Source organism: Pseudomonas sp. rhizo66, assembly GCF_031931925.1.
Taxonomy (GTDB): domain Bacteria; phylum Pseudomonadota; class Gammaproteobacteria; order Pseudomonadales; family Pseudomonadaceae; genus Aquipseudomonas.
Genome location: NZ_JAUJWZ010000018.1, coordinates 57,672 through 115,342, shown reverse-complemented (window position 1 = coordinate 115,342; position 57,671 = coordinate 57,672). Strand labels below are relative to the sequence as shown.

The window sequence follows — 57,671 nt, the reverse complement described above, 5'->3', positions numbered from 1 at the left end:
GGCCATCCAGGCTCGTGCACAAAGGCAGCCGGCCGAGCAGCGTCAGGTGCTTGTCCTGGTCGTACAGCACGTCGATCAGGTTGATGAAGCGCTGTTGCGCGGCGATCGAGCATTCGCCCAGTTCCGGCAGATCTTCGATGATCCAACGGTCGAAACGGCGACACAGTTCCAGATAATCCATGACCGCCGTTGGCTGTTCACACAGGTCGTCGAAGGTAAAACCGACACGCCGCTCTTCACACAAGCGCGCCTGAATCTGCCGGGTGCCGACCGTTAGCGTAATGGCCGGTGCCTCGGCAGGCGGCAGATCCAGGGCGGCGCGTTGTGCTGGCGTGGCCGGCCATATGTAATGCCCTCGAGTGAATATCTGGTGCGCAGCGTGGCGCGTCTGGCTGCGGTAATCGTGCGGGCCGCCGACTTCCATCACCTGCATGTGGGTATTGATCAGTTCGATCACCGGTTTGAAGCGGGCGTGATAGAGCGGATTGGGCAGCAAACCTTCAGGGGCATAGTTGGAAGTGACCAACAGCAGAATCCGCCGTTTGAACAACGCCTTGAACAACCGGGTGATGAGCATGGCATCGCCGATGTCGTGCACATGAAACTCGTCGAAACACAGCACCCGACAATCCTGCAGCAGTTCGTCGAGGGTCACTTCGAGGGCATTGTCCTGCTGGCGATGGCTGAACATGCCCTGATGCAATTGCGCGAAGAACTGATGGAAATGCAGACGCCGTTTCTGGGTGATCGGCAGGGCCTGAAAGAAGCCGTCGAGCAGCCAGCTCTTGCCACGCCCGACCGCGCCGAACAGATACAGGCTTGGCGCTGTTCGGCTGCTGGCGCCAAACAACAGGCTGGCCTGCTGCGCCATGCACTCGATGACGCGCTGCTGGCTGTGGCTGAGGGTGTAACCCTGGCCGCCGGCCTTGTGCCGGAAGTAATCGCGGATCGACTGGGCACTGGCGTCATGCCCGGCGCTGGCCGGCAGACCCTTGCCGAACCAGCGGCGCAACGCTGGCCAGCGCTGGATCAGTCGCGATCGTTTCGGCGGGTGGGCAGGCACTGTCGGCGTCTCCGTGTTCGTCAAAACCGGCGCCCGAGAGCGCGGCGATGTAGTGTAACCAGACACTGACTTGGCCAGCCACCGCGATGCGTTGAGAGAGGGCGGTAATTGAACAAATTTGTGTGGCACGTATAGCTATTTCTAGTGACTTGGCCCGACCTGCTGCCAACCTTTCGAAACATCTTCTGGGCGATTTGTGGATCCAATCGACTGGCGGAATCGTTGACCGTTGCTAACCTCAATCACAGAAACGACGTCGCAAGTGATTACTGACAAGGAACGGCGCATTGAATGTACATGGGGTCATCGCGCTGCTGGGCGTACTGGTTGAGCCCGTCTGCGCGGCGGATCTTCAGGTTGAAGTGCGTGTCGACGTGCAGCGCGGCTGTCAGTTGGTCGGCCAGCAACGAAGCGCCGGCATTGAGCAGTTGGGCGTGCTCGACTTCGGCAGCACCGCGCGCCTCGATGACCTGGCCGGGCCGTTGGCCGCCGCGTTGACCAATCAGCGCCTGCCACGGCTGGAGTGCAACCCGGACACGCCGTACCAGATGCGCGTCGATGGCGGCTTGCATGGGGGTGTCGGTGAAGTCCGCTACATGGCCGGTTCGGCCGGCAGCAAACCGATTCCGTACCGCTTGTATCAGGACGCGGCGCGCCGGGTACCGCTGGAGGTAGATGTGCCGGTCAGCGGGCGGGTGCCGGACAGTGGCACGGTGGAGTTGCCGCTGTATGCGCGGATCGAGCGTTTGGCTGAGGTGCCACGGGTCAGCCGTTATACGGATCTGGTCAAGGTGACGGTCACCTGGTGATCACAGTTTCAAGGCAGCCGATGGACGCGGGTGCGCAAGGAAGGCGTTCAAGGATGAGCGCGGTTATGGAGTCAGCGTAAAGGAGCAGGGACGGGCGCAATGACAGGCAAACACTGGATGGTGGTGGCGGCAGGTACGCTGGCCTTGCTCGCCGAAGACGCGCAAGCGGCGATGAGCGGGCAAATCAATGCGCGGTTGATCCTGATTGCCGGCTGCGAAGTCACCAATACCAGCACGCCCGACAGTCCGGTCAGTGCCCTCGGTACCCTTGATTTCGGTCTTCAGGGGCCTACCTGGAACGCACCGATCAAGGCCAGTCTGGATGGCGACAGCAGCGGCAAGCTCAATGTCGCCTGCAACCCTTCGGTCACCGGTTTCACCGTCACCATCGACGGCGGCACCCATGGTGACGGCAATACCCGGCGCCTGAGCAACGGCCGCCAGACCATCCCCTATCAGCTGTTCGTCGATCCCTCAGGCGCCCGCAGTTACAGCATCGGCCAGCAACACAATTTCGCTGTCACCAGCGGTGCGCAGATACCCATTCCGGTATTTGGCTCGGTGGTGGCGAACACCCGCGCGGTACCGGCAGGGGTTTATACCGACACCCTGACGGTGACGCTCGACTGGTAACCCCGTAGAGGACGGACACCATGCGTACGTTTGCATCAAGGATAGGTTTGTCGTTGTTCGGCCTGGCGCTGGTTTCCAGTGCCAACGCTGCCACCACGGTCACCGGCCAGATCACCTCCAGCCTGATTCTGATCAGCAGTTGTGAGGTCAACGGCGCTGGCGGCTCCACCGGGCTGAACTTCGGTGCGTTGAACTTCGGTACCGCCAACAGCCTGTTCACCACGGCCACCGGGCAAGTGTTGGGCGGCGGTGGCGGGGCCTTGTCGATTCTCTGCTCCAGCGGTACCACGCCGACGGTCAAGGTGCGTGCCGGTGCCCACGACGGCATGTCACCGGGCGGCACACGAGCGTTGTACGACGGTGTCGCCAATTATGTGCCGTACGACTTGTACACCGATGCCGGGCACTCACAACTGCTGGCGATTGACGGGACGATCAACCTCGCCGCCAGTACCGGTGTCGCGCAAACGGTGAATATTTACGGGCAGGCGGTGGGCAAGGCCGGTTTGCCAGCGGGGACGTACACCGACACCGTCGCTGTTGAACTGACGTTCTGATGCCATGCGCCGCCATGGCTGTGCCGCGCTGGTTCTGCTCTGTGCGGGCAGCGCGCCGCTGCCGCTGACCGCCGCGACGAGCCAGACTTTTCAGGTGAGCGCAACGGTCACCGCGGGGTGTCTGGTGGTGGGCGGGGTGTCGAACTATGGCGGGCTGAATTTCGGTTCGCGTTCGGCACTGGCCACCGGCACCGTGCAGGTCGCGCTGACCGGCGGGGTGCAACTGCAATGCACGCCGGGCGTGACGCTGAGCATGAGCGTCGATGGCGGTCAGTACAACAGCAGTGGCCGGCACATGCAGGTCAACAGCGGCAGCGCGCGGGTGGCGTATGCGCTGTTCAGCGATGCGGCCTACAGCCAGAGCCTGGGCATCGGCCAGAGTGTGGCGGTGGCCTACAGCGATGCGAACAACATCAGCCTGCCGATTTACGGTCAGGTGCAATTGCCGGGCAATCAGCCTGGGGGGACGTACAGCGACGTGTTGCAGGTGCAGCTGTCGTGGTAAGGCGAAGTTGAATGGCCGACAAGGAGCAGGTTTATGGGGTCAGTTACGTCACGGCACTCGCGCGTGCGTTGCGCGATGTGGGCGTTGGTCATGCTTGGGGCCAGCAATGCACACGCGGCCAGTTCGGTGCTGATCTGGCCGATCGATCCGGTGCTGGAGGCTGATCAACAGGCCAGTGCGCTGTGGCTGGAAAACCGCGGCAGCGAAACCGCCAATCTGCAGATCCGTGTGTTCGGCTGGAGCCAGAGTGGGTTCACCGAGCAATACCAGAACCAGCGCGACGTGATCGGCAGCCCGCCGGTGGCGAAAATCGAGCCGGGGCAAAAACAACTGGTCCGCCTGACCCGGACCAAGGAAGTGCCGCCGGGGCAGGAACTGGCCTACCGGATCATCATTGACGAAATTCCCTCCGCACAACCCGCGACTGCCGACGGCGGTAAAACAGCAGCAGCGATCCGCTTCCAGATGCGCTACTCGGTGCCGCTGTTTGCCTACGGCGCCGGGCTGTGGAGCAAGGAAGACAGCAGCCGCGTGCGTGATCCCAAGGGTGTCGGCCTGCCGCAATTGAGCTGGCGCACAGTTGCAGTCGACGGCAAGCCCTATGTCGAAGTGCGTAATCAGGGCGCGGTGCATGCGCGACTGACCGACGTGGCAATCAAGCAGGCAGGGCAGAGCAGACCGCTGGCCGAAGGATTGTTGGGTTATGTGTTGCCGGGCGCGGTGATGCGCTGGCCGGCACCGGGGCCGTTGGCCGGTGATTCGGCGTTGCAGGTGCGGGTGAACGGCGCGCCGCAGGTGCAGAGCATTACACCTGCCAATTGAGTCAGTCGTAGCACAGGCATCTGACGTCGGCTAAAGCGGAATCAGGGAGGATTCAGTCCATTGACGGACGTAAAACGCGTATGAACCCGGGACGGGTTCGCCGTATTCAGCGTCCGTTGTGGCTCATCACCGGCGCGTGTTGCCTGATGTTCGTTCAACCATCCGGGGCCGGCGATCTGCCTCCGCCACCGAGCGGCATGGAGGCCGTGAGTGATGCACAGTTGTTTCTGGAACTGGTGGTCAACCAGATGAATACCGGTCGCGTGGTGGCGGTGCAGCAGCGCGACGGGCGCTTGTTCGTGCCGGCGACCGCGTTGCGCGAAACCGGCATGAAGTTGCCCGACAGCCTCGGCGCCGAGGTCGATCTGGACAGTCTGGCGGGGTTGCACAGTGAATACGACAGCGTCGGCCAGCGCTTGCTGCTGGACGTGCCGCCGGACTGGCTGCCGGAACAGTTCATCGGCAATCGCCAGGCTTACCCGCGCACCCCGGCGCTGAGCAGCTTCGGCGCGCTGTTCAACTACGACCTCTACCTCAATGACACCGACGATGCCGGTACGTATCTGGCGGCGTGGAACGAAGTGCGGCTGTTCGACAGCTGGGGCACGTTGTCCAACACCGGGCAATACCGGCGTACGTTGTCCGCTGACTCGTTCAACACGCTGGACAACGGTTACCTGCGTTACGACACCACATGGCGTTACTCCGACGACGAGCGAATGCTCACCTACGAGGCCGGTGACGTGATCAGCGGAGCGCTGCCGTGGAGCAGTTCGGTGCGGCTGGGCGGCGTGCAGTTCTCGCGAGACTTTGCCGTGCGCCCGGATCTGGTCACGTATCCATTGCCGCAATTTGCCGGCGAAGCGGCGGTGCCGTCATCGGTGGACCTGTTCATCAATGGCTACAAGTCCAGCAGCGCAGATTTGCAGCCGGGGCCTTACACGCTGACCAATATTCCGTTCATCAACGGCGCAGGCGAAGCGGTGGTGGTGACCACCGATGCATTGGGTCGGCAGGTGTCGACCACGGTGCCGTTCTACGTCACCAGCACTTTGCTGCAAAAAGGCTTGAGCGATTTTTCCGTGGCCGCCGGTACGTTACGTCGCGACTATGGTTTGAAGGATTTCAGTTACGGCCCGGGTGTCACCTCCGGCAGCCTGCGTTATGGCGTCAGCGACAGTTTCACCCTGGAAAGCCATGCCGAAGCGGCCGATTCGCTGACACTGGGCGGCCTCGGCGGCAACCTGCGGCTGGGCAATTTTGGCGTACTCAACAGCGCCCTGAGTCAAAGCCGCTTCGATGGCGAGGGCGGTCAGCAATTGAGCCTGGGCTATCAGTACAGCAATCAGCGCTTCAGCTTTTCGTACCAACGCTTGCAACGCCACGATCAATACGCCGACCTCAGCGTGGTCGATAGCCCCTACATCAGCCTGAGTCGGCGCAGCGAACAGGCGACCCTGAGCCTCAACCTCGACCGCTGGGGCAGCCTCGGCGCCGGTTATTTCGATGTACGCGCGGCGGACGACTCGCGCACGCGGCTGCTCAACCTCAGCTGGAGCAAACCGCTGTGGCGCAACAGCAGCTTCTACCTGTCGGCCAACCGCGAAATCGGTGACAGCAACTGGGCGATGCAGGCGCAACTGGTGATCCCGTTCGATCTGCGCGGCAGTCTGGCGATCAGCAGTGATCGCAGTAAAACCGGGCAGAGCCAGCAACGGATCAACTACAGTCGCGCGGTGCCCAGCGAGGGCGGCGTGGGTTTCAACCTCGGTTACGCCAAGGGTGACGGCGCTGATTATCGTCAGGCCGACGTCACCTGGCGTCTGCAATCGGTGCAGTTGCAGGCTGGTGTCTACGGCACTTCCGACGCCGAAACCCGTTGGGCCGATGCCAGTGGCTCGCTGGTATGGATGGACCGTCAGGTGTTCGCGGCAAATCGTATCGACGACGCGTTTGTAGTAGTCAGCACCGACGGTTTTGCCGACATTCCAGTGCGCTACGAAAACCAGCAGGTCGGTCAGACCGACAAGAACGGTCATCTGCTGGTGCCGTGGAGCAGCGCCTATTACCGTGGCAAGTATGAAATCGATCCACTGAATCTGCCGGCCAACGTACGCAGTCCCAATGTCGAACAACGCATCGCGGTAAGGCGCGGCAGCGGTTATCTGCTGGAGTTTCCACTGACCCGGGTGATTGCCGCGAGCATCGTACTGGTCGACACGCAACAGCGCGAACTGCCGCTGGGCGCGGGCGTGCTGCATGAGCAGAGCGGTACGCGGACGGTGGTCGGCTGGGACGGGCTGGTGTATCTGGAAAACCTGCAGGCGCAGAACTCGCTGCAGGTGACGCTGGCCGACGGTAAGACGTGTCAGGCGCAGTTCAGCGTCGATCTGAATCAGGACCAGGTGCCGTTGATTGGCCCGTTGGTGTGCCAATGATCGGCGCACGCTGGTTTCTGTTGCTGGCGCTGATGCTGCCTGCGGCGGTGCAGGCCGCGTGTTCGGTGGTCAGCACTACGCCGGCGGCGTTCGGTACGCTCAGTTCGATTGCCGTGCGCACGACGTCGCAGCCCAGTTCCACCCTGAACGCAGGTTTGAGTTGCACCGGTTCGCTGCTGTCCTTGCTGACCAGCAACGACCATTTCTGGGGCACGGTGTCTTCGACTCAAAGTGGTCTGGTCGGGCCGAGCGGTGATGTCATCAGTTACACGGTCTACGCCAACAACAGCACCAGCTACCCGCTGACTCGCGGCACGGCCTTCGACTTTGCGCGCAACGGCATCATCGATGCCCTCGGCCTGCTCAACGGTACGACGCCGAAAACGGTGCCGCTCTACCTCGGTACAACCATCGGCAGCAACGTCGCCGCCGGGGTCTACACCGAGACCCTGAGCATTTTCTGGAACTGGAATTACTGCTCGGGGATCGGCATCGGCTCCATCTGCCTCGGGCGCGATATCGCCAGCGGCACGACTTCGTTGACGGTGAACCTGACGGTGTCCAATGACTGCACGATTACTGCGCCGAACATTGCTTTCGGCAGCGCGCCGGTGGTCAGCGCTTTTACGCCGGTGACCGGACAGACGATCAATCTGGCCTGCACCAAGGGCAGTGCCTACACCGTGGGGCTGAGTGACGGGCAGAACGCTGTGAGTGTCGGCGGCCGGCGAAGGATGATTTCCGGAAGCAATTATCTGGCCTACGACATTTTCAAAAGTGCCGGCACCACGCGCTGGGGCAGTGTCGGCGCGGCGCGGCGGGCGAGTACCGATGCCGAGGTCAATCCGGGTAACGGGCTGGGCACAGGCAGTCAGATCTTCAACTACAACGCGAAGATCTACACCGACCAGACCACACCGCCGGCGGGCACGTATCTGGACAATGTGGTTTTGGACGTGGGTTTCTGAGCTGACACGATCCTTTGTAGGAGCTGTCGAGTGAAACGAGGCTGCGATCTTTTGATCTTGCCCTTAAGAACAAGATCAAAAGATCGCAGCGTGCCGCAGCTCCTACATAGAACAGCGGTGTTTTCAGAATTGCAGTGATTGCTTGAGCTGTTGCGCCGCTGGCGTATCGACCGGGCTGACCATGGCGTAGTTGTACCCGCCACCCGACCAGTATTCGGCCTGCAAGTCGCCATCACTGCGGCTTCCACGCGGCAAAAAGGTGTTCTTCGGCCCCGGCGGGCGCACGTAGAAACTCACTTTATGGCCGCTGCCATCCTCATACATGACCATCGCCGCCGGCCCCTCGTCGGTGCTGAGCAGCCGCCCGCTGACCGGTTCAAACCCGGCCGCCTTCAGATTGGGCAAGCGACTGGCCCGGTTGAAATAGCGGTCGAGCCAGCGCTGCATGTCGCCATCACTGTCGACCTTGTAATCAGCCGGCAACATGCCTTGCTGGGCAATCAGGCGATAGGCCTGCAAGGCGTCGGTCATTGGCAGCATGGGCGGGCGCACGAGGGTCATTTCCCGCGCCTGCCAGCCACTGAAGCCGCCGACGCTGACCGCGATCAGCAGCACCGCGGCACTGGCCAGATGCCGCCGTGCCTGGCGTTGGCGGCGCTGGCGAATCATCGCCGGGTCAAGCGCCGGATTGGCCGGTTGCTGTAGTGCGCCGCTGAGTGCCGCGCGCAGTTGCTGGGCATCCTGTTGCCAGGCGCGAACCTGCGCCGCTTCGTCGGGGTGACTGGCCAGCCAGGTGTCCAGCACACGCCGGTCGGCGTCGCTGAGCTGGTGGTCGACATAGGCGTGCAGGTCACGCTCGTTGGGAGGCAGGCTGATCATTTGAGTATCCGCAAAGAAGGGCTGCTGATTTCGCCGTCGCTGAGTTGGCGCAAGGCCTGGCGGGCGCGGGACAGGCGCGACATCACGGTGCCGATCGGGGCGCCGAGAATCTCGGCGACCTCTTTATAGGAAAGGCCTTCCACCGAGACCATCAGCAGCAGGGCACGCTGTTCGCTGGGCAGGCGGTCGAAGGCTTGCAAGGTCGACTGGGCGATGACGGTACGCTCCACCGACGGTTCGGCATCGTCGCGACCGGTGAAGAATTCGAGCATGCGCGCATAGCGCCGGGCGCGGCGATGGGCGTCGAGAAACTGCCGATACAGAATCGCAAACAGCCAGGCACGCAAGTCGCCGTCGGCACGTTTATCGCCCCAACTCGACAGGGCCCGCTCAAGGCACGCCTGCACCAGATCGTCGGCGCTGCTGCTGTTGCGTGTCAGTGACACGGCAAAGCGGCGCAATCTGGGAATGATTTCTCTCAACTGTTCGTCGAATTCGCTCATGAAATTCTACTAGTCACTACGCTGTGGACTAGGGAGACGCCCGCCGTTGGAGGTTATTCCACGTTCGGAAAAATAAATACCGTCGCGTGGAATAAACCCGGACGAGGCGCGTCTTGCTGATTCTTCCTACTTGTGGCCGATGGCCCTGGAGTTTTTCATGGTTGATCGTTCATCACCCAACGCTTCACCGCCCGGCGGGCCGCAGCGCCCGCCACTGAGTACCGCGAGCCTGATATTGCGTCTGGGCGGTATTGCCGTGGTAGTCGCCGCAGTGGCGGGGGCGTTTGCCTACGTTCACGGTAACTTCGACCCACAACGTCTGACGCCGAAAGCGCTGGTCGATGTGCTGGAGAAGAATAACGGCGTGCATCCTGGGTTTCGCCGTAACCACGCCAAAGGCGTGTGCGTGATCGGGCATTTCGAAAGCAGTGGTGAGGCACGAGTATTCTCCACCGCGCAGGTGTTCAACGAGCCGCGGACTCCGGTGGTGGGGCGTTTTGCCCTGCCGGCAGGCAATCCGTACGCACCGGACAGCAGCGTGCCGATTCGCAGTCTGGCGTTGCGTTTTACCCAGGCCAACGGGCAGCAGTGGCGCACCGGGATGAACAGCATGCCGGTGTTCCCGGTCGGTACGCCTGAAGCGTTTTATCAATTGCAGCAGGCGCAATCGCCAGACCCTGCCACCGGTAAACCTGACCCGGCCAAAGTCCCGGCGTTTTTCGCCGCGCACCCGGAAACCGTGCCGTTTCTGACCTGGGTGAAGACGGCCAAACCGTCGGCCAGTTACGCCACTGAAACCTATAACAGCGTCAACGCGTTTTATCTGGTCGATGCCAGCGGTAAAAAGCAGGCCGTGCGCTGGAGCATGACCCCGTTGGCGCGCGATGCTGCGGGCGCCAGTGCGCCGGAGGGCGGCGATTTTCTCGAGAAGGATCTGGTGCAACGATTGGCGGCGGCGCCGCTGCGTTTTCAGTTGAATATCACCCTGGCCAACCCTGAAGATCCAGTGAACGACGCCAGCAAGACCTGGCCCGAGGGGCGCAAAGTGTTGAACGCCGGCACGCTGGTGCTGGAAAAGACCCAGCCGCAATTGAGCGGCGAATGCCGTGACATCAACTATGACCCGCTGGTACTGCCAGCCGGCATTCAGGGTTCCGACGACCCGTTGCTCGCGGCCCGTTCCGCCGGTTACGCCAATTCCTACCTGCGCCGCACCAGCGAAGTCAGCCAGTTGCCCGCCGCCAAACAGGAGGCTCGCCCATGAGCACCCAACCGACGCATTTCGCCCTGTTGGCGCGGCTGCTGCACTGGCTGATGGCGCTGATGATCATCGCCATGCTGTTTATCGGCGCCGGCATGGTCACCTCGGTGTCCGAGCGGCACGAATGGTTGATCCATCTGCACAAACCCTTGGGTATTGCGATTCTGGCGCTGGTGATTGTACGTTTGCTGGTACGGCTCACCACTCGCCAGCCACCGCTGCCGGCCGATCTGCCGGGCTGGCAGGTGCTGGCGGCCAAGGCTTCGCATTTGCTGTTGTACGCATTGATGCTGGTGTTGCCGTTGCTCGGTTGGGCGATGATCAGCGCTTCGGGTGAGCCGGTGATGCTCAGCACAACGTTGCAGTTGCCAGCGATTGTTCCGGCCGATGCGCAGTTGTTTGCGTTTCTGCGCAAGGCTCACGGGTATCTGGCCTATCTGCTGTTCCTGACGGTGCTGCTGCACCTGGCGGCGGCGTTGTTTCATGGCTGGATCCGCCGCGACGAGGTGCTCGACAGCATGTTGCGTGGTCGCGATCGCAGCTAACCCGTTTGCGTGGCGCATCGTACCGGTGCGCCGCGTTTCAGGGTCAGCCACCAGTACGCCAGCGCCACGGCGTTGATGCCCGCACCGAGCAGGCACACGCCGATCCAGCCGGCCCACGCGTACATCGCGGTCGAGCCGATGGAACCGAGCGCGCTGCCGATCGAATAGAACAGCATGTATCCGGCGGTGAGACGGCTTTGCGCTTCGGGGCGCACGCTGTAGATCATGCTCTGGCTGGTGACGTGCACGGCTTGCAGACCCAGATCAAGGGTGATTACGCCGAGCAGCAATGCCCACAGCGAGGATTGAGTCAGGGCAATCGGCAGCCACGAAGCAAGCATCAGCAACAGCGAAAGACCGCTGACCCATTGCCCGAGTCCGCGATCAGCCAGATGCCCGGCCCGTGCGGCAGCCAGCGCGCCGGCGGCGCCAGCCAGTCCGAACAGTCCGATTTCACTGTGCGACAGGGACAGTGGCGGGGCGGCCAGTGGCAACACCATCGGCGTCCACAGCACCATCGCACTGGCGAAAGTCAGCAACGCGAGGATCGCGCGTTGGCGCAGCACCGGTTCTTCTCTGAACAGGCTGAATACCGAAGCGATCAGTGCAAGGTAGCGAGTTGTCGGCTGTGGGGCTTCATGTTTGGGAAGAATGCGAAACAGTAGCAACGCCATCAATAGTGTCAGCCCGGCTGACAGGAAGTAAATCGCTCGCCATCCGGCCAGATCGGCCATACCGCCGGCGACCGTTCGCGCCAGCAAGATGCCGACGACGATACCGCTGGTGACTACACCGACCACGCGCCCGCGTTGGGCCGGGATGGCCAGCGTCGCGGCGTAAGCCACCAACACCTGCGTCACTACTGCGAGCAGCCCTGTCAGGGTCATGCCGAGCAACAACCAGACACTGTTGGGCGCCAACGCGATCATCAACAACGCCACAGCCGACAGCAGTGTCTGGTTGACGATCAATTTGCGGCGGTTAAGCAGGTCGCCAAGGGGGACCAATAACACCAGGCCGATGCCGTAGCCGATTTGCGTCAGGGTGATGACGATGCCGATGGTCGCCGGCGACATGGCAAACGCCTCGGCCATCGCGTCCAGTAATGGCTGGGCGTAATACACATTGCCCACGGCCAGACCGCAGGCCACGGAGAACAGCAACACGGCAGTGCTTTTGAGAGGTTTCATATCCCGCATCCTTTTAGGTTTCAAAATAAAACCTTGGTCACGGTATTGGTGCAGGTTTTATTTTGCAACCTGTTTGCGCGAGAGTGTGAATGGCAAAAAGCAAAAGATCGCAGACAAGCTGCGATCTTTACCGGACGGAGGAGGGGATCAGCGCAGGGTATCAACCATGTCAGCGATGGTCGTCAGCACGTCTTTACCCAACTGTTTGGAGCGTTTACCCGACCAGCCGGTGACTTTGTCGGGATGGTCGTCGTGATCCTTGAACGGCATTTCCAGAGTCAGCGACAGGCAGTCATATTTCTGTCCGACGCTGTTGCACGCCAGGGTCATGTTGGCCTGGCCCGGTTCGTCGCGGGTGTAGCCATACTTGGTCTGGAACTCTTTGGTGGTGTGTTTCAGGTGATTGCGGAAGTGCTCTTCAAGCTTCTCGATGCGCGGCGTATAGCCTGGATTGCCTTCGCAGCCGGCGGTGAAAACGTGAGGAATGGTTTCATCGCCATGGGCGTCCAGGAACAGATCGACGCCGTACTTTTCCATTTGCTGCTGGACGAAGAGCACCTCGGGACTGATCTCCTGGCTGGCGTTCTGCCAGGCCCGGTTCAAATCCTGACCCATGGCGTTGGTGCGCAGATGGCCATGGAACGCGCCATCTGGATTCATGTTCGGCACCAGGTACAGATCGGCACTGGCGAGCAGCTTGTTCAGCACCGGATCATCGTGTCTTTCCAGACGCTCGATCACGCCCTCCATGAACCATTCAGCCATGTGCTCACCCGGATGCTGCTGAGCGATGATCCAGATTTTGCGCTGGCCTTCGGCGCCCGTGCCTTTGCGCAACAATTGAATGTCGCGACCTTCGACACTTTTACCGGTCGCCAATAATTCCGTGCCGGCCCTGGTCAGCGCCTGCTCGATCAGCCAGTCGTGACGGCCACGGCTGTAGGGTTCGAAGTAGGCGAACCAGGCGTGGGTCTGGGTAGCTTCGAGGCAAAAGCGCAGGCAGTCGCCTTCGTAAATAGTCGGCACGCGGAACCAGTTGACATGATCGTAAGACGCTACAGCCTGATAACCCGGCCAGCCCTTGCTGTAGGTAGATTGGCTGGCGTTGTTCAGGCGGAACCAGTGTTCCTGGCCGACATGCAGGCCGCTGGCCTTGAAATGGAACCACTGGAAATGGGCGCTGCGGGTATCCGGACGAATGGCCAGAACCGGATTGAGCGGATTGCTGATGTCGATAACCTGGATGTTGCCGCTGTCGAAGTTGGCACTGATGTCGAACGAAGATTTGCCCACGGTCATAATCGATTCCTGAATATGATTTTTATGGCCGTTACTGTACACGCAGGCAGGGCTGAAACCGAGGGGAATTGCGGGGTTTGGCGGGGGGCGTCCTCCGTGACGCGCAAGCAGCTTAGAGACTGTGCAATTGATTCTCAAGTGCTAATTGTCATTAGTTTGCCCCAATGTGGCCGGGCTTCGCTTGCCAACCGATATTCTTTTGATATTATCCGCGCCATCGAATTTGCAGCACCTGAAGACTTCATTAGCCTGAAGCCATAAGCCCGAAAAACGGGCAAAAAAAGACCCGGCAAAAAGCCGGGTCAAAAACCGTGATTAGCCTGATGAGGAGATAGTCCAGAAGACCGACCTAAGGTCTCTGGTCCATCGACTGATCTCGCGACCAGCTGCATGCAATAATAATCATTATCATTTGCAAGTCAAATGTTTTTACCTGCGCGATTGGAAAATTCTTTCCTGTCCGTCCGTACTACCCTTCCTTAGACTTCCTCACCATCGAGTGAATGGTCGACCATCGCCCGCGCCATATCCACCATGTGCACCACTGAAAAGGCCAGATCGCGACTCGCGCCTTGCAGGTTTTCGGCTGCCTTGAATGCAGTCGCCGCTGCACAGCGCAACAAGTCCGAGGCGTGCACCAGGGCTTCTTCGCCACTGAGATGGCGCCTGACATCGAAAAAACGTTCGTCAACCTCAGGTTCTGACACAGCTGGTTTCAAGTAATAGTCGAGCGCTCGCTGCGCCGCCGCACTGCCTTGAGGCGAGGTGAAGGTGGTGTCCATTTGCAAATCGGGCAAGTCTTTGCTGCTGATATTCATGATGACGGGCACTCCTTGGTCGATTGAAAATCCGTGCCTTCAGGATAGTACTCTGTGTAGTTGTGACTAGAATTTAAATACTACAATATGTGTTTTGCCGGCCGAAGGCGTCCACGTAAGGTGCTGCACATGGATAAATGGATTGAGTTGGTCAAGGCCAAGATGAGTGAACTCAAAATCACTCAAACAGAGCTCGGAGAGCGCGTCGGCATGTCCCAGGGCGGGATCGGCCATTGGCTGAACAAGCGTCGCGAACCCGGTATCACTGAAATGAACCGCGTGCTGCAAGCGCTGGGCATGGATTTCCTCGAAGTGGTGCTGGTGATCCGTGAACCGCAACCAACGCCCGAGGACGAGATGCCGCTGGCGCAGAAGTACAACCCGTATTTCCGTTACCCGGTCAGTGATTGGCAGACGACGTGCGAAGTGCGCGAATGCGATCCGGCGTCCTACGCCAAGGCGGCCGGCAAACAGCGCTTCGAGCTGACGGATTATCACGCGCGTGGCCCGGCATTCTGGTTGACGGTGACGGGGGACTCAATGACCGCACCCAGTGGCCAGAGTATTGCCGAAGGCATGCTGATTCTGGTCGACCCGGCCGCCGAAGCGGTGCCCGGCAAACTGGTGATCGCGCAGTGGCCCGACAGCACTGAAGCGATTTTCCGCAAACTCGACGAAGAGGGCGGCCAGCGTTACCTGGTGCCGCTCAATCCGACGTGGCCGAAAGCCCTGCTGACCGATGAGTGCCGAATCATCGGTGTTGTGGTGCAGGCAACGGCGCGTTACTAGTCAGATCGATCCTCGCCATGCGCAGGATCGATCTCCCGTTCATACTGCTTCCAGTTCAACCAAAGCGCTGCCTTCGCCAACCATTTCACCTTCCTGGCAATACAGCGCTTTGATCACCCCGGCATGCGGCGCACGGATGCTGTGTTCCATCTTCATCGCTTCCAGCACCACCAGTTGCGCGCCGGCCTCAACCGATTGCCCGGCCTCCACCAACACACGGACGATGCTGCCGTTCATCGGCGCGGTCAAGCCGCCCTGATGGCTGTGACTGGCTTCGACAGCGCTGATCGGGTCGTACGTCTCGATACGGCGCAACTCGCCTTCCCATTGCAGGTAAAGCACATCGCTCTGGCGAATCGCACGCAACGTACGACGAACGCCCTCGTGCTCGACTATAAGTGCTTCGCCGGACAGTCTGGCGTGGCCGGCAGCATTCAGGGTCAAGGCGCGATCCTGGCCCTCGCAACTCAAATGCAAGGTGATTTCCGGCGGCAGCCCCGCACGCAAACCGCTGTTGAGAGACCAAGGCGAAGCAGCGTCATCCTGGCGTGCAAATTGTGGCAGGCTGTGCGCCACCGCCTGAGCCGCAGCGTCCCAGAACGCATCGCTCAGCGTGCCCGGAGCAGGCAGCAGTTGCTCCTGATAACGCGGAATAAACCCGGTATCCAGTTCCGACGCCGCGAACGCCGGGTGCGCAATGATCCGCCGCAAGAAGTTGATGTTGGTTTTCAAACCGCCAATCGCAAACTCGTCGAGCATGCTCAACAAACGCAACCGGGCCTGTTCGCGATCCTCGCCCCAGGCAATCAGCTTGCCGAGCATCGGGTCGTAGAACGGCGAAATTTCATCGCCTTCTTCAACCCCGCTATCCACCCGGCGCCCTGGCCCTTTGGCCGACTCGCGATACAACGCCAAACGCCCGGTCGCCGGCAGGAAGTCATTCGCAGGATCCTCGGCGTACAAGCGCACTTCAATCGCATGGCCGTTCAACGGCACTTGTTCCTGAGTGATCGGCAGTGTTTCACCACGGGCAACGCGGATCTGCCAGGCCACCAGATCAAGACCGGTAATCGCTTCCGTCACTGGGTGCTCGACCTGTAACCGAGTGTTCATCTCCATGAAGAAGAACTCACCGCGTGCATCCAGCAGGAACTCCACCGTACCGGCGCCGACATACCCGATCGCCTGCGCCGAGCGCACGGCCGCTTCGCCCATGGCGCGACGCAATTCCGGGGACAGGCCCGGTGCCGGCGCTTCTTCGACGACTTTCTGATGGCGCCGTTGAATCGAGCAATCCCGCTCATTCAGATACAGGCAATTGCCATGCTGATCGGCGAACACCTGGATTTCCACGTGACGCGGCTTGAGCAGATATTTCTCCACCAGCATCCGTGAATCGCCGAACGAAGACTGCGCTTCACGCTGAGCCGAGGCGAGGGCTTCGGCGAGTTGGCTGACGTCCTCGACCACTTTCATGCCTTTGCCGCCACCGCCGGCTGTGGCTTTGAGCAACACTGGATAACCGATGCGTTCGCAGGCGTCGCGGAAGGTGTCGAGGTCCTGCGCTTCGCCGTGATAACCGGGCACCAGCGGCACACCGGCGGTTTCCATCAGCGCTTTGGCGGCGGACTTGCTGCCCATGGCATCGATGGCCGAGGCGGGCGGGCCGAGGAAAATCAGTCCGGCGGCTTCGATGGCGCGAGCGAATCCGGCGTTTTCCGAGAGAAACCCGTAACCCGGATGAATCGCTTGCGCGCCACTGGCCTTGGCCGCCGCGATCAATTTGTCGATTTGCAGATAACTGTCAGCCGCTTTGCTGCCACCGAGGTCGACGCGAATGTCCGCTTCACGGCTGTGCCGCGCTTCACGGTCGGTGGCGCTGTGCACGGCAACGGTGGTCAGGCCCAGGGCTTTGGCAGTACGCATCACGCGGCAAGCGATTTCGCCACGGTTGGCCACCAGCAGGGTGGTGAGAACAGGTGCGCTCATCAACGCGGCTCCTTGGTGGTGGTTACGGCTTGCCAGCTCGGTGGACGTTTTTGCAGAAAGGCGCGCAAGCCTTCCTGACCTTCCGGGCTGACGCGGATGCGGGCGATGGCGTTTTCGGTGTAGCGGCGCAGCGCCGGGGTCAATGCGCCGTTGCCGACTTCACGCAGCAAGTCCTTGCTGGCGCGCATCGCCGCGGGGCTGTTAAGCAACAGGTTGTTGATCCACTGCTCGATTTGCTGATCGAGTTCTGCCGCAGGATAGCTCTCCGACAACAAACCGATTTCCCGCGCACGTTGCCCGCCGAAACGCTCGGCGGTCAGGGCATACCGACGCGCAGCGCGTTCGCCGATGGCCTGCACCACGAACGGACTGATCACCGCCGGCGCCAGACCGATGCGCACTTCCGACAGGCAGAACTGCGCGTCATCGGCACCAATTGCCATGTCACAGCAACTGATCAGCCCCAGCGCGCCACCGAACGCCGCGCCTTGCACCACGGCCACGGTGGGGATTTTCAGCTTGGCGAGGTTGTACATCAGCTCCGCCAGTTCACGAGCATCGTCGAGGTTGGTGTGGTAATCGAGCTCGGCCGATTGCTGCATCCACGCCAGATCTGCGCCGGCGCTGAAGTGCTTGCCACGGCCACGCACCAGCAGAAAACGCAGGCTGGCGTCGCTGGCGACTTTGTCCAGCGCGAGGATCAGCTCGCGGATCATCTCGGCGTTGAAGGCGTTGTTCTTTTCCGCGCGGTTGAGCCACAGCGTCGCGAAACCCCGTGGGTCGCTTTGCAGTTCGAGGGTGTTGAAATCACTCATGAGATTCTCCCGATCACATCCGGAACACGCCGAAGCGGCTCGGTTCGATTGGCGCGTTCAGCGACGCGGACAGGGCCAGGGCCAGCACATCGCGGGTTTGCGCCGGGTCGATGACGCCGTCGTCCCACAACCGTGCGCTGGAATAGTAGGGGTGACCCTGCTCTTCATACTGGTCGAGGATCGGTTGCTTGATCTCGGCTTCCTGCTCGGCACTGAAACCCTGGCCACTGCGTTCAGCCTGTTCGCGTTTGACCTGCACCAATACGCCCGCCGCCTGCTCGGCGCCCATCACGCCGATCCGCGCGTTCGGCCACATCCACAGGAAGCGCGGATCGTAAGCGCGCCCGCACATGCCGTAGTTCCCCGCGCCGAAGCTGCCGCCAATGATCACGGTGAATTTCGGCACTTTCGCGCAAGCCACAGCCGTTACCAGTTTCGCGCCGTGCTTGGCGATGCCGCCGGCCTCGTATTTCTGGCCGACCATGAAGCCGGTGATGTTCTGCAAAAACAGCAGTGGAATACCGCGCTGGCAAGCCAGCTCGATGAAGTGCGCGCCTTTCTGCGCGGCTTCGGCGAAAAGGATGCCGTTGTTCGCCAGAATCGCAATCGGGTAACCGTGCAGATGAGCGAAGCCGCAGACCAATGTGGTGCCGAACAGCGCCTTGAATTCATCGAACACCGAACCGTCGACCAGTCGCGCAATCACTTCGCGCACATCGAACGGCTGCTTGGCGTCGGCCGACACCACGCCGTACAACTCATCGCTGCTGTAGAGCGGAGCAATCGGTGCACGCTGTTGCACTTCACCTAGTTTGCGCCAGTTGAGGTTGGCAACGCTGCGGCGGGCGAGGGCGAGGGCGTGTTCGTCGCTCTCGGCGTAATGGTCGGCGACCCCGGAAATCTTGCAGTGCACGTCGGCACCGCCCAAATCTTCGGCGCTGACCACTTCACCAGTCGCGGCTTTCACCAGCGGCGGGCCGGCGAGGAAAATCGTTGCCTGATTGCGCACCATGATCGCTTCGTCGGCCATCGCCGGCACATAAGCGCCGCCCGCGGTGCACGAGCCCATAACGACGGCGATTTGCGGAATGCCCATCGCACTCATGTTGGCCTGATTGAAGAAGATCCGCCCGAAGTGCTCACGATCCGGGAACACCTCGTCCTGGCGTGGCAGGTTGGCGCCGCCCGAGTCCACCAGATAGATGCACGGCAGACGATTCTGTTGAGCGATGGTCTGCGCGCGCAGGTGTTTTTTCACGGTCAGCGGGTAGTACGAACCCCCTTTCACCGTCGCATCGTTGGCGACGATCATGCACTCGACGCCTTCCACACGGCCGATCCCGGCAATCACCCCGGCGGCCGGCACGTCTTCACCGTAAACGGCGTGGGCAGCCAATTGGCTGATTTCCAGAAACGGCGAGCCCGGATCGAGCAAGCGGTTGATGCGCTCACGCGGCAGCAGTTTGCCCCGCGAGGTGTGACGTTCCTGAGCTTTCGCGCCACCACCCTGGGCCACTTGGGCGAGCAGGGTGTGCAGGGCGTCGACCTGTTTGAGCATTGCCGCGCTGTTGGCGGCGAACTCCGCTGAACGCGGGTTGAGCTGAGTGTGCAAGGTTGCCATGGCCAGCTCCGTTTAGCGGGTTTCGTTGAACAGTTCGCGACCGATCAGCATGCGACGGATCTCACTGGTGCCGGCGCCGATTTCGTACAGCTTGGCGTCGCGCAGCAGACGACCTGCCGGGAATTCGTTGATGTAACCGTTACCACCGAGAATCTGGATCGCATCGAGGGCCATTTGCGTGGCGCGCTCGGCGGTGTAGAGGATTACCCCGGCGGCATCCTTGCGAGTGGTTTCGCCGCGTTCGCAAGCCTGGGCCACCGCGTAGAGGTAGGCGCGACTGGCATTGAGTTGGGTGTACATGTCGGCGACTTTGCCCTGGATCAGCTGGAACTCGCCGATGCTTTGGCCAAACTGTTTGCGATCGTGGATGTACGGCACAATCAGGTCCATGCACGACTGCATGATCCCGGTCGGGCCGCCGGACAACACCACGCGCTCGTAATCGAGGCCGCTCATCAACACTTTCACGCCGCCATTGAGCACGCCGAGAATGTTTTCTTCCGGCACTTCGACGTCATCGAAGAACAGCTCGCAGGTGTTGGAACCGCGCATGCCGAGCTTGTCGAACTTGTTGCTGCGGCTGAAGCCTTTCCAGTCGCGCTCGACGATGAATGCGGTGATGCCGTGCGGGCCTTTTTCCAGATCAGTCTTGGCGTAGATCACGTAGGTGTTGGCGTCGGGGCCGTTGGTGATCCAGGTTTTGCTGCCGTTGAGGACGAAACGGTCGCCGCGTTTGTCAGCGCGCAGTTTCATCGAGACCACGTCGGAACCGGCATTCGGCTCGCTCATGGCGAGGGCGCCGACGTGTTCGCCGCTGATCAGCTTGGGCAGGTATTTGGATTTTTGTTCGTGGTTGCCGTTGCGGTTGATCTGGTTGACGCAAAGGTTGGAGTGCGCGCCGTAGGACAGGGCGACCGAAGCCGAACCACGGCTGATTTCCTCCATTGCCACCACATGCGCCAGGTAACCCAGGCCCGCGCCGCCGTACTCTTCCGGCACGGTGATGCCAAGCAGGCCCATGTCACCGAATTTGCGCCACATGTCGGCGGGGAACAGGTTGTCGCTGTCGATCTGCGCCGCGCGCGGGGCAATCTCCTTGGCGACAAAGGACTGAACCTGATCGCGCAGCATGTCGATGGTTTCACCGAGGGCGAAGTTCAGGGATGGATAGCTCATGGGTCACCTTTTGGCTTTTTTGTAGGGTGGGGAGAGCGGTCACTCGGCTCTCACCTTTACGTTAACGTAAGCCTGTGACGAATGGCTGTCAATCACCCTTTACGTTAACGTCAACTTGAGCGAGAGTAGGGGCAGTTCAAGATTGAAACGGAGCAGACCTCGTGGGAGCGAGCCTGCTCGCGAAAGCGTCAGATCAGTCAACGTGGATGTTGAATTCGCTGGCCTCTTCGCGAGCAGGCTCGCTCCCACAGGGTCAAATCCGGCAAACCCACTAATAAAGACAATAGGGGTCGTCATGGATCAACCCAGTGCAAACCCGCAGCGCAGTTACACCCGCGGTTCTCAGGACAAAGCCTTGCTGGCGATGACTATCGGGCAGCAGTTCGATCACACCGCCGCGCAATACCCTGACGGCGAAGCGCTCATCGTGCGCCATCAGCAACTGCGCTATTCCTGGCGACAGCTGGCCGATGCGGTGGACCTGCACGCCAGAGCGCTGCTTGCCCTGGGTTTGCAGGCGGGGGATCGGCTCGGGATCTGGGCGCCGAACTGCGCGCAGTGGTGCATCACTCAAGTCGCGACGGCGAAAATCGGCGTGATCCTGGTCAACATCAACCCGGCCTATCGCAGCTCCGAACTCGAATACGTGCTCAAGCAATCCGGCTGCCAATGGCTGGTTTGCGCCGGGGCATTCAAGTCCTCCAATTACCACGGCATGTTGCAAGGATTGGTGCCGGAACTGGCCGAGCAATCCATCGGCCAATTGCGCAGCGAGCGCCTGCCGGAATTGCGCGGGTTGATCAGCCTCGACGCGCAACCGCCGTCAGGTTTTCTGCCGTGGTCGCAACTGGCCGATCTGGCCACCAGCATCTCCGCCGAACAATTGCGCGAACGCGGCGACAGCCTGCACTTCGACCAAGCGGTGAACATCCAGTACACCTCCGGCACCACCGGTTTCCCCAAGGGCGCGACCCTCAGCCACTACAACATCCTCAACAACGGTTACATGGTCGGCGAAAGCATCGGCCTGACCCCGCGCGATCGTCTGGTGATCCCGGTGCCGCTGTACCACTGCTTTGGCATGGTCATGGGCAACCTCGGTTGCATTACCCACGGCAGCACGATGATTTACCCCAACGATGCCTTCGATCCGTTGCAGACCCTGCAAACCGTCGCCGAGGAAAAAGCCACGGGCCTGTACGGTGTGCCGACCATGTTCATCGCCATGCTCGACCAGCCACAACGCGGCGAATTCGATCTGTCGAGCCTGCGCACCGGGATCATGGCCGGCGCGACGTGTCCGATCGAAGTGATGCGTCGGGTCATCAGCGAGATGCACATGAATGAGGTGCAGATCGCCTACGGCATGACGGAAACCAGTCCGGTGTCGCTGCAGACCGGGCCGAACGATGAGCTGGAACTGCGCGTGACCACCGTCGGCCGCACCCAGCCGCAACTGGAAAGCAAGATCATCGACGAGGCCGGCAACCTGGTGCCGCGCGGCACCATCGGCGAACTGTGCACCCGTGGCTACAGTGTGATGCTCGGCTACTGGAACAATCCGCAGGCCACCGCCGAAGCGATTGATGACGCGGGCTGGATGCACACCGGCGACTTGGCGAGCATGAACGAGGAGGGCTACTTCAACATCGCCGGGCGTAACAAGGACATGATCATTCGCGGTGGCGAGAACATTTATCCGCGTGAGCTGGAGGAGTTTTTCTTCACCCATCCGGCGGTGGCGGATGTGCAGGTGATCGGCATTCCGTGTTCGCGTTACGGTGAGGAGATTGTTGCCTGGATCAAATTCCACCCCGGCCACAGCGCCTCCGAACTGGAGCTGCAAACCTGGTGCAAGGAGCGCATCGCGCACTTCAAGACGCCACGGCACTTCAAATTCGTTGAAGAGTTTCCGATGACGGTAACGGGCAAGATCCAGAAATTCAGGATGCGCGAAATTAGCATCGAAGAGCTGAAAACAATCGAGCGGTGAACACAAACACTGTGGGAGCTGGCTTGCCAGCGATGGCGTCGGGTCAGCCAGCATCAATGTTGAATGATCTACCGCAATCGCTGGCAAGCCAGCTCCCACAGGGGTTCGGGGGAATTGAAAAATCACAGAAAGCACAAAGGGGAGCCGAAGCTCCCCTTTAATTTTGTCGTCGCGTGCTCTTTTTTATTATTGAGGGTCGGTCTGTTGTTGTTTTTGGCAACCGTGGCCCTTTACCGCTGTTTTTGGCGACCCCCATCCGGGGTCAAGAGCAAACGTATTTTTTTGAGCGCTGATCTACTTTCTCGCCAAGCGATCCAACCGATTCGGGAGCTACCTGAAGGTAGTTTTATTGTTCTCTGCCCGGTTGCGGGTCACTCCTGAGAGCACCCTGAAAAGCACACCTTCTCCAAAAAAATCTGTTAGCTGCGTCTCTGCCGTGTTGTTTTTGTTATGTCAGAGTCGGTACGTCTTATTTTTATTGGTTTGCTGCTTTTTATTCTTGTTATGCCATAGAGATAGCAGAAGCCGTGCCAACTTTTAAAAGTCCTTTAAAATCAATGATTTAAAAATTATGGCGAATTTCAACCCTGTCGAAACCAGACAATTTGTTTCCGTGTTACTCGCTTGAACCCACATTCCGGACACAGCGGTAACACCTTCCCCCCTCACTGTGCGCTGCGAGCCTTGGCCACGCGCGAACCGCTCGGGCGACCGAGCACCGCGCTGATCTGCTGACCCGCAGCAATCAAGGCGTCCAGGTCGATGCCGGTCTCGATGCCCAGGCCGTTGAGCAGGTACACCACGTCTTCGGTGGCAACGTTACCGCTCGCGCCTTTGGCGTACGGGCAGCCGCCGAGGCCTGCGATAGAGCTGTCGAAGACCGAAATACCTTCGAGCAGGCTGGCGTAAATATTGGCCATGGCCTGGCCGTAGGTGTCGTGAAAGTGCCCGGCGAGTTTGTCCCGTGGTACCTGCGCCGACACCACTTCAAACAAGCGACGGGTCGCGCCTGCGGTGCCGGTACCGATGGTGTCGCCCAACGAAACTTCGTAACAGCCCATCGAGTACAGCTCACGGGCGACCATCGCCACTTGCTCCGGCGCGACCGTGCCTTCGTACGGGCAACCGAGCACACACGACACGTAACCGCGCACGGTAACGCCGTGCTGTTGCGCCGCTTCCATGATCGGTGCGAAGCGCGCCAGGCTTTCGCTGATCGAGCAGTTGATGTTGCGCTGCGAGAACGCTTCGGAGGCGGCGGCGAACACCGCGACTTCCTTGACCCCGGCGGCAATCGCATCTTCAAAGCCACGCAGATTTGGCGCCAGCGCACCGTAGGTCACGCCGGGTTTGCGCTGGATCTGCGCGAACACTTCGGCGGAACCGGCCATCTGCGGAACCCATTTCGGTGAAACGAAACTGCCGACTTCTATATAGCCAAGGCCGGCAGCGCTGAGGGCGTTGACCAGTTGCACCTTGTCGGCGACGCTGATCGGTTGGGCTTCGTTCTGCAGGCCATCGCGCGGGCCAACTTCGATCAGGCGTACTTGGGAGGGGAGGGACATGGCGGTTGACCTGTTGTAGTTATCTGAAATCAGCGGATATCCCCCTGTGGGAGCGAGCCTGCTCGCGAATGCGCCGGGTCAATCACCGTAGATGTCGAATGACAAATTGCATTCGCGAGCAGTCTCGCTCCCACAGGGAATGGGGTTGTTACTGAACGGCCTGCTGGCTCTTGAGCGTCTGCTCCAGCGCCTGCACGCAGCGCTCTTCGGCGGTATCGAGCTCGAGTTTCATCTGCTCAATGTCGAGCAACTGCTGCTCAAGCTGTTCGCGGCGTTCGCTGATTTTCGCCAGCATGCTGTTGAGCTGTTTGGTGTTACCGCTAGACGGGTCGTAAAGCTCGATCAGTTCACGGCATTCGGCCAGCGAGAAACCGATGCGCTTGCCGCGCAGGATCAACTTCAGGCTGACCTTGTCGCGCGGTGAATAGATGCGTTCCTGGCCTCGGCGCTCAGGGCTGAGCAGGCCTTGCTCTTCATAAAAACGGATCGCCCGGGTAGTGATGTCCAGCTCGCGGGCGAGGTCGGAAATGCTGTAAGTCTGGCTGCTCATGGAAGCGCTCGAAAAAGGTCTTGGCGCTAAGCTAATGGTAGGTTGACGTTTACGTCAAGCAAGAAAAGGATCGCAGCCTTCGGCAGCTCCTACAGGGGGGATAGATTCCAAATATAGGTGCTGCCGAAGGCTGCGATCTTTTGATCTTTCCTTACACCACCTGCTTATCCAGCTTCTTCTCCTGCGCCGTCACCTGCTGGCACAACTCGATCATCTGCTCGCGCATCCAGCGATTCGCCGGATCCTGGTCAGTGCTTTCATGCCAATACAGATGTGTCTCCACTGGCGGCACATCATTCACCGGCAGGTTAAACGCCTGCAGTTCATGGCGACGGGCAAAGCGCTCTGGCACGGTCATGACCATGTCGGTCTGCTGCATCACTTGCGAGGCCATCAAATAGTGCTGCGAACGCAGGGCGATCTTGCGTTGAATGCCCATTTTGCCCAGCGCCAGATCGACATAACCCAAGCCACTGCGGCGGCTGGAAATGTGGATATGGGTCAGCGACAGATAATCATCCAGCGAGAGTTTTTCCTTGCCCGCCATCGGATGGCCCTTGCGCATCGCACATACGTAACGGTCTTCCATCAGCTTGACGTGGCGCACCTGCGGGTCGGTGTTGAGTGGCGCATCCACGGCGAAATCCAGACGCCCGGCGGCCAGTTCTTTGGTGGTCTCGCGGCGCTTGGACAAGAAGCTTTCGATGATCACCGTCGGCGCCAGACGGCGCAGGCGCTGGAACAGCGGCGGCAGAATCACCGCCTCGGTGAGGTCGGTCATGCTGATGCGGTAGGTCTTGACCGCTTGCGCCGGGTTGAAAATGCGGCTTTCCTGAACCGACACACGCAGCAACGACAGGGCGTTGCGCACCGGGCCAATGATGTTCTGCGCCATTGGCGTCGGCACCATGCCCTGAGCCGTGCGCACAAACAGCGGGTCGTTGAAGGTCTCGCGCAACCGTGCCAGAGCGTTGGATACCGCAGGCTGCGTGATGCCGACAATCTGCCCGGCGCGGGTCAGGTTGGCTTCGGTGTAGATCGCGTCGAAGACGATGAAAAGGTTGAGGTCGACCTTACTCAGATTCATAACGCGGCTTCTCTTGTTATTAAGGGCGGTGTTTTTAAGGGCTGGCAATCAGCCGATCATATATCGGTGATGAATGTTTATACACGCCGAGAATAGGCTAGGTAAATTATCAGCGCTGTTCTAGCATCGATTGCATGACTTGAACAACCTCTGCCCAAGAAGGTAATTGATCATGGATTTCGCTTATTCGCCCAAGGTGCAAGAACTGCGTGAGCGCGTGACCGCGTTCATGGACACTTACGTTTACCCGGCTGAAGCCGTGTTCGAACGCCAGGTTGCCGAAGGCGATCGCTGGCAGCCGACGGCGATCATGGAAGAACTCAAAGCCAAGGCCAAGGCCGAAGGCTTGTGGAATTTGTTTCTGCCTGAGTCGGAACTCGGCGCCGGCCTGACCAACCTCGAATACGCGCCATTGGCAGAAATCATGGGCCGCTCGCTGCTCGGCCCGGAGCCGTTCAACTGCTCGGCGCCGGATACCGGCAACATGGAAGTGCTGGTGCGCTACGCCAACGAAGAACAGAAACAGCGCTGGCTCGAACCGCTGTTGCGTGGCGAAATCCGCTCGGCATTCGCCATGACCGAACCCGATGTGGCTTCGTCCGACGCGACCAACATGGCCGCCCGCGCCGTGCGTGATGGTGACGAGTGGGTCATCAACGGCAAAAAATGGTGGACCTCCGGCGCCTGCGATCCGCGCTGCAAAATCCTGATTTTCATGGGCCTGAGCAATCCCGATGCACCGCGCCATGCGCAGCACTCGATGATCCTCGTGCCGGTCGACACCCCCGGGGTGAAAATCGTCCGTCCATTGCCGGTATTCGGTTACGACGACGCACCTCACGGCCACGCCGAAGTCCTGTTCGACAACGTACGTGTGCCGTACGAAAACGTACTTCTGGGTGAAGGACGCGGCTTTGAAATTGCGCAAGGTCGTCTTGGCCCGGGCCGGATTCACCACTGCATGCGCTCGATCGGCATGGCTGAGCGTGCGCTGGAATTGATGTGCAAACGGGCGGTGAGCCGCACGGCGTTCGGTAAGCCGCTGGCGCGTCTGGGCGGTAACGTCGACAAGATCGCCGACTCGCGGATGGAAATCGACATGGCGCGTCTGCTGACGTTGAAAGCGGCGTACATGATGGACACCGTCGGTAACAAAGTGGCGAAGAGCGAGATCGCGCAGATCAAAGTCGTTGCGCCGAACGTCGCGCTGCGGGTGATCGACCGGGCCATCCAGATGCATGGCGGGGCCGGGGTGTCGAACGATTTCCCGCTGGCCTACATGTACGCCATGCAGCGCACCCTGCGCCTGGCCGACGGCCCGGACGAAGTGCACCGCGCGGCGATTGGCAAGTTCGAGATCGGCAAGTATGTGCCGAAGGAGATGCTGCGTAGCGAGCGCTGATTCAGCACCGCGTTAGCGTTCATCGCTGGCAAGCCAGCTCCCACAGGGATCTCCAGTGAACACAAATTTTGTGAACACCAGAGAAATCTGTGGGAGCTGGCTTGCCAGCGATGGCGTCAGCAGGTGCAACACATCAACATCAGACTCAATACACCCAAACCTCAACCCGCCGATTCTTGATCCTGCCCTCATCCGCATTGTTCGCCGCCACCGGCATCAACGCGCCAAAGCCGCGAACCTCGCGCAACACCACGCCGTTCTTGACCAACTCCCGTCGTACCGCCATCGCCCGCAGCTTCGAGAGCAAATCCGCCCGCGCCGGGTCGTCCTTGGCGTCTCCAAAACCCACCAGCGTCACCGCCCGTTCGGTCTTGTCGTGGCGCTTTATATAGTCGAACACCCGCGCCAGATCCTGACGTGCCTTGTTATCGAGCGTCGCGCTGCCTTCCTCGAAGCGGAAATTCACCGTCAGACGCTGGGCGTGACGGCTGAGGGATTGATAACCCTCAGGCATCAGCGCATTCGGCGCAACGCTTATGGCCTGCACGGTCTGACTGATAAAACCGTTGGCCGCGACGATCGCCTGGCCCTGACGACTTTGCGCGAACGTCACCAACGCCTTCGCCCAAGGATTGTTGCTTTCGGGTGGCAGATAGAAGAACAAGCGTCGCGACAGTGGATAGTCTTCGGTAGCGATCAGGCTGTTGAGCGGCAGCATGGATTGCGATGCGCCATCGGCAATCGCCACGGCTTTGGCTTGGCGCACATAAGGCAAACCGATGAAACCGATGCCTTGCGGATCCGCGCTGACGGCGTCGGATAATTGTTCGCTGGACTCAAACCTTTTCGCGGCGCTGTTCAGACTTTTCCCACGCCGGCTGAGGACCAATTCCTTAAACGTGTCGTAGGTGCCGGATTGATCATCCCGTGCATATAAATGAATCGCACCGCCACGACCGCCGAGGTCTTCCCAGGTTTTCACCTCGCCGGCAAAGATCCGCGCCAGTTGCTCGGTGTCCAGTTGCTGCAGCGGATTGTCGGGATGAAGAATGATCGCCAGGCCATCAATGGCGATGACTTGTTCGGCGGCAGGGCTTTTCAGATCGCCCAGTGATTGCAGAGTCTGCAGCTCACTGTCCTTGATCTCGCGGGAAGACGCGGCCAGGTCGGCGCTGGCATTTTTCAACGCGGTGAAACCGGTGCTGGAACCGTGGGCGGCGACTTCAACGACCACGCGTTGACCTTCGCCGGTCTGGCCGACGATGCGCAGTTCGTTGGCGGTGTCGGGGGTTTCGCGGTGGATTTTCAGCAGGCCTTGCGCTTGCAGCAGGCCTTCGACCAGTGCCGGGCCGAGCTCGGCGCCGATGGTGTTGGAACCCTGAATACGCAATGCCGGGCCGTTTTCAGGAAGGGGCAGGGCAGCGGCAGAAACCGTCAGCCATGCACTCAAGAGAAAAACGCACAAAACACGCAGGGTCATGCCGGCACCGAATCAAGCCAAGGGGATTGCCGGGGAGATTAAGTCAGGCGCATGACCAAAAAATGACAGGCCAAAAGATCGCAGCCTTCGGCAGCTCCTACAGGGGAACGCATTCCAAATGTAGGAGCTGCCGAAGGCTGCGATCTTTTGATCCTGGCTGATATCAGCTGAGTTCAAGCCAGATCGGCGCATGGTCGGACGGCTTTTCCATCCCGCGCAATTCATAGTCGACACCGGCGGCCTTCACTCGCGGCAACAAACCATGGGACGCCAGAATCACATCGATGCGCAACCCGCGTTTTGGCTCATCTTCAAAGCCACGGCTGCGGTAGTCGAACCAGCTGAACATATCGGTCACGTCCGGATTCAGGTGACGGTAGCTGTCGGTCAGGCCCCAGTTCTTCAGGCGTGCCATCCATTCGCGCTCTTCCGGCAGGAAGCTGCACTTACCGGTTTTCAGCCAGCGCTTCATGTTGTCCGGGCCGATACCGATGTCGCAGTCTTCCGGGGAAATGTTCACATCGCCCATCACCACCAGCGGTTGTTCGTTATGGAACTGGTTTTCCAGCAGCGCTTGCAGATCGCTGTAGAAACGCTGCTTGGCGGGGAATTTGGTCGGGTGGTCGCGGCTTTCACCCTGGGGGAAATAGCCATTCATGATGGTCACCGGCACGCCATTGGCGTCGGCGAAGGTGCCCCAGATAAAGCGACGTTGGGCGTCTTCTTCGTCGGTGGCGAAACCTTTGTGGATGGCGATTGGCTCCTTGCGCGAGAGCATGGCCACGCCGTAATGGCCTTTCTGGCCGTGGAAATGCACGTGGTAGCCGAGGGCGCGGACTTCTTCGAGCGGGAACTGGTCGTCGTGGACCTTGGTTTCCTGCAGGCCGATCACGTCCGGCTGGTGTTTTTCGATCAGCGCTGCCAGCTGATGCGGACGGGCCCGCAGTCCGTTGATGTTGAAGGAAACGATCTTCATGGTCGGCAGTCCTGGCAAAAGGGCGATGCTAGCTGACATGGGGGAGATGGGCCAGTGTGGGACAAATCATTTTGGCCTGTGGGATTTGTAGCACCTGTCCCGGCCCCAATCGCTGGCAAGCCAGCTCCCACAGGTTTCTGTGGTGTATGTAAATGTTTTGAACGACGCAGACACTGTGGGAGCTGGCTTGCCAGCGATGAGGCCCTCCCAGTCGATGAAGATCCGAGGCTGGTCTAACCTGTCAGGGGAACCACCACATCCGCCCAAGGTTCGTACCAACAAGAGCGCCGCCATTTGAACGCGCCCCCGGGGAGAATCACTGCAATGCCTGAAAGCCAGACCGCCGTTGCCGACATCCACATGCTCGACCGCGGTTATTCCCGCGAAGCCCGCTCGTTGCTGTATCAGGCCTATCGCCACGAGCCGACCTTCGGCTACCTGTTCGAAGCTGAACGTCCCGGCTACGAACAGCGCGTACGCGCCACGGTGCGCGAGCTGGTCAAACAGCATTTTCTCCAGGACCTGCCGGCGATCGGCCTTTTGGTCAACGATCGCCTGATCGGCATCGCGCTGATCGCGCCGCCGCAACGGCGCCTGGGCATCACCGAAAGTTGGGCGTGGCGCCTGCGCATGGTGCTCAGCACCGGTTTCCGCTGCACCCGCCGCTATCTGGAATACCACGATGCCGTCGCCGCCTGCGTGCCCAGCGATTCCGTGCACATGCTGCCGCTGCTGGGCATTCATCCGCAGTTCCAGGGCAAACACTTCGGCGAACAATTGCTCACGGCGGTCCACAATTGGTGCGCCGTCGACGAAACCTCGCAAGGCGTGGTGCTCGACACTGGCAACCCGCGTTACCTGGAATTCTATAAAAGGCAGGGATACGAAGAGATCGGCGAAGTTGCGGTCGGGCCGGTGCGCGAACACGTGTTTTTCCACGCCAATCCGCAGGTGTTACAAACTGCAACAGCATAACAATCGAACTTCTGGGGAAATTTCCTGTTCTATCACGCTCCCAAGCCCGTGATAGCATCCGCGCCTATGAAGTTTCCAGGAAGATTTACCAGTGGCGTGCTCATGCTGTTAACCAGCTGCGCGGCGCTGGCGCAAAGTGAATTGGACGTGCGGATCAAACCGTCCAACGATGAACTTAAAGCCAATATAGAAGGCTATATCGGCAGCCTCGGCGACCGTGACGAAGGAGCCCTGCAGCGCTTCAGTCGCGGTGCTGAAGAGCAGGCGCGCAAAGCGGCGCAGGCGTTGGGCTACTACCAGCCGCAGATCGAAAGTGACGTCAAGGGCGGCGACAAACCGCGCCTGGTGTTGAACATCGATCCCGGCGAGCCGATTCACCTGCGCAACGTCACCATCCGTGTCGACGGCCCGGCGGCCTCCCTCAAATCCTTTCGTGTACCGAGAAGCGACGCGCTCAAGTCCGGCGCGGTGCTCAACCATGGGCGTTATGAAGACGCCAAAAGACTTATTCAGAATCAGGCCTCGCGCTTCGGTTTTTTCAGTGGCCGTTTCACCAGTCAAAAACTCATGGTCGACCCGCGCGCCGGGGTGGCCGACATCGAACTGATCTACGAAAGCGGCCCGCGTTATGCGCTGGGCAAAGTCAAATTCGAAGGCGACACGCCGTTCGACGAAGACCTGCTGCAACGCATGGTGCCGTTCAAGGAAGGCGAACCCTACGACTCCGAGCTGATCGCCGAATTGAACCGCGATCTGCAATCGAGCGGTTATTTTGAAGGCATACGCGTCGATGCCGCACCCACTGCGGCAAAAAACGATGTGATCCCGGTCGACGTCAAACTCGACACGCGCAAGCCCCGCACCATGGGCCTGGGCCTCGGTTATTCGACCGACGTCGGGCCACGCATCAAAGCCAACTGGACGCGCCACTGGGTCAACCCGCAAGGCGACAGCTATGGCTGGGAAGCCGAACTCTCGGCGCCACGGCAAAACGTCGGGCTGTTCTATGACATCCCGCTCGACCCGCCACTGACCGATAAATTGCGTTGGGCCGGCGGTTATCAGTTCGAAGACATCGACGGTTCCGACACGCTCAGCAAGCTGCTGACCTTCGGCCCGGAATGGCACAGCAAATTACCGAGCGGCTGGCAGCGAGTGATCTCGCTGAAATGGCAGCGCGAAGAGTACGAACTCGGTGACGACTCCGGCCTGAGTACCTTGCTGATGCCCGGCATCAGTTATTCGTACCTGAAAAGCGACAACCGCATCGACCCGCACAACGGCTATCGCCTGAGCTTCGAAAGCAAAGTGGCGAAGGAAGGCCTCGGCTCGGACAACAACCTTCTGTATGGCACGGCGCTGGTCAAAGGCCTGACCACGGTGTTCGACAAACACCGCTTGCTCGGTCGCGTGCAGGTCGGCGGCAGCGCCACCAACGGCTACAACTCGATCCCGCCGTCGCTGCGCTTCTTCGCCGGTGGCGATCAAAGCGTGCGCGGTTACGACTACCAGAGCCTGTCGCCGAAAAACTCTGATGGCGATCGAATCGGCGGCCGCTACATGGTCGCCGGCAGCGTCGAGTATCAATACTCGATCGCCGAGAAATGGCGCGTCGCGACCTTCGTCGACCAAGGCAACTCCTTCAATAAACTCGAACTGCCGAACCTCAAGACTGGTGTCGGTATTGGTGTGCGCTGGGTTTCGCCGGTGGGGCCGATCCGCCTCGACCTGGCCCACGCACTCGACGACGATGGCGGCATCCGGCTGCACTTTTCCATGGGGCCTGAGCTGTGAAGCGTGGTTTGAAAATTACGGCGCTGGCGTTGTTGGCGCTGGTGTTGTTGATTGTGTTGAGTGTCACCGCCGTACTCGGCACGGCGGCCGGCAGCCGCTGGGTGCTGGGCCTCGTACCGGGTCTGACAGTGGAGAATTTCCAGGGTCGCCTCGGCGGGCAATGGAGCGCCGATCATCTGCTGTGGCAGCAGGACAGCAGCCGCGTTGAACTGAACAAGGCAATCTTCGCCTGGTCGCCGCTGTGCCTGACGCGCATGACGCTGTGCATCGAACAGCTCAAGGCTGATCAGGTCATTCTGCAATTCCCGCCGAGCGAAGAAACCACTGAAAGTGGCCCGATCAAACTGCCGGATCTGCAATTGCCGGTGGCCATCGAACTGGGCGACGTGGAGGTCGGTAGCCTGCTGTTCAACGGCAGCGAACAGCTCAAGGGCTTGCAACTGGCGGCGCACTGGACCGCCAAGGGCATGCAGATCGACAGCGTGAAATTGCAGCGCGACGAGCTCAGCCTGAACCTGTCCGGCACTCTTGAACCGAGCGGCAACTGGCCGCTGAACATCGCCGGTGACCTGACGCTTCCGTCACCGGGCACGGGGCCGTGGACGCTGGCGTTGAAGATTGACGGCGACCTGTTGAAAACCCTCAACCTGCACGCCGATAGCCGGGGCTACCTCGACGGCCAGTTGAGCGGTGAATTGCAACCGCTGGTGGAAAACCTGCCGGCCAAGGTGCGCATCACTTCCGACGCGTTCAAGCCGAGCGCCGACCTGCCGGACACGCTGCAACTCAATCAATTGGTACTGACCGGTGAAGGCGACCTGAAAAACGGTTACCAGCTCAACGGCAACGCCACGCTCCCGGCCGACAAGGGCCCGGTCGCGCTGCTGCTCAAAGGCAAAGTCGACGCCAGCGGCGCGCAGATTGCCGGCCTCGACCTGACGGCCAACGACAAGCAAAGCCTCAAACTCACCGGCAGTGTCGACTGGAGCAAAGGCCTCAGCGCCCAAGCCAATATCAACTGGCAGGACTTTCCGTGGCACCGGCTCTATAACGAAATTGACGAGCCACAAGTGGCTTTGCGTACCTTCACGGGCGAAGTTTCCTACACCGATGGTCAGTACCTCGGCAACTTCGCCGCTGCACTGGATGGCCCGGCGGGCGCGTTTACCTTGAGCAGTCCGTTTAGCGGCAGCCTGAAACAGATCGCCTTGCCGCAACTGACAATGGAAGCCGGGCAGGGCAAGGCCGAAGGGCACGTCAACGTACAGTTCGCCGATGGCATCGCCTGGGACACCGCGCTGGAACTGTCGGCTCTCAACCCGGCGTACTGGGTCGCCGAATTGCCGGGCACGTTAGCTGGACCGCTGAAAAGCACGGGCGAAATGAAAAACGAACGCCTGAGCCTGACCGCCGACCTTGACTTGAAAGGCAAACTGCGCGGGCAACCGGCGATCCTCCAGGCCAAGGCTGACGGCGCTGGCGAACAGTGGAACCTCAACGCCCTGCAAATCCGCCTCGGCGACAACAGCATTAACGGCAAGGGCAGCCTGCAGCAGAAACTCACCGGGCAGATCGACATCAAGCTGGCGCGTTTGGCCCAGCTCTGGCCGCAGCTGCGCGGGCAGGTCAACGGTCAGGTCAATGTGGCCGGTACGTTGAAAGCACCGCAGGGCAAACTCGACCTGCAAGGATCGCAACTGGCGTTCCAGGACAATCGCCTGCAAAGCCTCAACCTCGACGCCACGCTCGACAGTGCACAACGGGCGAAGATCGATCTGAAAGGCAGCGGCATTCAGGCCGGCGACACCAGCCTGGGTGTGTTGACCGCCAGTGCTCAGGGCGATATCAAAAACCAGAAACTCAACCTCGACCTGATCGGGCCGAAGCTGAAACTAGCCCTTGGTCTGGATGGCAATCTGGACAAAGGCAACTGGCGCGGTCGTCTGGCCAGCGGCGATATTCAGGCCGGTGGCCAGGACTGGAAACTGCAAAACCCGGCCAAACTCGAACGCCTCGCTGACGGCAAAATCAACTTCGGCGCGCATTGCTGGATGTCCGGCAATGCCAGCCTGTGCGGTGAAGATCAACGGCTGATGCCGGAGCCGAAACTGCGTTACCACCTCAAGCAGTTCCCGATTGAAAGTCTGGCGCAATGGCTGCCGAAAGACTTCGCCTGGCAAGGCAAGCTCAACGCCGACCTGCAACTGGACCTGCCGGCCAGCGGGCCCAACGGCGTGGTCAGCGTCGACGCCAGCGGCGGCACCTTGCGCATGAAGGAAAAGGATCAGTGGCTGGATTTTCCGTACCAGACCCTGAAACTCACCAGCAAACTGACGCCGAAACGCGTCGACACTGAACTCAACTTCGTCGGTGGCAAACTCGGCGAGTTGCTGGTGCAGGCGCAGCTCAATCCGCTGCCGAAAAACAAACCACTGAGTGGTTCGTTCCGCCTCTCCGGGCTTGATCTTTCGGTGGCGCGGCCGTTTGTTCCGATGGTCGAAAAACTAACCGGGCGCCTGAATGGTAGCGGCACCATTTCCGGCGGATTGCTGGCGCCGTTGGTCAACGGCACCGTGCAGCTCAGCGACGGCGAAGTGTCCGGTGCCGAGTTGCCGATGGAACTGCAGAATCTGCAACTTACCGCCCTGATTGCCGGCGAATCGGTGCGCCTCGATGGCGGCTGGAAAAGTGGCAAGAGCGGGCAGGGCAGCCTCAACGGTAACGTCGCCTGGGGCCAGGCACTGATGGTCGATCTGGCGCTCAAGGGCACGCAATTGCCGGTCACCGTCGAGCCTTATGCCAAGCTGGAAGTGGCGCCGGACCTGAAGATTTCCATGGCCGGCGACGAGCTGAAAATCGCCGGCAAAGTGCAGGTGCCCCGAGGCGAAATCACCGTGCGTGAGTTGCCGCCATCCACGGTGAAAGTCTCCGATGACACGATCATCGTCGGTGCGCAGACCGAAGAGGGCAAGCCGCCGATGGCGATGAAAATGGACATCGACGTGGTGGTTGGCGAAGACAAACTGGCCTTCGCCGGATTTGGTCTGACCGCCAACGTGCAAGGTCATGTGCACATCGGCGACAACATGGACACCCGTGGCGAACTCTGGCTCAACGATGGCCGCTACAGTGCCTACGGCCAGCGCCTGCAAGTGCGCCGTGCACGTCTGTTGTTCGCCGGCCCCCTCGATCAGCCGTATCTGGACATCGAAGCGATCCGTCAGACTGACGATGTGATCGCCGGTATTCGCCTCAGTGGCAGCGCCGAGCAACCGACCACGCAGATCTTCTCCGAGCCGGCGATGAGCCAGGAGCAGGCGTTGTCCTATCTGGTGCTCGGCCGTCCGCTGAGCACCAGCGGCGAGGACAACAACATGCTCGCGCAAGCGGCGTTGGGTCTGGGCTTGATGGGCAGTTCCGGGGTTACCAGCGGTCTGGCCAAGGATCTGGGGATTCAGGACTTCCAGCTCGACACGGCGGGCAGCGGCGATGCCACCAGCGTGGTGGCCAGCGGCAATATTACCGAGAAGCTCAGTTTGCGTTATGGCGTGGGCGTGTTTGAACCGGCCAGCACCATTGCGCTGCGTTACAAGCTGAGCAAGAAGGTCTATGTCGAGGCGGCGAGTGGCGTGGCCAGTTCGCTGGATATCTTCTACAAGCGCGATTTCTAGATCGCGCTTTCTCCTGAACCGAGTCGCTTCAATCGCTGGCAAGCCAGCTCCCACAGGTTTCTCTGGCGTACATGAATGTTTTGTACGGCATCAACCCTGTGGGAGCTGGCTTGCCAGCGATGGCGTCTTCTCAGTCAGCCACTGGCGCGCGGCACACCAGCGAAGCTCGCTCGTAATTCAACGCCTTGTCACGCTCGGGCAGTGCATACGACGCCTCGCAGCGCTGGCCTTGCCAGTTGATGGTCAGGGTGCCGGCGTCGTCCGCGACCAGCGCCAGTGCCTTGCCGCTCGGGTCGGAGATCGCCAGTTGCTTGCCGGCGGCGTCTTCCAGTGACGCCCCAAACGGAATTGGCTGGTGCTGCGCATCGAACAGGGCGAATTGCACCCGCCGCCCGGTCTTGCTCGCGTAGCGCGCCAGCACCACGGCACCACGGCGCGGCACCACTTGCCGGGTGGCGTTTTCAATTTCGAAATCACCGCCCAGATCTCGGGTATCGAGGCTGATCCAGTTGACTCGATACGGCTGCGCATTGGACACCACGGCGTAGCCATTGCCAGCGGTTTTGGCCCCGGAGAAGCTGGCGATCTTCACGCCTTCGACACCCTCGACCTGCGCCAATGCGAAAGTCTCACCGACGGTCTGCCCAAGGTTGATCCCGCCAGCGTGGCCGACAATCGAACCGGCAACGTTGAGATTCTGCGCATTGTAGCCACGGCCCTGGCTGTAACCGGCACTGATGTCCATCATCGAGGTCCGTGTGCTGAGGTTGGCCGAACCCGTGCTGCCGCCGTTGCGACTGTTGCCGCCCTGCACCGAGTAATAGGTATCGCTGTCTTCGGACAAATAGCCGTTGATGCCCACCTGGGTGCTGCTGGTGTCCTTCTGCGTACTGGCCGAAACGAAGGCCCTCGGCGCGCGCGGTTTCGAGCCCAGCGGAAACGACACTGAGAGATTGAACAACGTGTCGTTGTTCGCCGGCCCATAGTTGCCGACGTCCTTGGTGTAAGTCGCGCTGAGGTTGTAGCTGACCTCGCCCCAATAATTGCTGTAACCGGCCGACAGGCTCTGCGAACCGCCGCGTCCCCAGTAGCGCTGGTCGCTGGCGTTGAGGTAGATGCTGCCGAACTGCTGATTGCGCCCCAGGCTCTGGTTGACGGTCAGGTCGGTGCGGGTTTTCGAATTACCGATACGCTGCTCGCCCTCGCGGCTCAGTTCCTCGACGTGTTCGCTCAAGGTGCGATAGCCCTCGGTTGAATAGCGATAGGCCGCGAGGGTAAAGTTGGTGTCGGTGCCGGTGAACGTTTTGGCATACAACGCGCGCAAGCTGTTGCCCTTGACGGTCCGGCCAGAGGTGCGGCTGTTGGAGTGAGTCAGGTCGAGCGAGACGGCACCGATCGCCGTATTGCGCCCGGCCCCGACCGAGAACGCCTGGAAATTCTCGGTGGCCTGAGTACCAACAATCGCCGACAGGTTACTGCTGACGCCATAAGCCACCGTGCTGCTGATAAATTCCGGCGTCTGCTGGTCATCGCTGTTGCTGTTGTAGCGGCCCGCCGAAACGCTGTACTTCAGTTGGCCTTCGCGCACCATGATCGGCAGGCTGGAAAACGCCTGCACCGTCACCCGGCGTCGACCGTCGGCTTCGATCACCGTGATTTCCAGATCGCCGTTGGAGCCGCTGGGATAGATGTCGCTGATCTCGAACGGCCCGGGCGGCACGTTGGTGGTGTAAAGAATGTAATTGTTCTGGCGAATCTCTACGGTGGCGCTCGACTGCGCAATGCCACGAATCACCGGCGCATAGCCGCGCTCGCTGTCGGCGCGCATGCCGTCGTCCGAGGCCAGTTTCAAGCCGCGATAGCGCACGCTGTCGAACAGGTCGGCGTCGGAGAAAATATCCCCGGCACTGAACTGGCCCTTCAACGCGGTGACGTCATGTTGCAGATAGCTGCGGTTGCTCTTGAACGTGCTCGGCTGGCCGGTGCTGCTGTTGAAGTTGGACTCATTGCGCAGGCGCCAGCCGCCGAGGTTGATGCCGTTGCGCAGGCCAACGTTATGGGCAAACGTGGTGTCGGCGTTGGTGCTGTTGCGATTGCTGCTCAGTTGATAGTTGATGAACGCCGCTGGCACGCCTTCGTCCCACAGCGCCGGATCGACGTAGCCGCGGCGACCGCGCTCCATGGCGCTTTGCGGCACGCTGACCAGCAAACGCAGACGCGGCACGTCGTAGCGCACAGTGGCGTGATCGATCAGCGCGGGCAGGTCGAGGCAGGCATCCGCGTCAGCCTCGCCGAGCTTGCCGCTGGCCTGCAGCCTGGCGAGGTCGACGCCCACTTGCTTGAGCATGTCCAGGGTCAGGCAGGCTTCAACCTTGTTGCGCTCGGGATCACGGCGGAAATCGATATCGCGGCGGCCCACCAACATGTCGTTGGCGTACAGGTCGACCCGGTAAGTGCCGGGGAGTACGCGGCTGCCGGCGAGCAGCGATTGCAGATCGACGGCGGACGTCGTGCCTTGCAGAAACGATGTATTGAATTGTTCATCGCCATCGGCCAGGCAGGTTGTGCTGAAGACCAGAGCAAACGAAAACGGCGCCAGGCCATCGCGCTTGAGTAAAAACATGCAGGAACCCTATATCACCTCCGATACGAACTAACGGAGCGAAGAGAAATACAGTGAAAGTGCGGCTGTTAAAGCGGCACGCGAGTTATGGCGTTTGTTTATCCAGACTGGCGCTCACTTCGGCGCTGCTGGAAAGTTGCGCGACATAACGGTCGCGGGCGCCATAGTCGTTGATGCTGCTGAATAGCAAACGTGGCGAATTGATTGCGTGAAGTTGTTTGAGTACGAACTCTTTTTGTTCGCCTGGGGCGATCATCATTGAATCAAACGGGTGCTCGCCGGTTGCCCCCGATTGCACGGTGATATCGGCAATCGACACGTGATACAGCCCTGGATTTTTTACCTGCAGCACACTTTTACCGGCACGCTCGCTCAGCTTCCAGGTCAGCTCGGCCGGGGCTTGATAGGCGTTGTTTTTCAAACCGGCAGGGCGGAAGAACACCTTGATGCGTTGACGCACCGCCAACTGCAGGGTATTGGCCGTTTTTGCCGATTGCGGGATTTCCTGCACGTTCAGCCACACCACCGACTCTCGGTCTTTGGGCATGCCGGTGCCTTCGTAAATAACCCGCAATATCTGCTGCTCATCACCACTGACACGCACCAGCGGCGGGGTGACGGCGAAAGGCACCGTGCCGGCCGCGTCGCTGTCGGTGTCGACCCAAGACTGAATCAACACGTCTTCGCCGCTGTTACGCACGGTGATGCCGGCTTCTTTATGCTTGCCGTCGAAGATCAGCCGGGTGCTGCTCAAAGAGATGCCGGCCATGGCCTGATTGACGACGAACAGGCCCAGAAGGCCGACGCAAAGGGATAGGGAATGACGTAAAGACATGAACAATTACCGCGCAGACAGAAAGGAAGTGCAGGGCCGGTCGGCCCCGCACAGTGCTCGCTACAGCGCGCGATTTATTCGTATTGCAGGGTGAACGGCAGGGTCGCGTCGCCACGGCCGGCTACCGCCAGTTTCGGGTCAACGGTGGTGACGTAGGCTGCCGAGAATTTCAATGTGGTGTTGCTGTCCTGCAGGGTGTTTTCAATGCGGGCGGTGGTCGGCGAAGTCAGGTCGATCACGGCGCCATTGGCATCGAGCAGAGCGATGCCGATGCCTTTCGCAGAACCCAGGCCGTCGATCAGTTTCAAGACCTTGGTACCGGTTTCGATGCCCGAGCCTGCGCCCTTGGTCGGTTCAAAGATCATCGCCACTTTGGTTCCGGCGTTGCAGTTGATCTTCATGTCGAAGTTCTCGACGCTCAGCGTACCGTTGCCTTTCGGCGCAGTCGCGGTGCCCATGTCCTTGATCGACACCTCGCCCATGTTTACCGAAATGGTTTTGTCCTTGCCGGCGCCTTCCACCGAGCAGGCATCGTTGTTGATGGTGCCGGTGAAGTTGATAGTGCCAGTGCCTGCCTTGGTCGGCACGACGGGATCGGCGGCAAGGACATTACCGGCAGCGAAGATCGACAGGGCGAGAAGTGTGCGAGACAGCGTTTTCATGTTGCTTTTCCATTGTTGGGGTTAAAGCAACACAATAAAACCCGGGTTCCCGGTGGAACATCAGACGATTCCTAGATGCGCGGATGTTACGTCGAAGTGCAGAGTCGTTTATTTGAACAAGTTGCGTTCGATGCAATAAGCCAGTAACGCCTGATTGCTATTTACTTCAAGTTTGCGCATGGCTGAAATTTTTTGCGTACTGATGGTTTTGGCACTTCTGTTCAATCCCCTGGCAATTTCGTTAACGCCCTGGCCTTGAACGAACAGCCGCAGAATTTCATGTTCCTTGGGCGACAGTCGGGAAAAGCGTTCATCCAGATCGGCGCCATCGTTCAGCACGGACGTGGGGGCTGGTTCTTTGTGGCGTACCCGGCTGCCTTTGGCAATGGCTTTGAGCGCCACTTCTATTTCAGCGTGCAGCTGGCTTTTCTGAATCACCGCCAGCACACCGAGTTCCTGCAGGCGGGTCAGGATCAGAGGATTGGAAATCATGGTCAGGACCAACACCCTCACTTCGGGAAAATGCCGGGTCACGTATTCCACCAGCTTCAGGCCGTCACCGTAGCGCGAGTCACCGGGCATATTGAAATCGGTGATCAACAGGTCCACCGCCTGAGACTTCAGCAACTCGATCAAGCCATCGGGACACACTGCCTCGCCCACCACGTTGAAGCGTCGGTCACGCTCGACCAGTTCCCGTACCCCCAAAAGGACAATGGGATGATCATCGGCGATGACAACGTTGAAGGTTTCCATGGGTGCTTTATCCAGAGTGAAATTATTCGAGGGTGTCGAGCAGGTCGGTCAGACGCGCCAGCTGTTGGCGCACTTGCAAGGCCAGCGCCGGAGTGATCGCCATGCCGGTCAGGCGACATTCCAGCTCGACCAGTGCGCTGGCCAGGGCCTCGACCCGCACGGCGCCGAGTGCCCCGGCCATGCTGTGCAATTGCTGTGCGACGCTGCTGGCGTTGGCCGCATCCAGCGCGGTCAGTGTGGTCTGAACGTCGCGGCGCAGGGTTGCGACGAACAGCTCGCGCATTTTCGGTGAGAGGGTCGGCGCGGCGTCTGCCACCGGCGCGATCACTGTCTGGCAGTGGCTTTGCAGCTGCGTGCGCAGTGTCGCCAGGTTCAGCGGCTTGACCATCCATGCGTTCATGCCGACAGCGGCGCAACGTTCACCTTCTTCGCGCAGGGCATTGGCGGTGACGCCGATGATCGGCAGCGTCGCATCCTGCTGGCGCAGTGCGGCGGCCAGTTGGTAGCCGTTCATGATCGGCATGTTGACGTCGGTCAGCAGCAGATCGAAGCGTCCGGGTGCCCATTGCACCAGCGCCTGTTCGCCATTGGCGGCGACGACTACCGAACAGCCCAGCGCCTCCAGTTGTTCCTTGATGATCGCCGCGTTGATCGTATTGTCCTCGGCCACCAGTACGCGCAGGTTCAGCGCTCGGCTGTTTTCCTGCTGCGCAGGCACACGCGGGTGACTGGCGCCGTGCCGGGCCAACGCAATTGCCCAGCCAATTGCACGTACATCGTCCGCATCGACTTGCCAGCCGCTGCCGCTCACCCGCGCCGGATTGGGCCCGCCTGCAGTGGCGAGGATACGCGGGCCATCGAACACGCTGGCGTTAGCCAGGGGCGCAAGGTCTACCAGCAGCGCCGCGGAGGGCGGCAGCTCGTTCGTCACCAAGCGGCAATCAAGGCCAAAACGCTCAAGCCAGGCGCTCAGATGCTGCGCCAGTTCGGCCACCGGTGCCCGTACATAAATGGCAGCGCCGCCGGGCACAAACGATGGGCAATCGGCAAGACTGCCAGGGGCGCAATCGAGGGTCAGTTGCAAGTTGAAGCGGCTGCCCAGTCCCGGCTCGCTGACCACGTTCAACTGACCTTGCATCAACTCACACAGCCACTTGCAAATGGCCAGACCCAACCCGGCGCCGGCATGACTGTCGGCTTCGTTGACTTGATAGAACGGGTCGAACAACTGCTGTTGCTGCGCTTGGGAAATGCCCACACCCGAATCGCTGACCTGCCACTGCACCTCGGCGCGACCGCCCGCGTTTTGCAGCACACGAACGCGCATGACCACACGGCCATTGTCAGTGAACTTGATGGCGTTGCTCAGCAAGTTATTGAGGATCTGGCGAATGCGCTGCGCATCACCGAGCAATTGATCCGGCAGCGCCGCATCGATGCAGGCATACAGTTGCAAACCTTTGCCACGGGCAAACGCGCCGAAGCTGCGTACGACGTCTTCGGTCAGCTCCAGCGGACAAAACGGCTGAAGCTCGAGATTCATTTGCCCAGCCTCGATTTTCGACACGTCCAGCACGTCGCTGATCAGCTTGAAGAGACTGGCCGACGAGCGCTGGATGGTGTCCAGATAGGCCTGTTGACGCGGGTTCAGCGTGGTCAGACCGAGCAGTTCCAGCGTGCCGAGCACGCCATACAGCGGCGTGCGGATTTCATGACTCATCGTCGCCAGAAACCGACTCTTGGCCTGATTCGCCGAATCAGCGGCCTGGCGCGCAACCTCAAGCGCCGCCGCGTCTTCGACATGCCGGGTCACATCGTGCAATGCACACAGCCAGGCGTCCTGGCCCTGATAACGGGTGGCGACGAAGGCGACATGCAAATGCCGACCGCCAATCTCCAGTTCGGCATGGCCTTGGCCGGTCGCTGTCTGCCGGTCGAGCAGGTTGATCAGTTCGCGGGTGTCGTGCCATTGCTGAGCGCGCTGGTTCTCCAGCAATACCTGATGATCGCGGCGACTTATCACGCACAGGCCGGTGGGCGCGGTGTCGATGACCGCGCGGCTGAACGCTTCGCTTTCGGCGATGCTCGCGTGGGCACTTTGCGCGGGAAGGATAACGCGCTGGGTGTACCAGCGATTGAGTGCCCGGCCACTGCCGAGCAGGGCGAGCACGAGAACCAAAAGGCACAGCAATGGCCACAGCGCGTAATCGAGAAAGCTCTGCACACTGATCACGTAAATCGCCGTCCACGGACGTTCGCCGGGGCTGGTCAGCTTGAACACCAGGCCATCAGCGGTCAGATTCGTGCCTTCATTGAGCACTTGATCGGGCTTCAGCGCACCGATCAACACCGTACCGTCGGGCGTGATCAGGGTGAAGTCGTCGTAAATCGACCACTTCATCAAACGCTCGATGTTGTTGACCTGAGACAGTTTCAGCAGCGCGCCGACCACCGCCCAGGAGTTGGCGCCTTCGATGGCCCGCGTCGTTTTGCTCAGATTGATCCGCACGTAGGCCAGCAGAGTCGGGGTAACGTTGTCCTCCTCGGCGAACGCGTAGGGCACCCAGTGAACCTGCGCTGAAGTCTGCGTGCGCCGTTGCATGCTCATCCGGGTCATGAGCTCGACGAAGTTGCTTATCTGCGTCGGCCCTGCACCACGCAAACGGCCGGCGGCGGGCACGGCGATATCGAAATTGTCCGGCCCGTTGAGCAGGATCACCTGCGGCGACTGGTAATGCGAGGCTGCCCAGAAGGCGCTGTAATAAGCTGCCAGATAGCTGCCGAGGGCAAACACCTTGGGGTGCTGGCTGGGGGCGATTCGCTCCGGATCGATCTTTACGCTGAACGGCAGCGAAAACGGCAGCCCACGGCCTTCGTAAATGTTCGGCCCTTCTTCGGGCAAAAGCTTTTGGACAACCGGCGGCGTCACAGCCTCGGCAAAGTACACACCCTTGGCGCTGGCCCTTGAGATCGCGTCGAGAAAGGCTTCCTGCTCGCGAACGTTTTCCATCAGTCGGGCGAAGTGGAACTGCAGGGTATCGCGCTGTTCTTCCACCATGCGCTGCACGCCCAGATAACTGATGCCCAGCAACAACAGGACCAGCGCACCGAGCACCAGCAAGCTTTTGTTCAGGCGTAGCGAACTGCTGGCGAGTCTTTCCAGAAATGCGTTGGGCTGGGGCATTACAACGCCTGATCAGGCAAAGTGGAAAAGTGTCTGGACACAAAGACCTCGGTGGCAAACGGTATCGTCAACAGCGTCTGGGGTTCACCAGGCATTGGCCGGTCCATCATGGGTCAGCAACTGCTGGAACTGCTCCGCAGACACGGCGTGGGAGATCAGGAAACCCTGAACCTGAGTGCAGTCGATCTTACGCAACAGAGCAAGTTCTTGCGCGGTTTCCACGCCTTCGGCGACCACCGTCAGGCCCAGTTGCCGACCGAGGGTGACAATGCTGGTCAGCGCCTGGGCCAGTTCGGCGTTGCTGTTGCAACCCTGCACCAGCGCGCGGTCGATTTTAAGCTCGGTGAAAGGCGCCGACACCAGATTCATGTAAGAACTGTAGCCTTTGCCGAAATCATCCTGAGACAAACCGAAACCCTTGATCCGCAAGCGGCAGGCGCCGGCGTAGAAATTACTGATGTCATCAGGCACCGAGCATTCCATCAGCTCGAAACAGATCCGCGCCGGCAGGCCTTCATGTTGCAGCACGAAAGCGAGGATCCGGTCGGGCAGATCATGGCTGTTAAGCAGGTGCGTGGGCAGATTGATTGACACCGGAATGTCATAGCCCTGCTGGCGCCATACGGTTTGCGCGGCAATCGCCTGTTCCAGCATTCGCCAGAGCAGCCGCTCTTCGAGGTCATAAGCAATCAGCGCCGGTAGAAATGCCCCCGGCAACAGCGTGCCATGTTCGGGATGCATCCAGCGCACCAATGTTTCGGCGGCGACGATGCGGCCATTGTCCAGCGCCTTCTTGGGTTGGAACCAGGCCTGTAATTCACCCTTGTCCAAGGCATGCACAATACTTTGCCGATCAATGCCGGGCTGCGTCGCGACCGGGCCGGCCTGGCGCAGCGTTTGTAACTGCTCGATCAGACAACGCAGGGCAGCGCTGTTGACCGGTTTGGAAATCAGCCCGATGACTTTGACCTGCAGGTTGCTCGCCACCAGGCTCGCACCCATCAGCATGCGCCGCGAGGCAGCGCTCATGATCGCCAGTGCCGGGCGCGAGGGCTGCGCGGCCAGGCCCTGGATGAACTGCACGCCGTCCATGCCCGGCATCAGCAGATCGGTGAGGACCAGATCGAATTTGCGGTTTTTCAGGCGCCGCAAGGCTTCTTCGCCGTCCCGGGCAAACTCCAGATCGAACACGCCCAGCTCGTTGAACAGGTTCTGCAAGTACAGGTGCTGGAACGGATGATCTTCGACAATCAGCAGGCTAGAGGACTTCATGGGCGACTCGTTCGTAGGGAGCCAGGATGGTCGACAAGGCTCTTAGCGTAAAAGGTTTGACCAGGCAGTGGTTCATGCCGGCCGCCAGGCACAGGGCCTCTTCACCGCGCAGGGCATTGGCGGTGGCGCCGATGATCGGCGTGGTGCAGCCGAGGCGGCGCAAGGCTTTGGCCAATTCATAACCGTTGAGTCGTGGCATGTTGACGTCGCTGAGCACGACATCGAAGGTGTCGTCCTGCCACAGCGACAAGGCCTCTTCGCCATCGCTGGCCAGCGCTACCGTGCAGCCCAACTCTTGCAACTGGTCGCGCAGGATCAACTGGTTGATTGCATTGTCTTCGGCCACGAGGATGTGCAGATGCAGCGGCGCCAGTGCCTGGGTTTCTGCCTGTTGCGGATGCTCGATGCTCTGGCCGCCCTGAGCCTGGCGCACGGCCTGGCGGATCGCGGCCAGGTCACTCAGATTCGCCACCCAGCCTTTGCCCGTGCATTGCGGCTCACAGGCCGCATCGCCACTGGCCAGTACCCGCGGCCCTGACCAGTGCAGTTCGCCGCGCGGCTCCATCGGTGCCGGGTACAGTTCCAGCAACACGCCAGCGTCGGCAGATTCGTGGTTGTCCGGCGCGCCGAGGTGCGGTCGGGCGCCCCAACGGCGCAGCCAGCCAGCGAGGCTTTCAGCCAGTTCGCGTACCGGCGACACCACGTAAACGGTTTCACCCGCCAGCTTCGGCGCTGCTGCGGGCAATCCGCTGCCCGCGCGCTGCTCCAGTGGCAAGGTCAGGGAAAAACTGCTGCCCAGCCCCGGTTCACTGACCATGCGTAGCGTGCCGTTCATCAAGTTTGTCAGCCGCAGGCAGATCGGCAGGCCCAAACCGGTGCCCGCGACTGCATGGCTATTGCCCTGGGTCTGATAGAACGGTTCGAAGATAAATGCCTGATCTGAATGGGCAATACCGCGACCGGTGTCCGACACCTGCCATTGCACGCACACGCGCTCGCCATCACGGGACAGCGTTTTGACCCGCAACACCACGCGTCCGGAGTCGGTGAATTTGACCGCGTTGCTCAACAGGTTATTGAGAATCTGCCGCACCCGGCTGACATCGCCCACCAGACTGTCGGGCAGTTGCGGATCAAAGCATGCATACAGCTGCAAACCTTTGCTCTGCGCCGCCGCCGCGTACCCCTGCACCACCTCCTGTGCCAGCGCAACGATGGAAAAGTCGCTCAGCTCCAGCGCCAGTTGCCCGGCCTCTATTTTCGACACATCAAGCACATCGCAGATCAATTGCAGCAGGGTCGCGGACGAGCCTTCGATCGCGCGCAAATAGCTTTTCTGCTGGTTGTCGAGCCGGGTGCGGGCGAGCAGTTCAAGGGTGCCGAGCACGCCATATAACGGCGTGCGGATTTCGTGGCTCATGGTCGCGAGAAACAGGGTTTTTGCTTCGTTGGCGGCATCGGCTGACTGGCGCGCCTGCTCCAGCGCCGCTTCGATTTGCCGGCGCGCGCTGATATCGCTGAAGGCGCAAAGCAATACGTCTTCGCCTTTGTAACGGGTCGGCGCGCAGCTCAGGTACAGGTGCCGGCCATCAGCGGTGTCGATATAGTCGGTCAGGCAGGGCGCATTGTCGTCAAACGCAGCGCGAATCCAGCCGGGGCCCAGTTGCTGGCTGCACGTGCCCAGCCATTGTTGGGCAAGGGTATTTTCCAGTACCACCTGGCCATCGCTGCGGCGCAACACGCAGAGTGCCACGGGGGCGGTCTGGATCACGTCGCGGCTGAACAGCTCGCTTTCCACCAGCGCCTGAATCCGGTGCAGTGTCGGCGTGATGAAGCGATGTTCCAGACGCCGGGTCAGCAGACACACCAGGCTGATGCTCGCCAGACAGAACACCAGTGCGCCGAGCATCTGCGGCCACAGGGCCCAAAGCACCGCCAGCAAGTCGATGGAGTAGGTGAGTTGCCAGTCCGATGACTTGAGCTGTTTGCGCAATACCAATTGCTCGGGCAGCCAGCCGTCGCCGACGAATCCGAAGAAATCCTGCTGGCGCAGCAGTGGCAGATCCTGCCCGGGGGGCGGCTTGTGGCTGTTGCTGAAGAGCGGCATCCCTTGCGAGTTGAACATGGTGAACTCGCCGGCGCTGTGGTCGCTCAGCGCATTGGAGACTTCACGGTCATCCATTTCCAGACCGAGCCAGCCGGAATCGGGATCGCGATCATCCAGTCGAATGAAGATGTACAGCTGCGAGTGCCCTTCCAAGTTGTGGGTCAGCCAGATTTCTTTGAGGGCGCTGGCGTTGTCGCGTTTGAAGGTTTCCAGGCGATCAAGCATCGCGCGTGGAAAATCGCCAGCCATGGGCGTCGTGTTGTACAGGCGCCACACCTGCGCCTCGGCGCCGCTGCTGACGTAGAGCAGATTCAATTTGCGCGCTTGCAGATAGTCGCGCATGCGCTGGGTCAGCCAGATGCTCCATTGCTTGCCTGGGGTTTGTCCCAGCAGCAGCCGGATTTCTTCCTCGGACAGCGGCGCGCTCAACGCGGTCTGGCGAGTCGCCGACAAACTCAGGCTTTCCAGCAGCGCCTCGCGGGTGGTGAAAAAGGTATGCGCCTCGGCGATGGCGCTGCTCATGTAACTGCGCCGCTGAGAAATTTCGTTGTTGAAGGTGAACAGCAGAAAGCTGTAGACGCCGCCGAGGATGCCCACCAGCAACACCCACGCAAAAATGCGCAACAAACGTCGCGCAGCGTGGGGTGTGGACAGGACCGGGCTGATCTGGTGGAGGTAGTTCTTCAATCGCATCCCGGCACAGTAGGAGCGAGCGGGCACCGGGAGAATCAGACGATCCTTAAAAGCGTCACAGGTAATTGACGATGAAGGTCACTTCAGTGTTCGCACTGCCGGCCTCGACACTTCCCGTGCCCAGACGGTAATACGTCGCCGAAAAGGGGATTTTGAAATTGAGGCCGGTGCTGGTGAAGCCGTTGAACGGGTAGGTGGTGTCGAAAGCGATGGGCTGGCCGAGTTCATTCATCACTTGCAAGCCTATGCCTTTGGCGGTGGAGCTGGAGTTGAGCGCAACGACACCTTTGGTTGCATCAAGAACCGGGGTGTTGGCCTTGAGTGAGTAAGTGACTTTCTTGATCCCGGTCTGGCATTGGTTCAAGGCAATCTCGAAGCGCACCTTGCGTGACGTGGCGCCGGCTTCGCGAAAGTCGTGGAGCTGGTAATCGTCGCCCATCGCCACCGGTACAGACGGGGTCTGGCAGGAGGCGGCGTTCAGGACGATGGGGTTCATCAGGTTAAGTTTCTTCAGGATGAGATCATCGTCCTGCAGGCTGCCCAGATACCCCGCGTCGATGTTGACTTTCGACGTCAGCTCGCCGGTCTTGATAATTTCCAGACGCACGGAATTCGCGCCGAACCCATAGCTGGCGTTGGCGGCGATGGCTTGCAAGGCTGTTTCGTAGCGGCTCAGGGCTTCGAACCAGACGCGGTAGGACAGTCCGCTCTTGCCCAGCGGAAAAATACTGTCCGTACCGGTGGCGGTGCCCAGTTTCGGATTTATCTGAATGCCAAACAGGGAAATCTTCGAACAGCTCCAGATATGCCCAGTCGACTGCACGGTGTCCTGATAGACCACGGTGCCATTGGGTGTGTCGGCAGGAATGGTAAGCGTGGAACTAGCGAGACTGGCGCCAAAGTTGAGGGTTTCAGTCTTTGAATTGATCGCAACACAACTGCCGGCCATCACGTTGGAGGCGCAGGCAAACAAGGTGGTTGCGATACAGAGCTGGAGCGGGCGCTGGAGTTTGAAACGTTTCATGAAGAGGGCTTTACGTATCGGCCAGTGAGCGGCGTACGTTAGCCAAGGCATTCAAGCCCGCCCATCAGGCAATTCTTAGAAAGCAATCATCCTTTGCACCGTGTTGCCGCCTGCGCAATAAAACCCAGCCCACTGGTCAACTAATTACCAAGCCCCCTAACTATTACGTTGACATTCGCTGCCTAGGCAGTAACATCTCGACATACATTCACTGCCTAGGCAGTTATTAGGTGAGCAAATGAAGCATTTCACCCCGGACGAATTCAAACATTGCCATCTCGGCCTGTTGCTTGGCCGTGCTGCGCTGCTCAAGGACCGGATCATCGACACCCACATGGAACCCCACGGCATCACCGCCGCGCAGTTCAAGGTGTTGATCATCATGGCCCAGTTCGGCGTCGACACCCCGGCCGAGCTGTGCCGGCATCTGTCGCTGGACAGCGGTTCGATGACGCGCATGCTCGATCGTCTGGAGCAGAAAGGTTTCCTGGTTCGCCAACGCAGCGAAGGCGATCGCCGGCAGGTGCAACTCAAACTCACCGAGCAGGGCCAGCAACTGGCTGATCGCCTGCCGTACATCGGCGCCGACGCGATGAATGAACTGGCGGGCGCCGTCACTCCGGACGAGTTGAAGACCCTGGAATACATCCTCAAGAAAATCCTGCTGGCAGCCGGTGACCCGATCACGATCCAGCGGTTAGGTGAACACAATGAGCGGTAAAACCTTGCGCAGCAGCCTGACGCTGGTGCTGTCGGCGATGATTCTCGCCGGTTGCGCCAACTACAGCGGCCTCGACACTCAAGGCCAGAGCCTTGATGCGAAAAGCCTGAAAGTCGGCCAATCCCTCGACGGCGTGACCCTGTCGGCGGCCGCATGGCCGAAGAGCGACTGGTGGTCCAGCCTCGGCGACCCGCAACTCGATGGTCTGATCCGCGAAGCGTTGCACGACAGCCCGGACATGCAGATTGCCGCAGCCCGTGCGCACCAGGCCAGCGCCGCTGCCTATGCCGCCGATGCCGAACGCTATCCGACCCTCGACGCCAGCGCCGGCATCAGCCGTTCGCGCTTGGCTCGCGATCAGGATCCGCTGGGGCAGGGTGGGGCTTATTCGACGGTGCGCAATGTCAGCGCCGGTTTCAATTACAACTTCGACCTGTGGGGCGGTCAGCGTGATGCCTGGGAAGCTGCACTCGGTCAGGCCCGTGCCGCTGAAGTTGATCGTCAGGCCGCACAACTGACCCTGGCCGCCGACGTCGCTCGCGCTTACAGCGATCTCGGTCAGGCGCACATCGTTTACGACCTGGCGAACGAAGACCTCAAGCGCACCAAGCAAATGCTCGATTTGAGCCAGCGTCGCCTGAGTTCCGGGATCGACAGCCAGTATCAGTTCCAGCAAACCCAGAGCCTGGAAGCCAGTTCCGAAGCCAGCCTGATCGACGCGGAAAAACGCTTGAACAGCGCCAAGATCGCCTTGGCGGTGCTGCTCGGCAAAGGCCCGGATCGCGGCAACGAAATCGCCCGACCGAAAGTCCTGCAAGCCAGCGCTGTCGCCGTGCCGTCGGTGCTGCCGGCGGAGTTGCTTGGCCGTCGCCCGGATCTGGTCGCCGCGCGCTGGCGCGTCGAAGCGGCGAGCAAAGACATCGACTCGGCGAAAACCCGCTTCTATCCCAACTTGAACCTCACGGCCTCGGCCGGTGCCGAGTCCTTGTTGGGTGACGCGATGTTCGGTTCGGCCAGTCGCTTCTTCAACATTGCCCCGACCATTTCGGTGCCGATTTTCGACGGCGGACGCCTGCGCGCCAACCTCGATGCGCGCGACGCCGATTACGACCTGGCGGTGGCGCAGTACAACAAAAGTCTGGTGAAGGCACTGGGCGACGTCAGCGACACGATCAACCAGTTGCGTGACATCGGCCGGCAGATCGGTGCGCAGCAACATGCCACCGAGATTGCCCAGGATTCCTACAACACCGTCGTCCAGCGTTACGGTTCCGGCATCGGCAACTACCTGGACGTGCTCAGCATCGAGCAGCAATTGCTGCAGGCCCAGCGTCAACTGGCCAACCTCAATGCCGAGCAGATCGACCTGTCGATTCAACTGATGCAAGCGCTGGGCGGCGGCTTCCAGGGCGACACCCTGACCGCAGCCAACGCCACCCCAGCCACGTCGCACAACTAATTCAAGGTAATTGTCATGGCCACTGCCGAAAATACCCAAGCTCAAGGCAACACCCCGGACACCGGCAACCCGCGCAAACGCAAAGTCATGCTGCTGGTGCTGGCCGTTGTGGTCGCGCTCGCCTGCGCCGGCGTCTGGGCGTACCACGAGTTCATCGGGCGCTTTAACGAAAGCACCGACGACGCCTACGTCAACGGCAACGTCGTCGAAATCACCCCGCTGGTCACCGGCACGGTGGTCAGCATTGGCGCTGACGATGGTGATCTGGTGCACGAAGGTCAGGTGCTGATCAACTTCGATCCGAACGACGCCGAAGTCGGCCTGCAAAGTGCCAAGGCGAAACTGGCGCGCACCGTGCGTCAGGTGCGCGGCTTGTACAGCAACGTTGATGGCATGAAAGCTCAGGTCAACGCGCAACAGGCCGAAGTGCAGAAGGCGCAGGACAATTACAACCGCCGGAAAAACCTCGCTCAGGGCGGGGCGATTTCCCAGGAAGAACTGTCCCACGCTCGCGACGACCTGACCTCGGCGCAAAACGCCCTGGCCAACGCCAAACAGCAATTGAAAACCACCAGCGCGCTGGTTGATGACACCGTGGTGTCGTCGCACCCGGACGTGATGTCGGCGGCTGCCGATCTGCGTCAGGCGTACCTGACCAATGCCCGCAGCACCTTGATCGCGCCGGTCACCGGTTACGTAGCCAAACGCACCGTACAACTCGGCCAGCGCGTGCAGCCGGGCACGGCGTTGATGGCGGTGATTCCGCTGGATCAGCTGTGGATCGACGCCAACTTCAAGGAAACCCAACTGCGTGACATGCGCATCGGTCAGCCGGTCGATATCGAATCCGACATCTACGGCAGCGACGTGAAGTACAGCGGCACCGTCGACAGCCTCGGTGCCGGCACCGGCAGTGCGTTCGCCTTGTTGCCGGCGCAGAACGCCACCGGTAACTGGATCAAGATTGTTCAGCGTGTGCCGGTGCGCATTCACATCAACGCCGAAGAACTGGCCAGGCACCCGCTGCGCGTCGGTCTGTCGACCAATGTTGAAGTGAACCTGCACGACCAGAGCGGTCCGGTGCTGGCTCAGCAGCCGCCGCAAAAAGCCTCGTTCAGCACCAACGTCTACGACCGCCAACTGGCCGAAGCCGACGCGATGATTGCGCAGCTGATCCACGACAACAGCGCTGCGGCGAGCAAAACCGCGCAACGCTGAATCTTTCCCCTGGGGGAGCGAGCCTGCTCGCGAATGCTGACTGACATTCAACTTGGAAGTTGTCTGACACACCGCTTTCGCGAGCAGGCTCGCTCCCACAAAGGGCACGGCGTCAACCTGGTTTCATAGGATTCACAATGAGCAATAACGCCTCTTTCACGCCGCCCAGCCTGTTGCTCAGCACCATCGGCCTGTCGCTGGCGACGTTCATGCAAGTGCTCGACACCACCATTGCCAACGTGGCGCTGCCGACGATTTCCGGCAACCTGGGGGTGAGTTCGGAGCAGGGCACCTGGGTGATCACCTCCTTCGCCGTGAGCAACGCGATTGCGCTGCCGCTGACCGGTTGGCTCAGCCGCCGTTTCGGTGAGGTGAAGCTGTTTTTGTGGGCCACGATTCTGTTTGTGCTGGCCTCGTTTCTTTGCGGTATCTCGACCTCGATGCCGGAACTGATCGGTTTCCGCGTGCTGCAAGGTCTGGTGGCCGGGCCGCTGTACCCGATGACGCAAACCCTGTTGATCGCGGTGTATCCGCCGGCCAGGCGCGGCATGGCCCTGGCGTTACTGGCGATGGTCACGGTGGTTGCGCCGATTGCCGGGCCCATTCTCGGTGGCTGGATTACCGACAGTTACAGCTGGCCGTGGATCTTCTTCATCAACGTACCGATCGGCATTTTTGCGGTGATGGTGGTGCGTTCGCAACTGGCCAAACGTCCGGTTGAGACCAGCCGTCAGCCGATGGATTACGTCGGTTTGATCACGTTGATCATTGGCGTCGGTGCGTTGCAGGTGATCCTCGACAAGGGCAATGATCTGGATTGGTTCGAGTCGAACTTCATCATCATCGGCGCAGCGATTTCGGTGATCGCGCTGGCGGTGTTCGTCATCTGGGAAATGACCGATCAGCATCCGGTAGTGAATCTACGGTTGTTCGCCTATCGCAACTTTCGCATCGGCACGCTGGTGCTGGTGCTGGGTTACGCCGGGTTCTTCGGCATCAACCTGATCCTGCCGCAATGGCTGCAGACGCAAATGGGCTACACCGCGACCTGGGCGGGACTTGCCGTGGCACCGATCGGTATTCTGCCGGTGCTGCTGTCGCCGTTTGTCGGCAAATACGCGAACAAGTTCGACCTGCGGTTGCTGGCCGGACTGGCGTTTCTGGCGATTGGCTTGAGTTGCTTTATGCGGGCGGGATTCACCAATGAAGTCGATTTCCAGCACATTGCGCTGGTGCAGTTGTTCATGGGCATTGGCGTGGCGCTGTTCTTCATGCCGACCTTGAGCATCCTCATGTCGGACTTGCCACCGAGTCAGATTGCCGATGGCGCGGGTCTGGCGACTTTTCTGCGGACCTTGGGCGGTAGCTTTGCGGCATCGCTGACCACGTGGATCTGGATTCGTCGGGCCGATCAGCATCATGCGTATATGAGTGAGAGCATCAGCACCTTTGAGCCGGCAACCCGCGAGACCTTGAATCATTTAGGCGGCGCGAGCCAGTCGGCGTATGCGCAGATGGATCAGATCCTGACCAGTCAGGCGTACATGCTCTCCACCGTGGATTACTTCACGCTGCTGGGCTGGGGCTTTATGGGGTTGATTCTGATTGTGTGGCTGGCGAAACCGCCGTTTGCTGCGAAGGCAGGGCCGGCGGCTTCCGGGCACTGAGGTCAAAAGCCCCTCACCCTAACCCTCCCGAAACGTCGGACCGCCCGTAGGGAGAGGGGACTGACCGAGGTTTGCTTTCGAGGTACGCCGACCTGAGCCACCGAGTTGAGCTCAGGTTTTGAAAAGCATGATTTGAGATTGTGAGTCGGACTCAGGTTTGAACAGCATGAAGATCGGCTCCCTTTCCCCCTCGCCCCCTTGGGGGAGAGGGTTGGGGTGAGGGGGAGCGATCTTCAGCCGTGCGGCAAAGCCAGCGGCGGGGCGAAGTCGAACGGCGCCAAGGCGTACCCGCTCTCATCCACTTGCAACGCCCAACCCTGCCGATCCCAATCCCCCAGCACGATCCGCTTCGCCGCTTGCTCGCCGAGCTGCAGCTTGTGAATCGCCGGGCGGTGGGTGTGGCCGTGAATCAGGGTTTTCACGCCAAATTCCTGCATGATCCGCGGAATCTCCTCCGGCGTGACATCGACAATGTCATTGGCCTTCATCCGCGTCTGCGCCTTGCTCTCGCTGCGCAGCTTGCGTGCCAGTTTGTGGCGTGTACTCAGCGGCAGGTTGCGCAGGATAAACCGGGTGATCGGGTTACGCAGATAGCGCCGCAGCTTCATGTAGCCGACGTCGCGGGTGCAGAGGCTGTCGCCGTGCATCAACAGCACCGGCTCGCCGTAAAACTGCACGACACTCGGATCCTTCAACAACGTACAGCCGGCCTGCTTGCAGAAGGCCTTGCCGAGCATGAAGTCGCGATTGCCGTGCATCAGAAAAATCGCCGTGCCGCTGTCGCTCAATTCGCGCAGGGCCTGGCAGATGGAACGCTGGAAGGGCGTCATGGCGTCGTCGCCAATCCACGCTTCGAAGAAGTCGCCGAGAATGTACAACGCACTCGCCGAGCGGGCGCGTCCGGCGAGCAAATCCAGAAACGCCCGGGTAATGTCCGGGCGCTCCTCTTCCAGATGCAAGTCTGAAATCAGCAATATCACGCTTCGATGATCTCGGCTTTCTCGATGATCACGTCTTCTTTCGGCACGTCCTGATGACCGGCCTTGGAGGTGGTGGCAACGTCTTCGATCTTGTCGACTACTTCAGTGCCTGCAACGACTTTACCAAACACGGCATAACCCCAGCCCTGAGCGGTCTTGGCGGTGTGGTTGAGGAAGCTGTTGTTGGTGGCGTTGATGAAGAACTGCGCCGATGCCGAATGCGGGTCCATGGTGCGAGCCATGGCCAGGGTGTACTTCTCGTTCTTCAGGCCGTTATCAGCTTCGTTCTGGATGCTGGCGCGCTTGTCTTTCTTTTCCTGCATGCCAGGCTGGAAACCGCCGCCCTGGATCATGAAACCCTTGATCACACGGTGGAAAACCACGTTCTCGTAGTGACCGGCCTTAACATATTCGAGAAAGTTGGCAACGGTGATCGGCGCCTTTTCAGCGTTCAGTTCGATGACGATGTCGCCATAGTTGGTGGTCAATTTAACTTGAGTCATGATCGCTACTCTTTATAAGGAATTCGTGGTTTTCGGAGACTGAGTCCCGAAACCGGTTCAGCCTGCATCGGCCAAGGTGCGCAGTTTAGCGTGACAGCCGCGAATTTCGAGGCTGTTTTTCAATTCCCGGCGATTAAATGCGCTCCTTTATAGGCCGTGCTCTGTCAGCCCCTTGACAGCATCGGCTATGATAGCGGCTTTGTTTTGTCTGGCCCCCTCTGCGGCCGCGCACCTGTAAGTCAAGGATCCTATGAGCAAGCCCACTGTCGACCCTACCTCGAATGCCAAGTCCGGCCCTGCCGTGCCGGTCAATTTCCTGCGGCCGATCATCCAGGCAGACCTGGACTCGGGCAAGCACACGCAGATCGTCACCCGTTTCCCGCCTGAGCCCAACGGCTACCTGCACATCGGCCACGCCAAGTCGATCTGTGTGAACTTCGGCCTGGCCCAGGAGTTCGGCGGCGTCACGCACCTGCGTTTCGACGACACCAACCCGGCCAAGGAAGACCAGGAATACATCGACGCGATTGAAGCCGACGTCAAATGGCTGGGCTTCGAGTGGTCCGGCGAAGTGCGCTACGCCTCGCAGTATTTCGACCAGTTGCATGACTGGGCCGTTGAGCTGATCAAGGCCGGCAAGGCCTACGTCGACGACCTGACCCCGGAGCAAGCCAAGGAATACCGTGGCAGCCTGACCGAGCCGGGCAAGAACAGCCCGTTCCGCGACCGTTCGGTGGAAGAGAACCTCGACTGGTTCGCCCGTATGCGTGCCGGTGAGTTCCCGGACGGCGCCCGCGTGCTGCGTGCGAAGATCGACATGGCCTCGCCGAACATGAACCTGCGCGACCCGATCATGTACCGCATCCGTCACGCGCACCACCACCAGACCGGTGACAAGTGGTGCATCTACCCGAACTACGATTTCACCCACGGTCAGTCGGATGCCATCGAAGGCATCACCCACTCGATCTGCACCCTTGAGTTCGAAAGCCATCGTCCGCTGTACGAGTGGTTCCTCGACGCACTGCCAGTGCCGGCGCACCCGCGTCAGTACGAGTTCAGCCGTCTGAATCTCAACTACACCATCACCAGCAAGCGCAAGCTCAAGCAACTGGTCGATGAAAAGCACGTCAATGGCTGGGACGATCCACGCATGTCCACGCTGTCGGGCTTCCGCCGCCGTGGCTACACGCCGAAATCGATCCGCAACTTCTGCGAAATGGTCGGCACCAACCGTTCCGACGGCGTGGTGGACTTCGGCATGCTCGAATTCAGCATCCGTGACGACCTCGACCAGACCGCACCGCGCGCCATGTGCGTACTGCGTCCACTGAAAGTGGTGATCACCAACTACCCGGAAGGCCAGGTCGAAAACCTCGAACTGCCGCGCCACCCGAAAGAAGACATGGGCGTGCGCGCACTGCCATTCGCCCGGGAAATCTACATCGACCGTGATGACTTCATGGAAGAGCCGCCGAAGGGTTACAAACGCCTGGAACCGGCCGGTGAAGTGCGTCTGCGTGGCAGCTACGTGATCCGTGCTGACGAGGCGATCAAGGACGCCGACGGCAACATCGTCGAACTGCGTTGCTCGTACGACCCGCAAACCCTGGGCAAGAACCCTGAAGGCCGCAAGGTCAAAGGCGTGATTCACTGGGTGCCGGCTGCGGCCAGCGTCGAGTGCGAAGTGCGTCTGTACGATCGTCTGTTCCGTTCGGCCAACCCTGAGAAGGCCGAAGACAGCGCCAGTTTCCTCGACAACATCAACCCTGATTCGCTGCAGGTACTTACCGG

At 60.4% G+C, this 57,671-nt stretch carries 45 protein-coding genes (2 of these 45 cut by a window edge); 20 read left to right on the top strand and 25 right to left on the bottom strand.

What is annotated here, in order from left to right:
• On the bottom strand, positions 1-1,063 hold the 5' portion of the coding sequence (gene zapE, locus QZR14_RS21115) for a cell division protein ZapE (protein WP_311997664.1). 68 nt of this gene lie to the left of the window's left edge; the window shows 1,063 of its 1,131 coding nt (coding positions 1-1,063); it begins with the start codon at positions 1,061-1,063; its stop codon lies off the left edge, out of view.
• Between the two features lie 287 nt (positions 1,064-1,350).
• Here zapE and QZR14_RS21110 point away from each other — a divergent pair, with 287 nt between their 5' ends.
• The 7 genes from QZR14_RS21110 (at position 1,351) to QZR14_RS21080 (ending at position 7,795) form a co-directional block, all read left to right on the top strand.
• On the top strand, positions 1,351-1,872 hold the full coding sequence (locus QZR14_RS21110) for a Csu type fimbrial protein (RefSeq protein WP_311997663.1): 522 nt from the start codon (positions 1,351-1,353) through the stop codon (positions 1,870-1,872).
• Between the two features lie 99 nt (positions 1,873-1,971).
• Positions 1,972-2,505 (top strand): Csu type fimbrial protein, encoded by a 534-nt coding sequence (locus tag QZR14_RS21105; RefSeq protein WP_311997662.1) that lies wholly within the window; start codon positions 1,972-1,974, stop codon positions 2,503-2,505.
• Between the two features lie 20 nt (positions 2,506-2,525).
• Complete coding sequence (locus QZR14_RS21100) at positions 2,526-3,062, top strand: Csu type fimbrial protein (protein ID WP_311997661.1); 537 nt, start codon at positions 2,526-2,528, stop codon at positions 3,060-3,062.
• A 4-nt stretch (positions 3,063-3,066) separates the two neighbouring features.
• Positions 3,067-3,567: a Csu type fimbrial protein gene (locus tag QZR14_RS21095; protein WP_250606622.1), complete on the top strand. Its 501-nt coding sequence runs from the start codon at positions 3,067-3,069 to the stop codon at positions 3,565-3,567.
• Positions 3,568-3,600: 33 nt separating this feature from the next.
• A complete protein-coding gene (locus tag QZR14_RS21090) occupies positions 3,601-4,389 on the top strand; it encodes a fimbrial biogenesis chaperone (protein ID WP_250606624.1) in 789 nt (262 codons plus the stop codon).
• 80 nt (positions 4,390-4,469) lie between these two features.
• Complete coding sequence (locus QZR14_RS21085) at positions 4,470-6,827, top strand: fimbria/pilus outer membrane usher protein (protein ID WP_311997660.1); 2,358 nt, start codon at positions 4,470-4,472, stop codon at positions 6,825-6,827.
• Positions 6,824-7,795 carry a Csu type fimbrial protein gene (locus tag QZR14_RS21080; RefSeq protein ID WP_311997659.1) on the top strand — a complete coding sequence of 324 codons (972 nt, stop codon included), beginning with the start codon at positions 6,824-6,826 and terminating at the stop codon, positions 7,793-7,795. Before QZR14_RS21085 ends, QZR14_RS21080 begins: the two co-directional genes overlap by 4 nt.
• Positions 7,796-7,918: 123 nt before the next feature.
• On the opposite strand, the gene QZR14_RS21075 is transcribed toward QZR14_RS21080, so the two are convergent.
• The gene (locus QZR14_RS21075) at positions 7,919-8,674 is read right to left on the bottom strand and encodes an anti-sigma factor family protein (protein WP_311997658.1); all 756 of its coding nucleotides are present in this window, start codon (positions 8,672-8,674) and stop codon (positions 7,919-7,921) included.
• Entirely contained in the window at positions 8,671-9,177 is a 507-nt protein-coding gene (locus QZR14_RS21070) for a sigma-70 family RNA polymerase sigma factor (RefSeq protein ID WP_311997657.1), read from the bottom strand. Before QZR14_RS21070 ends, QZR14_RS21075 begins: the two co-directional genes overlap by 4 nt.
• Positions 9,178-9,334: 157 nt before the next feature.
• Between QZR14_RS21070 and QZR14_RS21065 the strand changes: the two genes are divergently transcribed.
• A complete protein-coding gene (locus tag QZR14_RS21065; protein ID WP_311997655.1) occupies positions 9,335-10,441 on the top strand; it encodes a catalase family peroxidase in 1,107 nt (368 codons plus the stop codon).
• Complete coding sequence (locus QZR14_RS21060) at positions 10,438-10,983, top strand: cytochrome b (RefSeq protein WP_311997653.1); 546 nt, start codon at positions 10,438-10,440, stop codon at positions 10,981-10,983. Before QZR14_RS21065 ends, QZR14_RS21060 begins: the two co-directional genes overlap by 4 nt.
• Here QZR14_RS21060 and QZR14_RS21055 read toward each other — a convergent pair.
• From QZR14_RS21055 to QZR14_RS21045, 3 genes are all read right to left on the bottom strand, one after another.
• Positions 10,980-12,173: an MFS transporter gene (locus QZR14_RS21055; RefSeq protein WP_250606634.1), complete on the bottom strand. Its 1,194-nt coding sequence runs from the start codon at positions 12,171-12,173 to the stop codon at positions 10,980-10,982. The genes QZR14_RS21060 and QZR14_RS21055 overlap by 4 nt on opposite strands.
• Positions 12,174-12,320: 147 nt before the next feature.
• A complete protein-coding gene (locus tag QZR14_RS21050) occupies positions 12,321-13,472 on the bottom strand; it encodes a M14 family metallopeptidase (RefSeq protein WP_311997652.1) in 1,152 nt (383 codons plus the stop codon).
• A gap of 479 nt (positions 13,473-13,951) precedes the next feature.
• The gene (locus QZR14_RS21045) at positions 13,952-14,290 is read right to left on the bottom strand and encodes a DUF6124 family protein (RefSeq protein WP_250606638.1); all 339 of its coding nucleotides are present in this window, start codon (positions 14,288-14,290) and stop codon (positions 13,952-13,954) included.
• Between the two features lie 129 nt (positions 14,291-14,419).
• Here QZR14_RS21045 and QZR14_RS21040 point away from each other — a divergent pair, with 129 nt between their 5' ends.
• A complete protein-coding gene (locus QZR14_RS21040) occupies positions 14,420-15,079 on the top strand; it encodes a LexA family protein (RefSeq protein WP_250606639.1) in 660 nt (219 codons plus the stop codon).
• Positions 15,080-15,118: 39 nt separating this feature from the next.
• On the opposite strand, the gene QZR14_RS21035 is transcribed toward QZR14_RS21040, so the two are convergent.
• Genes QZR14_RS21035 through QZR14_RS21020 form a run of 4 tightly spaced genes read right to left on the bottom strand, consistent with a single transcriptional unit; the run spans position 15,119 to position 20,680 of the window.
• Positions 15,119-17,068, bottom strand: a complete 1,950-nt coding sequence (locus QZR14_RS21035) for an acetyl/propionyl/methylcrotonyl-CoA carboxylase subunit alpha (protein WP_311997651.1) — start codon at positions 17,066-17,068, stop codon at positions 15,119-15,121.
• Entirely contained in the window at positions 17,068-17,883 is an 816-nt protein-coding gene (locus QZR14_RS21030) for a gamma-carboxygeranoyl-CoA hydratase (protein ID WP_250606641.1), read from the bottom strand. The genes QZR14_RS21035 and QZR14_RS21030 overlap by 1 nt, the downstream gene beginning before the upstream one ends.
• A 13-nt stretch (positions 17,884-17,896) precedes the next feature.
• Positions 17,897-19,504, bottom strand: a complete 1,608-nt coding sequence (locus QZR14_RS21025; protein WP_311997650.1) for a carboxyl transferase domain-containing protein — start codon at positions 19,502-19,504, stop codon at positions 17,897-17,899.
• A 12-nt stretch (positions 19,505-19,516) separates the two neighbouring features.
• The gene (locus QZR14_RS21020; protein ID WP_007917237.1) at positions 19,517-20,680 is read right to left on the bottom strand and encodes an isovaleryl-CoA dehydrogenase; all 1,164 of its coding nucleotides are present in this window, start codon (positions 20,678-20,680) and stop codon (positions 19,517-19,519) included.
• Positions 20,681-20,975: 295 nt separating this feature from the next.
• Between QZR14_RS21020 and QZR14_RS21015 the strand changes: the two genes are divergently transcribed.
• Complete coding sequence (locus QZR14_RS21015; RefSeq protein ID WP_311997649.1) at positions 20,976-22,673, top strand: AMP-binding protein; 1,698 nt, start codon at positions 20,976-20,978, stop codon at positions 22,671-22,673.
• 665 nt (positions 22,674-23,338) lie between these two features.
• On the opposite strand, the gene QZR14_RS21010 is transcribed toward QZR14_RS21015, so the two are convergent.
• The 3 genes from QZR14_RS21010 to QZR14_RS21000 all read right to left on the bottom strand — a co-directional run bounded on the left by QZR14_RS21010 (position 23,339) and on the right by QZR14_RS21000 (position 25,875).
• Positions 23,339-24,238: a hydroxymethylglutaryl-CoA lyase gene (locus tag QZR14_RS21010; protein WP_311997648.1), complete on the bottom strand. Its 900-nt coding sequence runs from the start codon at positions 24,236-24,238 to the stop codon at positions 23,339-23,341.
• 148 nt (positions 24,239-24,386) lie between these two features.
• Entirely contained in the window at positions 24,387-24,788 is a 402-nt protein-coding gene (locus tag QZR14_RS21005; protein ID WP_064117756.1) for a MerR family transcriptional regulator, read from the bottom strand.
• A gap of 151 nt (positions 24,789-24,939) precedes the next feature.
• Positions 24,940-25,875, bottom strand: coding sequence for a LysR family transcriptional regulator (locus tag QZR14_RS21000; protein ID WP_007917233.1), 936 nt, complete (start codon positions 25,873-25,875; stop codon positions 24,940-24,942).
• A 172-nt stretch (positions 25,876-26,047) separates the two neighbouring features.
• On the opposite strand from QZR14_RS21000, the gene QZR14_RS20995 reads away from it, so the two are divergent.
• Positions 26,048-27,277: an acyl-CoA dehydrogenase gene (locus QZR14_RS20995; protein ID WP_134178261.1), complete on the top strand. Its 1,230-nt coding sequence runs from the start codon at positions 26,048-26,050 to the stop codon at positions 27,275-27,277.
• Between the two features lie 145 nt (positions 27,278-27,422).
• On the opposite strand, the gene QZR14_RS20990 is transcribed toward QZR14_RS20995, so the two are convergent.
• Both QZR14_RS20990 and xthA read right to left on the bottom strand, forming a co-directional pair.
• Positions 27,423-28,757 (bottom strand): phosphate ABC transporter substrate-binding/OmpA family protein, encoded by a 1,335-nt coding sequence (locus tag QZR14_RS20990; RefSeq protein ID WP_311997647.1) that lies wholly within the window; start codon positions 28,755-28,757, stop codon positions 27,423-27,425.
• 163 nt (positions 28,758-28,920) lie between these two features.
• The gene (gene xthA / locus QZR14_RS20985; protein WP_311997646.1) at positions 28,921-29,733 is read right to left on the bottom strand and encodes an exodeoxyribonuclease III; all 813 of its coding nucleotides are present in this window, start codon (positions 29,731-29,733) and stop codon (positions 28,921-28,923) included.
• Positions 29,734-30,057: 324 nt separating this feature from the next.
• On the opposite strand from xthA, the gene QZR14_RS20980 reads away from it, so the two are divergent.
• The 3 genes from QZR14_RS20980 to QZR14_RS20970 all read left to right on the top strand — a co-directional run bounded on the left by QZR14_RS20980 (position 30,058) and on the right by QZR14_RS20970 (position 36,173).
• The gene (locus tag QZR14_RS20980) at positions 30,058-30,708 is read left to right on the top strand and encodes a GNAT family N-acetyltransferase (RefSeq protein WP_250606650.1); all 651 of its coding nucleotides are present in this window, start codon (positions 30,058-30,060) and stop codon (positions 30,706-30,708) included.
• Positions 30,709-30,774: 66 nt separating this feature from the next.
• Positions 30,775-32,502, top strand: a complete 1,728-nt coding sequence (locus QZR14_RS20975; protein WP_311997645.1) for an autotransporter assembly complex protein TamA — start codon at positions 30,775-30,777, stop codon at positions 32,500-32,502.
• Positions 32,499-36,173 (top strand): translocation/assembly module TamB domain-containing protein, encoded by a 3,675-nt coding sequence (locus QZR14_RS20970; RefSeq protein ID WP_311997644.1) that lies wholly within the window; start codon positions 32,499-32,501, stop codon positions 36,171-36,173. The genes QZR14_RS20975 and QZR14_RS20970 overlap by 4 nt, the downstream gene beginning before the upstream one ends.
• Before the next feature lie 130 nt (positions 36,174-36,303).
• Here the strand turns inward: QZR14_RS20970 and QZR14_RS20965 are convergent, their stop codons facing one another.
• The 8 genes from QZR14_RS20965 to QZR14_RS20930 all read right to left on the bottom strand — a co-directional run bounded on the left by QZR14_RS20965 (position 36,304) and on the right by QZR14_RS20930 (position 49,329).
• Positions 36,304-38,796, bottom strand: coding sequence for a fimbria/pilus outer membrane usher protein (locus QZR14_RS20965; protein WP_311997643.1), 2,493 nt, complete (start codon positions 38,794-38,796; stop codon positions 36,304-36,306).
• Between the two features lie 85 nt (positions 38,797-38,881).
• Positions 38,882-39,631, bottom strand: a complete 750-nt coding sequence (locus tag QZR14_RS20960; RefSeq protein ID WP_311997642.1) for a fimbrial biogenesis chaperone — start codon at positions 39,629-39,631, stop codon at positions 38,882-38,884.
• Positions 39,632-39,705: 74 nt separating this feature from the next.
• Entirely contained in the window at positions 39,706-40,293 is a 588-nt protein-coding gene (locus QZR14_RS20955; protein ID WP_250606658.1) for a fimbrial protein, read from the bottom strand.
• Positions 40,294-40,401: 108 nt separating this feature from the next.
• Complete coding sequence (locus QZR14_RS20950) at positions 40,402-41,049, bottom strand: response regulator (protein ID WP_311997641.1); 648 nt, start codon at positions 41,047-41,049, stop codon at positions 40,402-40,404.
• A gap of 22 nt (positions 41,050-41,071) precedes the next feature.
• Positions 41,072-44,233: a hybrid sensor histidine kinase/response regulator gene (locus QZR14_RS20945; protein ID WP_311997640.1), complete on the bottom strand. Its 3,162-nt coding sequence runs from the start codon at positions 44,231-44,233 to the stop codon at positions 41,072-41,074.
• An 84-nt stretch (positions 44,234-44,317) separates the two neighbouring features.
• Positions 44,318-45,505 carry an EAL domain-containing response regulator gene (locus QZR14_RS20940; RefSeq protein ID WP_311997639.1) on the bottom strand — a complete coding sequence of 396 codons (1,188 nt, stop codon included), beginning with the start codon at positions 45,503-45,505 and terminating at the stop codon, positions 44,318-44,320.
• Positions 45,492-48,305 (bottom strand): ATP-binding protein, encoded by a 2,814-nt coding sequence (locus QZR14_RS20935; protein ID WP_311997638.1) that lies wholly within the window; start codon positions 48,303-48,305, stop codon positions 45,492-45,494. Before QZR14_RS20935 ends, QZR14_RS20940 begins: the two co-directional genes overlap by 14 nt.
• A gap of 55 nt (positions 48,306-48,360) precedes the next feature.
• Positions 48,361-49,329 (bottom strand): fimbrial protein, encoded by a 969-nt coding sequence (locus QZR14_RS20930; RefSeq protein ID WP_311997637.1) that lies wholly within the window; start codon positions 49,327-49,329, stop codon positions 48,361-48,363.
• 238 nt (positions 49,330-49,567) lie between these two features.
• On the opposite strand from QZR14_RS20930, the gene QZR14_RS20925 reads away from it, so the two are divergent.
• The 4 genes from QZR14_RS20925 to QZR14_RS20910 all read left to right on the top strand — a co-directional run bounded on the left by QZR14_RS20925 (position 49,568) and on the right by QZR14_RS20910 (position 54,394).
• Complete coding sequence (locus QZR14_RS20925) at positions 49,568-50,050, top strand: MarR family winged helix-turn-helix transcriptional regulator (protein ID WP_123450831.1); 483 nt, start codon at positions 49,568-49,570, stop codon at positions 50,048-50,050.
• Positions 50,040-51,509, top strand: coding sequence for an efflux transporter outer membrane subunit (locus QZR14_RS20920; RefSeq protein ID WP_311997636.1), 1,470 nt, complete (start codon positions 50,040-50,042; stop codon positions 51,507-51,509). The genes QZR14_RS20925 and QZR14_RS20920 overlap by 11 nt, the downstream gene beginning before the upstream one ends.
• A 15-nt stretch (positions 51,510-51,524) precedes the next feature.
• Positions 51,525-52,727 carry an HlyD family secretion protein gene (locus QZR14_RS20915; protein ID WP_250606667.1) on the top strand — a complete coding sequence of 401 codons (1,203 nt, stop codon included), beginning with the start codon at positions 51,525-51,527 and terminating at the stop codon, positions 52,725-52,727.
• A 137-nt stretch (positions 52,728-52,864) separates the two neighbouring features.
• Positions 52,865-54,394, top strand: coding sequence for a DHA2 family efflux MFS transporter permease subunit (locus QZR14_RS20910; protein ID WP_016986555.1), 1,530 nt, complete (start codon positions 52,865-52,867; stop codon positions 54,392-54,394).
• Positions 54,395-54,627: 233 nt separating this feature from the next.
• On the opposite strand, the gene lpxH is transcribed toward QZR14_RS20910, so the two are convergent.
• Together lpxH and QZR14_RS20900 are read right to left on the bottom strand one after the other, a co-directional pair.
• Entirely contained in the window at positions 54,628-55,374 is a 747-nt protein-coding gene (lpxH, locus tag QZR14_RS20905) for a UDP-2,3-diacylglucosamine diphosphatase (RefSeq protein WP_250606668.1), read from the bottom strand.
• Complete coding sequence (locus tag QZR14_RS20900; RefSeq protein WP_311997634.1) at positions 55,371-55,877, bottom strand: peptidylprolyl isomerase; 507 nt, start codon at positions 55,875-55,877, stop codon at positions 55,371-55,373. Before QZR14_RS20900 ends, lpxH begins: the two co-directional genes overlap by 4 nt.
• A 250-nt stretch (positions 55,878-56,127) precedes the next feature.
• On the opposite strand from QZR14_RS20900, the gene QZR14_RS20895 reads away from it, so the two are divergent.
• Positions 56,128-57,671, top strand: the 5' portion of a protein-coding gene (locus QZR14_RS20895) for a glutamine--tRNA ligase/YqeY domain fusion protein (RefSeq protein ID WP_250606669.1). Its footprint extends 154 nt past the window's final position; only the first 1,544 of its 1,698 coding nucleotides appear in the window; it begins with the start codon at positions 56,128-56,130; its stop codon lies beyond the right edge, outside the window.

Excerpts from the sequence above, each read along its gene's own strand:
- QZR14_RS21105 (WP_311997662.1), top strand. The coding sequence starts at position 1,972 with ATGACAGGCAAACACTGGATGGTGGTGGCGGCAGGTACGCTGGCCTTG.
- QZR14_RS21100 (WP_311997661.1), top strand. The coding sequence starts at position 2,526 with ATGCGTACGTTTGCATCAAGGATAGGTTTGTCGTTGTTCGGCCTGGCG.
- QZR14_RS21095 (WP_250606622.1), top strand. The coding sequence starts at position 3,067 with ATGCGCCGCCATGGCTGTGCCGCGCTGGTTCTGCTCTGTGCGGGCAGC.
- QZR14_RS21090 (WP_250606624.1), top strand. The coding sequence starts at position 3,601 with ATGGGGTCAGTTACGTCACGGCACTCGCGCGTGCGTTGCGCGATGTGG.
- QZR14_RS21085 (WP_311997660.1), top strand. The coding sequence starts at position 4,470 with ATGAACCCGGGACGGGTTCGCCGTATTCAGCGTCCGTTGTGGCTCATC.
- QZR14_RS21080 (WP_311997659.1), top strand. The coding sequence starts at position 6,824 with ATGATCGGCGCACGCTGGTTTCTGTTGCTGGCGCTGATGCTGCCTGCG.
- QZR14_RS21075 (WP_311997658.1), bottom strand. The coding sequence starts at position 8,674 with ATGATCAGCCTGCCTCCCAACGAGCGTGACCTGCACGCCTATGTCGAC.
- QZR14_RS21070 (WP_311997657.1), bottom strand. The coding sequence starts at position 9,177 with ATGAGCGAATTCGACGAACAGTTGAGAGAAATCATTCCCAGATTGCGC.
- QZR14_RS21065 (WP_311997655.1), top strand. The coding sequence starts at position 9,335 with ATGGTTGATCGTTCATCACCCAACGCTTCACCGCCCGGCGGGCCGCAG.
- QZR14_RS21060 (WP_311997653.1), top strand. The coding sequence starts at position 10,438 with ATGAGCACCCAACCGACGCATTTCGCCCTGTTGGCGCGGCTGCTGCAC.
- QZR14_RS21055 (WP_250606634.1), bottom strand. The coding sequence starts at position 12,173 with ATGAAACCTCTCAAAAGCACTGCCGTGTTGCTGTTCTCCGTGGCCTGC.
- QZR14_RS21050 (WP_311997652.1), bottom strand. The coding sequence starts at position 13,472 with ATGACCGTGGGCAAATCTTCGTTCGACATCAGTGCCAACTTCGACAGC.
- QZR14_RS21045 (WP_250606638.1), bottom strand. The coding sequence starts at position 14,290 with ATGAATATCAGCAGCAAAGACTTGCCCGATTTGCAAATGGACACCACC.
- QZR14_RS21040 (WP_250606639.1), top strand. The coding sequence starts at position 14,420 with ATGGATAAATGGATTGAGTTGGTCAAGGCCAAGATGAGTGAACTCAAA.
- QZR14_RS21035 (WP_311997651.1), bottom strand. The coding sequence starts at position 17,068 with ATGAGCGCACCTGTTCTCACCACCCTGCTGGTGGCCAACCGTGGCGAA.
- QZR14_RS21030 (WP_250606641.1), bottom strand. The coding sequence starts at position 17,883 with ATGAGTGATTTCAACACCCTCGAACTGCAAAGCGACCCACGGGGTTTC.
- QZR14_RS21025 (WP_311997650.1), bottom strand. The coding sequence starts at position 19,504 with ATGGCAACCTTGCACACTCAGCTCAACCCGCGTTCAGCGGAGTTCGCC.
- QZR14_RS21020 (WP_007917237.1), bottom strand. The coding sequence starts at position 20,680 with ATGAGCTATCCATCCCTGAACTTCGCCCTCGGTGAAACCATCGACATG.
- QZR14_RS21015 (WP_311997649.1), top strand. The coding sequence starts at position 20,976 with ATGGATCAACCCAGTGCAAACCCGCAGCGCAGTTACACCCGCGGTTCT.
- QZR14_RS21010 (WP_311997648.1), bottom strand. The coding sequence starts at position 24,238 with ATGTCCCTCCCCTCCCAAGTACGCCTGATCGAAGTTGGCCCGCGCGAT.
- QZR14_RS21005 (WP_064117756.1), bottom strand. The coding sequence starts at position 24,788 with ATGAGCAGCCAGACTTACAGCATTTCCGACCTCGCCCGCGAGCTGGAC.
- QZR14_RS21000 (WP_007917233.1), bottom strand. The coding sequence starts at position 25,875 with ATGAATCTGAGTAAGGTCGACCTCAACCTTTTCATCGTCTTCGACGCG.
- QZR14_RS20995 (WP_134178261.1), top strand. The coding sequence starts at position 26,048 with ATGGATTTCGCTTATTCGCCCAAGGTGCAAGAACTGCGTGAGCGCGTG.
- QZR14_RS20990 (WP_311997647.1), bottom strand. The coding sequence starts at position 28,757 with ATGACCCTGCGTGTTTTGTGCGTTTTTCTCTTGAGTGCATGGCTGACG.
- xthA (WP_311997646.1), bottom strand. The coding sequence starts at position 29,733 with ATGAAGATCGTTTCCTTCAACATCAACGGACTGCGGGCCCGTCCGCAT.
- QZR14_RS20980 (WP_250606650.1), top strand. The coding sequence starts at position 30,058 with ATGCCTGAAAGCCAGACCGCCGTTGCCGACATCCACATGCTCGACCGC.
- QZR14_RS20975 (WP_311997645.1), top strand. The coding sequence starts at position 30,775 with ATGAAGTTTCCAGGAAGATTTACCAGTGGCGTGCTCATGCTGTTAACC.
- QZR14_RS20965 (WP_311997643.1), bottom strand. The coding sequence starts at position 38,796 with ATGTTTTTACTCAAGCGCGATGGCCTGGCGCCGTTTTCGTTTGCTCTG.
- QZR14_RS20960 (WP_311997642.1), bottom strand. The coding sequence starts at position 39,631 with ATGTCTTTACGTCATTCCCTATCCCTTTGCGTCGGCCTTCTGGGCCTG.
- QZR14_RS20955 (WP_250606658.1), bottom strand. The coding sequence starts at position 40,293 with ATGAAAACGCTGTCTCGCACACTTCTCGCCCTGTCGATCTTCGCTGCC.
- QZR14_RS20950 (WP_311997641.1), bottom strand. The coding sequence starts at position 41,049 with ATGGAAACCTTCAACGTTGTCATCGCCGATGATCATCCCATTGTCCTT.
- QZR14_RS20945 (WP_311997640.1), bottom strand. The coding sequence starts at position 44,233 with ATGCCCCAGCCCAACGCATTTCTGGAAAGACTCGCCAGCAGTTCGCTA.
- QZR14_RS20940 (WP_311997639.1), bottom strand. The coding sequence starts at position 45,505 with ATGAAGTCCTCTAGCCTGCTGATTGTCGAAGATCATCCGTTCCAGCAC.
- QZR14_RS20935 (WP_311997638.1), bottom strand. The coding sequence starts at position 48,305 with ATGCGATTGAAGAACTACCTCCACCAGATCAGCCCGGTCCTGTCCACA.
- QZR14_RS20930 (WP_311997637.1), bottom strand. The coding sequence starts at position 49,329 with ATGAAACGTTTCAAACTCCAGCGCCCGCTCCAGCTCTGTATCGCAACC.
- QZR14_RS20925 (WP_123450831.1), top strand. The coding sequence starts at position 49,568 with ATGAAGCATTTCACCCCGGACGAATTCAAACATTGCCATCTCGGCCTG.
- QZR14_RS20920 (WP_311997636.1), top strand. The coding sequence starts at position 50,040 with ATGAGCGGTAAAACCTTGCGCAGCAGCCTGACGCTGGTGCTGTCGGCG.
- QZR14_RS20915 (WP_250606667.1), top strand. The coding sequence starts at position 51,525 with ATGGCCACTGCCGAAAATACCCAAGCTCAAGGCAACACCCCGGACACC.
- QZR14_RS20910 (WP_016986555.1), top strand. The coding sequence starts at position 52,865 with ATGAGCAATAACGCCTCTTTCACGCCGCCCAGCCTGTTGCTCAGCACC.
- QZR14_RS20900 (WP_311997634.1), bottom strand. The coding sequence starts at position 55,877 with ATGACTCAAGTTAAATTGACCACCAACTATGGCGACATCGTCATCGAA.